Genomic DNA, 57671 nt, shown 5'->3' with positions numbered 1-57671 from the left:
TCATGCTGCAGGCGCGCAGCATGTTTTCTTGTAACCAAAACGAATGGTGTTAATCAATCGCCAGCAGGCCATATCTCTTGTTCAAGTTCCCTAAAGAAGCTCAAGACGATTGCGATTGCCTTATACAACGTCGAAAAACAAAGAGGGCCCATAGCAACGCCACCTACCTGAAATGACATGCGGTCAAGACGAGCTACGAGGATCGTGACGAGCCGATACCGCTCGCATACCCCCTTCGGAATAGGCGCTGAGCAGCTCCTGAGCGTGGGCAAACTCGGGCCCTCGCCTCCAACCGAGCAGGCGGTTGACCGCGAGATTTCCCTGGACGTTGTGGACGAAGAGCAGATAGGCGTCCTCGCGCGAAAGCCCAGTCTCCTCCATGATCGAGGGAACCATCTGCTCGGCGCCGCGCTCGACGACGCGCTGTGCCACCCGGGCGTACGCGTCGTCATCCGAGTAGAGCAGATAATAGTCATCGTTTGCCGGCGGACGCTGGCAGAGGGCACCCGCCTCCGTTCCCTCGAGCGGCGGCACCGCCGCCAAGGCCTCGTCGATAAGCGCGTCGAGCAGGGCGAACTTGTCCTCGTAGTGCAGATAGAACGTGCCACGGTTGATATCGGCGCGGCGGCAGACATCCGCTACCGTCATCTTCGCGAAGCCGACCTCGGCCAGCAGCGCGAAGAACGCCTCCCGTATGACCGAGAGTGTATAGCGTCGGCGACGATCGATCTTCCCCGCTTCCATTACCCCTCCAATTGCAACGCTCGACAATGCCCGGCAAACGCTCGTTTATCGACAGCAGGCCGAAGCTGTTCATTGCTCTTAAGCAAATCGACATGGATACTTTTTATAGACACCTGTTTATAATAGCTGAAAGAAGGTATCCAGTGACCCTGTACGAGCAGCTCGTTATCGAGCTCACCAACCGATCGTTTTCCCTTCATGCCGCCTACCGCAGCGGCAGCACGCCCTATGAGCTGAGTGACCGCGAGCCCGAGCCCTACGACCAGCAAATCGAGGACTTCGCCCGTATGATCGAAGAAGCCGATTGCGTGCTGGTGGGCGGGGCCTCCGGGCTCTCCGCGGCGGGCGGCGGCGACTTCTACTACGAGGACAACGCGACCTATCGCAAGCATTTCGGCAAATTCGCCGAGCGTTACGGTTTCAAGGGCGCTTTCGAGGGGTCGTTCTACCGCTGGCCCACCGCCGAGGCGCGCTGGGGATACCTCGCCACCTTCCTCGACACCACGCTCAACGCCCCGCTGCGCAAGCCCTACAAGGACCTCGACGCCATTCTCGCCGAGAAGGATTTCTTCGTGCTCACCACCAACCAGGACACGCAGTTTGTGAAGCTCTATCCCTGGGAGAAAGTGGCAGAGATCCAAGGCGACCACCGCTTCTTTCAGTGCTCCCGCTGTTGCACCGACGCGGTGTGGGATGCGGTCGAGCCGGTCTCCAACATGGTAGAGGCCATGGGAGACGGTCTGGAGGTTCCGCCAGAGCTCGTGCCGCGCTGCCCGCACTGCGGGGCAGAGGCGTTCCCCTGGGTTCGCGGCTACGGCAACTTCCTGCAGGGCGAACTCTACGAGGAGCAGTACCGCAAGGTGTCCGACTGGCTCGACGCGCACGCACGGCAGAGGATCCTCTTCCTCGAGCTGGGTGTGGGCCGCATGACGCCCGCGTTTATCCAGGAGCCGTTCTGGGCCCTCACGGCGCAGTTACCGCAGGCCAGCTACATCGCCGTAAACAACAAGACGCAGTTTCTCCCCCGCGCGATCGAGGATCGGGGGCTCGCCGTTCGCGCCGACATCGCCGACGTGCTCGCCGACGTGCGCAAGACGCTGGGGAGGTAGCGCATGGAGACGGCGAAAGCAGTTCGCATAGGCAGGGCGCTAGCCGAAGCGGATCTTGTCATCATCGGCGCTAGCAACGGACTCGACATGGCGGAGGGGTTCAACCTTTTCTGCGCCGATGCTCATTTCCAAGAGGCGTACGGGGACCTCGCCCAGGCAGACGGCATCGGCTGCATACTGCAGGGGCTCGCTTCCCCGGATGCCAGCGTGCGACGCCGATGGGCCGAGCGGTTCCATCAAAAGGAATATCTCGAATATGAGCCCAGCCCGCTCATGAACGGGCTGCGGCGTCTTACGGAGCACGCCGACACCTTCGTGGTCACGTGCAACATCGACGGGCACTTCGCGCGCGCTGGGTTCGACGAGAACCGCATTCTCGAGACGGAGGGGAACACGCGCACGTCGATCGACGAGCGGCGTCTCGACCATCCAGACGCCCTCGCCATAGCCCAGCTCGACGAGCTCGCGCGTCTTGTGCAAGCCCATCGCAACGGCAGGGTCGCCATCCTCGAACTTGGCGTAGGACTGCGCAACGGCGTCATAAAGCGCATGCTCGCCCAGATTGCGAACGCCTGCGAGCACGCCACCTACATCGTGTTCAACTACAGCCAGGCCATGGCGCCCGATGCATCGTGCGAGACGATTCTCGTTGACGGCGATATGGCCCCGGCTTTCGAGGAGATCGCCCGATGCCGCCCCTAGAAAGAGAAGTGATGAGGCTTCGAAGTCTTATCGACGATGCCGACGCCATCATCGTCGGCATCGGCTCGGGCATGTCAAGCGCCGCCGGGTTCAACCATTACAACCGCGCGGGCATGGCGCGCGCCGGAATGGCGGACTGGCAGCAAGCCTTTGGCTTCAAGAGCCTTTTCGACGGCTTCTACCACCTCTACCCCAGCCTCGAGCAGCAATGGGCATACTATGCGCGATACATCGACTTCATGCTGCGCGAGCTGGCCTCGCAGCCCTATCTCGACCTACGGTCCCTCATCGGCCATAAGGACTACTTCATCCTGAGCACCAATGTGGACACCCAAGTCGAGAAGACGTTTCCCACCGAGAGGATCTGCAACTATCAGGGAAGCTTCGCGCACCTTCAATGCAAGCAGCCATGCTGCGACGAGCTCTTCGATGCGAGCCCCTACGTCGAGCGCATGCTCGCGGGCATGGCGGGGTTCGAGATCCGCAGCGAGGATGTCCCCCGATGCCCGCATTGCGGCTGGCAGCTTGTGCCGTGGGTGCGCGACGACACGTTTCTGCAGGGTGCGGCATGGCGCGAGAGCCTCGGACGATACGAGCGCTTCGTGCGCGAGCGCAGCGATCGCCGCGTGCTGTTGCTGGAGCTCGGCGTGGGCGAGATGACCCCGGGCATCATCACGCTCCCGTTCTGGAGCATGGCCGCAAAGCTGCCGGATGCGCACCTTTTGAGCGTAAACATCTCGGGCGGCTCGGCTCCGCTGCAGCTTGGAAGCAAGGCAGGGGCGATCCAGGCCGATTTGGGCGCCCTGCTCTCGGCGGCGCGGGCAGGTGGCGAGTAACGCGGAGCGGTAGACGCGCAATGAGGTTTTAGTCGCAGCCTCCGAACGAGAGGGCTCGGAGGCTGGTATTCCTGAATCGCAGGTCACGATGGGTTATCGGAATCGCGAAGAGCGGATACCGCCAGTAAGCCCCCTTCGGAATAGGCGTTGAGCAGCTCCTGGGCATGGGCGAACTCGGGACCTCGTCTCCAGCCGAGCAGGCGGTTGACGGCCAGATTGCCCTGGACGTTGTGGACGAAGAGCAGGAAGGCGTCTTCGCGTGAAAGCCCTGTTTTCTCCATGACCCAGGGAACCATCTGCTCCGCTCCGCGTTCTATGACGCGCTGGGCTACGCGAGCGTATGCGTCGCTGTCCGAATAAAGCAGGCGATAATCGTCGTCTGCCGGCGGACGCTGGCAAAGCGTTGCCGATTCAACCCCCTCAAGCGGGGGAGCCGCTGCCAATGCCTCGTCGATAAGCGCATCGAGCAGCGCGTACTTATCCTCGTAATGCAGATAGAACGTTCCCCGGTTGATCTCGGCGCGGCGGCAGATGTCCGCCACCGTCATCTTCGCGAAGCCGACCTCGGCCAGCAGCGCGAAGAACGCCTCCTGTATGACCGAGAGGGTGTAGCGCCGCCGGCGGTCGATCTTGGTTTCTCCCATCGCCTCTCCAATCTGAGTCGTTTGACAATGTCCAGTAGCTGTTCGTTTATCGACAGGTGCACGCGTTTGTTCATTGCCCCTGCGAAAATCAACAAGGATACTGTTTATAGACACCTGTTTTTTATAGCTGAAAGGGAGCACGGATGACCCTGTGCGAGAAGCTCGGCATCGGGCTTGTCAGCCGATCGTTTTCCCATCGGGCCGTCTATCGAAACGGCGGCACGTCATACGATTTGAGCGATTGCGAGCCTGCTGCTTGCAAGCAAGATATCGAGGCTTTTGCCCGAAAGGTGGGGGAAGCTGATTGCGTGTTTACGGGAGAGGCAGGTAGGCAGGCGTTATGAGCATCTGCATCAAAAATCAGATTCAGAATATGAATATCGTCATCGGCTGCACGGTGGGGTGTCCATATTGCTATGCCCGTAACAATGTGAAACGTTGGCATATGATTGACGACTTCGCTGATCCTGCGTTCTTCCCGAGCAAGCTCAAGATGATGGAAAAGAAACGCCCGCAGAACTTTCTCCTTACCGGCATGAGCGATCTCTCCGGGTGGAAGCTGGAATGGCGAGACGAGGTACTTGCAAAGATCCATGAGAATCCACAGCATCAGTTCCTGTTCCTGACCAAGAGACCCGATTTGCTGGATTTAGATACCGACCTGGAAAACGCATGGTTCGGCGTTACGGTGACGAGGAAAGCGGAGCTGTGGCGTATCGACGCCCTTCGGAAAAACGTCAAAGCAAATCACTTCTTCGTTACTTTTGAGCCGCTATTCGACGATCCCGGTACGGTCGACCTTTCCGGAATCAACTGGATCGTCGTCGGTACCATGACCGGGGCGCAGAGCAGGAAGGTTCATACGGAACCGGAGTGGGCATGGTCTTTGACGGACCAGGCGCACGCGCTTGGCATTCCAATGTTTATGAAGGAAGACCTCGTCTCTGTCATAGGGGACGAAAACATGATTCAGGAATTGCCGGAAGAATTCGAAAGAGTGCTGGAGGTGCAGAGAACATGGCAGAAGTGATCGATGGAATCCTCATCAATGAGGTGGAAGCAAAGAACATCATGACCAAGTCCAGCCTGCCGGTAGGCGGCTACTCGGTCAATCCCTATGTAGGCTGCACGCATGCCTGCAAGTATTGCTATGCCTCCTTTATGAAGCGCTTTACCGGACACAAGGAGGAATGGGGCACCTTTCTTGATGTGAAGCATTGGCCGGAAATCAAGAATCCGAAGAAATACGCTGGACAGCGGGTGGTTATCGGTTCTGTGACGGATGGCTACAATCCACAGGAGGAGCGATTCGGGAATACCAAGAAACTCCTGGAGCAGCTGATTGGCAGCGATGCAGATATTCTGATCTGCACAAAGTCCGATCTTGTGGTACGGGATATCGATCTGCTGAAGAGGCTTGGACGAGTGACCGTTTCATGGTCGATCAACACGCTGGATGAGAACTTCAAGAACGATATGGACTCCGCGTCGAGCATCGAGCGTCGTATCGCTGCTATGAAGCAGGTGTATGACGAAGGTATCCGTACGGTCTGCTTCGTGTCCCCGGTATTTCCCGGCATCACGGATTTTGAGATGATTTTTGAGCGAGTAAAAGATCGGTGCGATTTGTTTTGGCTCGAAAATCTCAATCTTCGGGGTGGTTTCAAAAAAGCGATCCTGGATTATATCGCCGAGAAACATCCCAATCTCGTACCGCTTTACGATGAGATCTATAACAAGCGCAACCGTAGCTATTTTGAAGCGCTTGAAGTAAAAGCCGAGGAAATGGCCAAGAAGTACGATTGCCCCTTTGTGGACAACGAAATGCCTTATGGCAGAGTCCCCCAGGGGCATCCGGTGATCGTGGACTACTTCTATCACGAGGAAGTCCGAGGGTCAGATAATAGCGGAAAAAGAAATCGTTAAACGGAAACCGACGACGATTCGCTCGAGCGATTAGCGTCCACGCGTGGCTTCTGCCGATTGGCGCAACGGGCGACGGATTAAGGGACCGCTCGGGCGGATGATCCCGCTGCAGTACAGGCGGTCGCTCAATTTAGCGGCATGAGCGTTTTCGCACGGAAAACCAGTACCCCCTGTGCCGAGTTTAATCGTAGCGAATACAATGGGCACTGAGCATCAATCGAAAGTAGTCAAGAGCCTTTTCGACGGCTTCTACCACCTCTACCCCAGCCTCGAGCAGCAATGGGCATACTATGCGCGATACATCGACTTCATGCTGCGCGAGCTGGCCTCGCAGCCCTATCTCGACCTACGGTCCCTCATCGGCCATAAGGACTACTTCATCCTGAGCACCAATGTGGACACCCAAGTCGAGAAGACGTTTCCCACCGAGAGGATCTGCAACTATCAGGGAAGCTTCGCGCACCTTCAATGCAAGCAGCCATGCTGCGACGAGCTCTTCGATGCGAGCCCCTACGTCGAGCGCATGCTCGCGGGCATGGCGGGGTTCGAGGTCCGCAGCGAGGACGTCCCCCGATGCCCGCACTGCGGCTGGCAGCTCGTGCCGTGGGTGCGCGACGACACGTTTCTGCAGGGTGCGGCATGGCGCGAGAGCCTCGGACGATACGAGCGCTTCGTGCGCGAGCGCAGCGATCGCCGCGTGCTGTTGCTGGAGCTCGGCGTGGGCGAGATGACCCCGGGCATCATCACGCTCCCGTTCTGGAGCATGGCCGCAAAGCTGCCGGATGCGCACCTTTTGAGCGTAAACATCTCGGGCGGCTCGGCTCCGCTGCAGCTTGGAAGCAAGGCAGGGGCGATCCAGGCCGATTTGGGCGCACTGCTCTCGGTGGCGCGGACGGCGAAGGTATTTAAGCCTCCTTGTTAGTCTCTTTGAGATATTCCCCGTTGTCCACAGACTCCAACCACTCGTTGGAGGCTTCCTCGCCCAGAACCTCCAACGCGAGATGTGAGAACCAGCTGTCGGGTGCGGCTCCGTGCCAGTGCTTCACCCCTGGGGCAATGTTGACCACGTCGCCAGGGTGCAGTTTCTGCGCCGGCTTACCCCATTCCTGGTAAAACCCTCGACCAGTCACAGCATGCCGGCAGCGAGGTCAATGCGCATTCGCTCATGCTACAATCCAACCACCAGAGATGAAAACACAGTCCCCGTCGGGTAGTCGTGGGCGTGCGGGAGTCCGCATCAGTAACCTGCCTCCTTGGTTGTCCCTTCTCTGCATGGTCATCTACATAAAGGAGGAACCAACCATGCAGATCAGCGTGTCATCCACCCTGACCGTATATCATGACGGCCAATTCTGGGTCGGGCTGGCGGAGCATGTCGAGGACGGCAGATACGGCGCCGCCCGCATCGTCTTCGGCGCGGAACCGTCCGATGAGGAAATCCTGCAATTCGTTACAAGCAAATGGGCGAAGCTCGCGTTCTTCGGTGACGAGGCCACGGAAACAAGCAAGCCCGCGAAGAATCCCAAGCGACGCGCTCGCGAGGCAGCGAAAGCCCTTAAGCGGCCCGCGGTGAGCACCAAGGCACAACAGGCGCTCGCAGCACAGCGGGAAGCGATGAAGCGGGAGTCGGCTCAAGCAAGAAGCCAGCGTCGCGCGGATGAGGTGGAGGCGCGCTTCGAGCAGCGAAAGCTGAAGCGCAAGCAGAAGCATCGCGGGCATTGATCGCCATGTGCAGCAAGGCAAACCATATACAGCAGTGGGGCCAGTTCCACTTGAAGCCGACGCCGCGTAGACGCTAATGGTGACGGCTATGCACGGGCACGGGCGAGCCACTGCACTTCACAGCTTGTTTCTCAAGTTTCTCAAGCATTTGGGACGCACACGCGGCGTTCAAAAATGCGGAGCGACTCCGCATGGCTCGAGACTGAGCCGAGGTGCCCTACTTCTCGCCCTCCAGCAGCCCCACGATACGGTCGATGTCGACGGCGAAGCGGGGCCTTCCCTCGCGCTCGTAGCGGTCGAGGTACGCCTGGCACTCGGAGACAATGCGCTTGGTGTTGCCGTCGATGATGCGCTGGAGCGTCTCGTAGTAGGCCGAGCCCTCGGTCCTGAAGCGGCGCTGGTAGGACTTGGTTATGGGGAACATCTTGATGTAGTGGATGCTGTGGCGACAGCCGGGGCGCGTCGTGGGGCGGGGTGGCAACGCAAAGTACTGGTCTTTGGGCACGTTGGGGGCGATGTTGGAATGCAGCGGCACGGCGAAGTCCCTGCGCTTTCCGCGGAAACGCAGCCTCACCACCACGATGCAGGGGAGATTGTGCTTAAGCATGAGCTCGCGGTCGCCCTCGACGAGGTCGAAGAAGTCCTGGGAGATGGATACGACCCTCACCGGTTGCGCCTCTTCATACGAAGTGGGGCCCGCATCGCTGCAGGCCCCTACAGGTGGGCGATATTCTACGCCTTGCGGCACCCCGTCGCCCACGGAGGTTAAACGTACACGTAAGCCGTACTCTGAAAGCCGCGGCTTCCGGCAAGCAGTTTATACCACGAAAGGTCGCTTTCAACGCGCATAGCTCGCAAAATAACACTCGCTAGGCCGTCGCCCCTGGCCGTTACCCTCCAATCTTCATTGGAGTCAGCAGGTCAATTCATATAGTTATGGGGGTGTATCCTAAAGGAAATCAAATTAATACCCCCATAACTAAGGAATTTTCTATTCCCACTCAATGACTAGAGCCCTGGTGTAATTGGCTGGATCACCGTTCCGGGAACCGGTATCGACCTACCTGTCCGCCAAGCTCCTTCTTCAGCTCCAGCCTAGTATCTGATTCGCGCCGTTATAAGCGAAAACCGAAGAGATGCGTCTTAGCCAAGAAAAGAAGGTTAGCCTCATCTTACTGCATGATTCGTGTGTTATAGTTAGATGGCTCTAACTGTTTGGGGGCGACAGCCATGCACGAACGTGAGGGTTTCTGGGACAAGAACGCCGGTCGGTATGACCGTTTCATGCGAAACGACCGGGCGGCGTATGAGAAGATGTATGGGCTGATCCGGCCGGTGGTGAAAGCAAAGACCGTGCTGGAGGTTGCTACCGGCACGGGGCTTATCGCAAAGAGCGTCGTGGATGCGGCGGCGCGCATCGAGGCTACGGACGCCTCTGCAAAGATGATCCTTGAAGCAAAGCGGGACAATCAATCCGCAAAGCTGCACTTTTCCGTACAAGATATGTTCCGCCTGCCCTATGCACAGAAGTCCTTCGAAGTGGTGATCGTGTCCAACGCACTTCACATAGTGCCGCATCCGGAAAAGGCCCTGCACGAAATCAGGCGGGTGCTGAAGGACGACGGCGTGCTCATCGCGCCAACCTTCACCCACGCGGGGAACTCGGTTTCCGGCAAGGCAAAAGCCTTTTTCATGAGTATGGCGGGATTCCCCCTCCACAGCAGATGGACAAGCGAGGAATACCTGCGTTTCCTGCGTCAAAACGGCTGGGCGGTGCGGAAAAGCGCGGTGCTGAAGGCCTCGTTCCCGTTGACCTATGCGGAATGCACGAAATCGGAGGGGCCAGATGTCGTTCTTTGAAAACACCCGCAAGCCCGTGGGCCTCGGCGGAAAACTTATGGTTGCCATGATGAATCTGGGCCACAGCCCTGTGGCGCGGTGGGGACTTCGATTTCTACGACTTGCGCCAAATGCCAAGGTGCTGGATTGCGGCTGCGGCGGCGGGGCGAACATAAAACGGCTGCTGAAAAAATGCCCGCATGGCGTCGTCAAGGGCGTCGACTATTCGCCCGTCAGCGTGGAGAAGACTAGAAAGCTCAACCGAATTGCAATTCAGGAGGGGCGTTGCGCCGTTCTGCAAGGCAGTGTGGCGGATATGGTGTTTGAGGATAGCTACTTCGATGCCGCCACGGCCTTTGAGACCGTCTATTTTTGGCCTGATTTGCCCCGATGCTTCCGTGAGGTCTGGCGGACGCTGAAGCCAGGCGGGACAATTCTTATCTGCAACGAGAGCAATGGCGATACGGACAAGGACGAGAGGTGGACGCAGATCATCGGCGGCATGACCATCTACAAGGACATTGAATTAAAGGCATGTCTGGAGCAGGCGGGTTTTCACGAGGTGCAGATACACAAAAAGAAAAAGTGGCTCTGCGTCACGGCGCGGAAGTAGGGGTATCAAGCACGGGCATTTTTGCATCCATCCTGCACATGGCGATAGGCATGACGGTCATAGCGGCTATGCTGGCGGCAATTATGACAGTTTTTATTCACTGAGGAAGAAACCTATGAAATGTAAAATTGAGAAAAACACCGTGCAGGAGACGCTGATCCTCCCGCTGTATTCCCGGAAGCTGTGTACGGAGTTGTACCCGAACCTTTACAGGGATGAAACAGCGGTTCGTCTGCTCGACCAGATCGACTACGACTTTTCAGAGGCAGAGAAAAACTCCCGCAGCCTGATGCAGCGCTTTGGTGCGCTGGAGGTGGCCACACGGCAGAGTGATCTTGCTTTCGAGGTGCGGGATTACCTGAAAGGCCACCCCAATGCGGCGGTGGTCAATCTGGGCTGCGGGCTGGACAACACCGGCAGAACCTGCGACAACGGTAGATGCAAGATCTACAATCTGGACTTCCCGGATGTGATTGCCTTGCGGCAGCAGCTACTGCCCGCCGGGGATCGAGAACAAAATATCCCCTGCGACCTGAAAGACACCGCATGGTTTAGCAAAATCGATGCCTCCCGCGGGGCGGTGTTCTTTGCCTCCGGGGTGTTCTATTACTTTCTGACCCAGCAGGTCCGGGAACTGGTGCGGGGGATGGCGGACGCTTTCCCCGGCAGTGTGCTGGTCTTTGATGCTGCCAATCGGACGGCGGTAAAGATGATCGCAAAAACATGGCTTAAGACTGCAAAAATCAAGGATGTGGGGGCATATTTTGCGGTTTCGGATGCCGCCAAGGAAATCGGCACGTGGGACAGCCGTCTGCAGGTCACAAGTCGCGGCTATATGCTGGGCTACAACGATTTGAGAGACTCTTCTGTCAGCTGCTTTTTCCGGTTTCTCGCAAGGGTCGGTGACAACGGGATGAAAATGCAAATCGTGAAAATAAGATTTTGAGAGGCGAAAACGAAGCGCATTCACTTTGACGTCGAAGAAGACGGCTTTTACGGCGCATATTGGGCGTGCAAGGACACGCATACAGCAGCGGGCACGGATTCAATTGAAACCGTGCCCGCTATCTGATACTATATTATTTTATCGAACGTATGTTCTATTCCCACTCAATCGTCGCGGGCGGCTTGGACGTGATGTCGTAGCACACGCGGTTGGCGCCGGGAACCTCGGCAACGATGCGGCCGGAGATGCGGGCCAGCACGTCGTAGGGCAGCTTGGCCCAGTCGGCGGTCATGGCATCGCTGGACTCGACGGCGCGCAGGATGATCGGGCGCTGATAGGTGCGCTCGTCGCCCATAACGCCAACGGACTTAATATCGGGCAGGACCGCGAAATACTGCCAGCAGCTGTGCTCGGAGTTGCGCTCGCCGGTCTGCTCAAACAGGCGCTGGTTGTAGGCGTCGAGCTCCTCGCGCACGATAGCGTCGGCGTTCTTGAGGATCTCGAGCTTCTCCTTGTCGACCGCACCGATGATGCGGATGGCAAGACCCGGGCCCGGGAAAGGCTGACGGAACACGATGTGACCCGGCAGACCCAGCGCCAGACCAAGCGCGCGGACCTCGTCCTTAAAGAAGTGGTCGAGCGGCTCAATGAGGTCGAAGTGCACGCCCTCGGGGAACGGGATCAGGTTGTGATGGCTCTTGATGGTGGCCGTCTTGCCGCCCGTCTTGCGAGCGCCGGACTCGATGATGTCGGGGTAGATGGTGCCCTGAGCCAGGTACTTCACGGGTTTACCATCGGTCTCAAGCTGCTGAGCAACCGCGAAGAACTCTTTCCAGAACTGCGTACCGATGATGCGGCGCTTCTCCTCGGGCTCGGTCACGCCGGCCAGAAGCTCGGCATAACGGTCCTCGGCGTGGACGTGGATAAAGTCGACGTCAAACTGCTTGGTGAAGACCTCCTCCACCTGCTCGGGCTCGCCCTTGCGCAGCAGACCGTGGTTGATGAACACGCAGGTCATCTGCTTGCCTACGGCGCGGGCGCCAAGAGCTGCCACGACGGAGGAGTCGACGCCGCCGGACAGGGCCAGAATCACGCGGTCGTTGCCGACCTTCTCGCGGAACTCGGCCGTCATGGTCTCGACCAGGTTGTCCATGCTCCAGTTGGGCTCCAGGCCGCAGATCTCAAACAGGAAGTTGCTCAGCAGCTGCTGACCGTACTCGGAATGCTTGACCTCGGGGTGGAACTGCGTGGTGAAGATCTTGCGCTCGACGCACTCCATGGCGGCAACCGGGCACACGTCGGTGCTGGCGGTAACGGTAAAGCCCTCGGGCACCTCGGACACGGCATCGCGGTGGCTCATCCACACGGTCTGCTCCATGGGCGTGGAGTTAAAGAGCTTGGCGCCTGCCGTGCGCGTGATGGTGGCGCGGCCATACTCGCCCACCTCGGAGTGGCCGACCTTGCCACCGAGCGTCACGGCCGTGATCTGATGACCGTAGCAGAAGCCCAGGACGGGAAGGCCCAGGTCAAAGATGGCGGGGTCGATGGACGGAGCGTCCTCGGCATACACAGAAGCCGGGCCGCCGGAAAGGATGAGTGCAGAGGCGTTCATCTCGCGAATCTCGTCGGCCGAGATGTCGCAGGGAACGATCTCGGAATACACGTTGAGGTCGCGGACGCGACGGGCAATGAGCTGACCGTACTGCGCACCAAAGTCGAGTACGAGGACCTTTGCGGAAGCCTTTTGATCCATGGTTTCCCCCTCTTGTTGGCGGGGAGCCGATGCTCACCCGCGTGAATGAACGAAATAGCTTTCATAGTGTACACGTTATATGGGGTTTCTCGTCCCTCGCAACCATCAGCGCACGGCAAACGCACGACCTGGACCCCTATTTGACGGCAATTGAAGTGTTACCGAACGTTACAGATGATGTAATACGCTTGAACATTGGACGCCCTGTGCCACAATACTGCCGAACGACTCCGCCTCTGCGGCGGCAAATACGATAGGAATACCAGCATGAAGCGCATCCTTCTCATCGCCACGGGCGGCACCATCGCATCGACCGAGGACGGCAACGGCCTCTCCCCCGCCCTGACCGGTGAGGAGCTCGCCCAGAGCGTCCCCGAGATCTCGGGCCTCTGCGAGCTCGACGTGATGCAGCCCATGAACATCGACAGTACCAATATGCGCCCGAGCGACTGGATGCGCATCCGCGATGTCATCGTCGAAGGCTATGCCGATCACGACGGCTTTGTGGTCCTGCACGGCACCGACACCATGAGCTACACCGCGGCAGCGCTTTCCTACCTGATTCAGGACAGCCCCAAGCCCATCGTGCTCACCGGCTCGCAAAAGCCCATGGGCAATCCCTTTACCGACGCCAAGCTCAATCTGTACCAGAGCCTGCTCTATGCGCTCGACGAGCATTCGCACGATGTTTCAATCGTGTTTGGCGGCGTCGCTATTGCCGGTACGCGCGCCCGCAAGCAGCGCACCATGAGCTTTAACGCGTTTATTAGCGTCAACTATCCGCCCATCGCCTACATCCGCAACGACCGCATCGTGCGCAACGGGCTTCACGGCACGCATCAGGGCGAAAACCCGGTGCGTTTCTACGACAGCATCGACCCGCGCGTATTTGTACTCAAGCTCACGCCCGGCGTAAACCCGGGCATCCTCGACGCCCTTGCCGATAGCTACGATGCCGTAATCCTGGAGACCTTCGGCATTGGCGGCATTCCCGAGTTTGGCGAGTCCGGCGAGTCATTCCAGGAGGCGATTTTCCGCTGGGTCGATTCGGGTCGTACCGTCGTTATGACCACGCAGGTCCCCGAAGAGGGCCTCGATCTGGGCGTTTATGAGGTCGGCCGTGCTTACGCCGATCATCCGGGCATTCTGCGCGGCGATGACATGACCACCGAGACGCTCGTGGCCAAAACCATGTGGGCACTCGGCCAGTCACGTGATGCGGCCGAGATTCAGCGCCTGTTCTACAGCCAAGTCAACCACGACCGCATCCCGATGGCGTAATTCAGTTATCGACGGGTATCCCCTATTCGATCCCCTCGAGAAGCTCTGACACCGTCATGCCGAGTGCGGGCGCGATCTTAAATAGAACCTTGAGCGTGAAATTTGCCGTCCCATCTTCGATTCGGTCGAGGTAGGGTCGGCTGATTCCTGTCGCCACACAAAAATCAACCTTGGAGATACCAAGGTCCCTGCGTGTCTCTTCGACCCGCCTGCCAAGAATCTGTTTCGCACGTTCGTCCATGCAGCCGAGTTTGAAATGGAGCTGAACAAAAACGTAAACTATAGTTTACGTTTTGCCGAATACACAGGAGTTTTCTATGTCGGGTTCTTCGGTCCGCATGTACCGAGCCACGCTTCGCACAAACAGCGCACCGCCCAAGCTCGTCGTCGTTGAAGCCGAATGCCTTTCGCCCGATGAGCGCACAGCATTTGCATTGCTATCAAGTCGCGTCGCCGCCGTTCTGGTCCCTTGCCCGGCGCAAGGTGAACTTGCCATCCAATGCCAAACGCACAGCTGCCCGCTCAATCAGGCTGCCGTAATCGCAACCAGCCAACGCGGCCTGCCGCTCCTTCTAGAAGCCGGCATCGCACTCGCCCTTCGTGGCGCCGGATACGAAAACGAGACCGCCGCCGACATGGTCTTTAAACCACGATCGAGCGGCGGCCTCGCAGCAGCCATTGAATATGCGTGCAGGCTCGTTGCCTAAAAGGACAAGCTAAAAGCCCAAGCCAAAACCCGTTCCGGTAATCGCCGAGTACATAAAGTAAACGTTGATCACGTTGAGGAACACACCCGTGATGCAACCGTTGCGCAGGTAGCGCTCGCACGTAAGACGTGCCATCACAGCGGAGTCTTCGTTGTTCTTTGCTTGACGACCGGCAGTAAAATACGTCGCCACGCTCAGCAGCAGGTTGAGCACCGGCAGTGCCAGCAGCTCGTAGCTCTTGCCCCAGCGCGTCACCTCGCCGGCGGCGTTAAACTTCGTTGCCACCTCGGGACCAATGTTGGGGATCACAAACGCCGCTACCACCAGCGGAAGCACCGCAAGCACCAGCAGCGCGATACCCATGTAGCCGGCTTTTTTACCATATTTAAACATGCACGTCGTCCTTACACGTTAAAGCGGAAGTGCACGACGTCGCCATCGGCCATGACATAGTCCTTGCCCTCAATACGCAGCTTGCCAGCGGCTTTGGCGCCCTGCTCGCCGCCGAGCTCGATGTAGTCGTCATAGCCAATGACCTCGGCCTTAATAAAGCCGCGCTCAAAGTCGGTGTGGATGACACCGGCGGCCTGCGGGGCGGTCGCGCCCTGACGCACTGTCCAGGCCTTGACCTCCATCTCGCCGGCCGTAAAGAACGACTGCAGGCCGAGCAGCTTGTAGGCTGCCTGCGCGAGCACGTCCAGACCGGGCTGCTCCAAGCCCAGGCTCTCCAGGTAGTCGGCGGCGTCCTCGGGATCGAGCTCGGAAAGCTCGGCCTCGATCTTGGCGCAGATGGGCAGCGGCTTGACGCCGTCGATGGGCGCCAGGTCGTCGTTGAGCATATCCTCGTCCACGTTGGCCACATACAGGATGGGCTTCATGGTGAGCAGGAACAGGCCCTTGGCGGCGGCACGCTCCTCGTCGGTCATCTCCATGGATGCGGCGCGCTTGCCCTCGTTGAGCCAGACAAGCAGGCGCTTGGCCACCTCAAACTTGGGCATGAGCTCCTTGTCGCGCTTGGCCTCCTTCTCGAGCTTGGGCAGCTGCTTCTCGAGCGTGCCCATGTCGGCCAGGATGAGCTCGGTCATGATGGTGTCGGCATCGCCGGCGGGATCGACGAACTCGCCCGTGCGGCCCACCTCACGCATGACGTTGGGGTCCTTAAAGTAGCGCACGACCTCGCAGATGGCATCGGTCTCGCGGATGTTTGCCAAGAACTGGTTGCCCAGACCCTCGCCCTCGTTAGCGCCCTTCACCAGACCTGCGATGTCGACGAACTCGACCGTAGCCGGCACAATGCGGCCCGGGTTGACGATGTCGGCGAGCTTTTGCAGGCGGCTATCGGGCACGTCGACGATACCCACGTTGGGGTCGATCGTGGCGAACGGGTAGTTGGCGGCAAGGCCGGTCTTTTTGGTAAGCGCGGTGAACAGCGTCGACTTGCCCACGTTGGGCAGGCCCACGATACCGATGGAAAGGGACACGACAGCTCCTTTTGGTACAGGTACTTCAAACTGCATAAGTATAGCGCCGCCGCAGCATCCGGGCGAATCCGGACACCACGACGGCGCAAATGAAGCAGAGATGCGTGAGGGTTCGAGACAGTAGTCCTTACTTAAGCTCGGGCCAGAAATCCTTGTTGGCCTCGATGAGCTCGTCCAGGATCTGCTTGGCAACGCTCGCCGAAGGAATGGTCTTGGAGAGCGTGAGTGCCTGCCAGAGCTTCTGGTAGCTGCCCTCGACCCAAGCCTGGACAACGAGCTTCTCGACGGAAACCTGCTGCTCCATCAGGCCCTTCTGGAACTGCGGGATCGGGCCCTGGCAGATCTTCTCAAAGCCGTTGGAACCGACGATGCAAGGAACCTCGACCATGGCCGTCGGGTCGAAGTTGGGCACAGCGCCATCGTTGGGGACGATCAGCAGGAAGCGCTCGAGCGTATTCTCGGCCAGTGCGCAGGCAAGGTCGACGATGTAGTTGGCATGTACATCTGGCTCAAAGCCGCCGTCTTTGGCCGTACCCTTGGCGATGATGTCGCGGCAAGCGCCAAAGACCTTCTTCTCGCGGCCGTCCATAACCTCATTGGCGCGAGTATAGTTGGGGTCGGACGTCTCGACGACATAGTCCGGGTACAGGTAATACTTGAGGTAAGTATTGGGAATCGTCTCGGGATCGACAGCATAGACATCCTTGGCCTTGCCGAAGGTGTGAATCCAGCTCTCCTCGACATGCTGCTCCTTACCGGCCTCGTGCTCGATGCCGTCCAGGTAGCCGTTCTTAGCCATGTGCTCCTTAATCTGCGGCATAAGGTCGTTGCCGTCCTTGTCGTAGATTTTGCTCCACCAACCAAAGTGGTTGAGGCCGTAGTAGCTATACTGCAGCTCGCGACGATCCTTGATGCCGCACATACGGCTCATCTTATCCATAAGGTCGATCGGCATGTCGCAGATGTTGATGATGCGGCTGTTGGGGCGCAGCACGCGGCAGGCCTCGGCGACGATGGCCGCGGGGTTGGAGTAGTTGAGCATCCAGGCGTTGGGGCTGTACTTCTCCATGTAGTCGAGGATCTCGATGACGCCACCAATGGAGCGCATGCCGTAGGCGATACCGCCGGCGCCGCAGGTCTCTTGGCCAACGCAGCCGTACTTGAGAGGAATCTTCTCGTCGAGCTCACGCATAGCGTACAGGCCAACGCGGATGTGAGCAAGGACGAAGTCGGTCCCGGTGAATGCTGTTTCGGGGTCGGTGGTGTAGTTGAACTCAACCTCGGGGGCGTTCTCGTGGAAGTAGATCTCGCAGGCCTTGGCCACGGTCTCCTGGCGCTCGGCGTTGTTGTCGTAGAAGGTCACCTTGTTGACCGGGAAGCGGTCGCGCTCCTCAAGCAGCATCAGGGCAATGCCCGGAGTGAAGGTAGAGCCACCGCCGGCAATGGTCACGGCATAGTTTTTCTTGGACATGATGTCCTCCTCATTCTGGCCGCTTGCTCAATCCATCCCCGCACGCGGCCTGTACGGTTTGGAATTGTTACCTAGAAGTGGAGTTTTTTATCTCTAGAATCGGCCTTGCGGTGCATACCGGCTCTGCAAGGCCGATTGTTTCGATGGACGATGGTTTACAGAAGACTCTCGAACTTCAGAAGACTCTCGAACTTCTCGCGAACCTGCGGGACGGTAAGGCCGATGATGACCTGGATTGACTGACCTTGGACCACCAAGCCATGCGTACCGATCGCCTTGAAGGAAGCCTCGGGTGCAACGACGCTCTTGTCCTTGACGTTAACGCGCAGACGGGTAGCGCAGTTAGTTACATCGATGATGTTATCCGTGCCACCGAGTAGATCGAGGATGTTCTCGGCAAGCACCAAGCGCTCATCATCTTTACTCTGGGCGACCGATTTGCCAGCAGCAGCGCCCTGCTTTTGCTTGTAGTCGGCCTTGGACTTGAGCTCGACCTCAACATCGTCATCCTCGCGACCGGGGGTCTTAAAGTCGAACTTGACGATCAGGAAACGGAAGACCACGACCCAAAGGGCGGTAAAGCACAGACCGACAAGGATGGAGATGGTGTACTGCAGACCGTGTGCGGCCCAAAGGGGCAGCCAGTCCCACGAGAGCATCGAGATGATGCCGCCGTCGAAGATGCCCACGACGCCAAGGAGGTTTTGAGCCATGCAGCCAAGCGCTCCGAGCACGCAGTGGACGACGAACAGGCCGGGCGCGATGAACAGGAAGGTGAAGTCAAGCGGCTCGGTAATACCGCAAAGCATAGCGGTAAGGGTGACGGGGATGAGCAGAGCCTTGACGCGCTGCTTGCGCTCGGGCTTGGCGGTCATATAAAACGCAATGGCAACGCCAAGCGAGCCGAAGACTTTAGTCCATCCAGGGCAGGTATAGGCAGCCCAGGGTGCGGCATCCTTAAGAGCAATGCTCGGATCGGCAGCCAGTTGGGGCAGGATGTTAGCCCAAGCGGCAAAGATGCCGCCATTGACCGCCGCGTTGTCGTAATAGAACGGCGTATAGATAAAGTGGTGAAGGCCTGTAGGGATCAGCACGCGCTCGAAGAAAGCAAAGACGCCCACGCCAAACGTACCGGCGGAAAGGATGAATCCCTGGAAGGCGGAGATAGCAGCCTGAACATGCGGCCACACCAGGCAGGCAATAAGAGCGACCGGAACCATAACGAAGAAACCGATCATATAAATGAACACGGAGCCCGAGAACACGCCCAGCCACTCAGGAAGTTCGGTGTCGAAGAACTTGTTATGCAGCATCGTGGCGATACCAGAGATAATGAGCGCGCCCATGATGCCCATGTCAAGCGTTTTGATGCTTGCGATAGTGGCAAGACCAGTACCGCTGCCCGCCTCGACAGAGTAGTCGACACCAAAGACAGGGCCCCACTGCCCCAAGATTGTGCTTACAAAGTAGTTGAAGGTAAGGTAGATGGCCAAAGTCTCCATGCAGCAGCGAGCGTTCTGCTTGTTCGCGAGCGAGATTGGCAACGCTACGCAAAACAGCAACGGCATCTGGTTAAAGAGCGTCCAACCACCCTGGAGCAGCACATTCCAGCAATCAAACCAAAGATGACCCGCTGTGGCCATCTCGCCAAAGATCGCCTCGGTGGTAAACAACGTACCCAGGCCGACGACGATTCCGGAAAATGCGAAAAGAATTGCAGGCGTGTACATTGCACCGCCGAAACGTTGTATCTTTTGCATCATGACGGGGAATCCCCCTCTCTTCATTCGGAGCGCTGCGGTTTTGGCTTCACTCGAGACCGCAGACGCGCCGTTTGCGTGTACCTCGTGCAATAGGACGGGTGGGCCCGCTTCCCTGACTTCTTGCGCTTCTATTTTTATCATATCACTTATCTAGACAAGTTAGTATAAATACTACGGTCGGTAAACGGTTGATTATTGGCCGTAAACGGTATATGTCCAGTATTTCGCCTGCTAGATCTGATATAGGTGATAGCTGCAATTCATATTTCTTTTTTACTTGTCTAGATATGCTTGTCTATATCTGCAGACATACCTATACTTCATTACAACATTCACCACCACGTTAAGGAGTCACCATGAAAAGCGCGGTCTTCTATGGAAAGCACGATCTCAGGGTCGAGGATTCGACAAAGCCGGCCGTGGGCAAGCGCGACGTTCTGATCAACGTCAAGGCTTGCGGCGTCTGCGGTACCGACGTTCATATCTATGAAGGCGACAAGGGTGCAGCCGACGTTACCCCGCCCACGATCCTTGGTCATGAGTTTGCGGGGGTTGTCGAGGCCGTGGGCAGCGACGTCGCTGGCTTTAAACCGGGCGATCGCGTGTGCATCGACCCAAACCATCCCTGCGGCTGCTGCGAACCCTGCCGCGACGGAATCAACCACTACTGCGAGCATATGACCGGTTACGGCACCACCGTTAACGGCGGCTTTGCCGAGTACTGCTCCGTCGATATGCAGCAAGTCTACAAGTTGGGCGATCACACCAGCTTTGAGCAGGGTGCTATGACCGAGCCCGTCGCCTGCTGCCTGCACGGCATCGATATGTGCAACATCAAGCCCGGCAGCACGGTTGTCGTCATCGGCGGTGGCATGATCGGTCTGCTCATGATGCAGCTTGCCAAAAACGCCGGCGCCACCAAGGTTGTCTTGCTCGAGCCCGTCGAGGGCAAGCGCGAGGTTGCGCTCAAACTCGGCGCCGATCTGGCAATTGATTCCATCCACGAGGACGTCCCGGCCCGCCTGAAGCAGGAGGGCGTCGGCAACGTCGATGTCGTTATCGAGTGTGTTGGCAAGCCCGTCACCATCGAGCAGGCCATCCAGATCGCCGGCCACAAGGCTACGGTCATGATGTTCGGCCTCACCAAGCCCGATGAGACAATCACCGTCAAGCCCTTCGAGGTCTTCCAGAAGGAGCTTGTGCTCACCTCGTCCTACATCAACCCTTATACGCAGCGTCGCGCGCTCGAGCTCATCGACTCGGGCAGGATCGACGTTTCCTCGATGGTCGCAAAAGTGGCCTCCCTCGACGAACTCGGCGCCATCCTGTCAGACCCGGCCCTGCGTGCCATGGGTAAATATATAATCGACCCCAGCAAGTAAATCGATTGACACCTGCGCGGGCGGCCCTCACCCGTCGTTCGCGCACCCAGCTCTAGGAGACCGTCATGGCGCGAGCCATCTTCCAAACTATTTATGACAACGTGAAGCAGTCGATTGACGACGGCACATACGCCTATCAGAGTTATCTGCCTTCGGAGACTGAGCTCACGCAGCTGTTTGACTGTTCGCGCATGACGGTCCGTCGCGCCATCTCGATGCTTGCGGCAGATGGTTACGTGCTCCCCCAGCAAGGCAAAGGCATGCGCGTCATTCGCAACATCAGTGACGAGAAGAGTCGTGGTGGCGGCGGACTCGAGACCTTTAAGGAAATCGCGGTCAACCGAGGCTTTGAGCTCAAGACTGTCACCACCGTCTTTGAGCTCCTCATCTGCAGCAAGGCGCTCTCCAAGATTACTGGGTTTCCCGAAGGCTGTGAGCTCACACGCGCCAAACGCATCCGTTATGCAGACGGACAAGCCGTGTGCTCCGACGACTCCTATTACCTAAGCTCACAAGTACCGGGGCTGACACCCGAGATTGTCAACGACTCGATCTATCGTTACCTCGAAGAAGATCTTGGCATTAAGATTGCCACGGGCAAACGCGATGTAACGATCGAGCATCCCACGCCCGAGGATACGCGTGTGCTCGATCTTGACGACTTTAACGCACTCGCCGTTATACGCGGGCAGACCTACAACGCCGACGGCATCCTTATGGAATACACCGAGACCAAACAGGTCCCCGGGTTCTTTTTGCTCCATGAAACCGTGACGCGCAACGGTAGCGGTCGAACCGGCCACCAAAGCAGCATGAACTAACCATCTATTAGTTGCGGTGGAATAGTTCCTAGAATGGCCAGCTTAAGGGCAAAACAGGAACTGTTCCACCGCAACTTTTTTGGCCGATAGGGCAGTACCTGTCCCATCGGCCATCATTTACGCTCTTTTAGCTAGTCCGCGAGCTTCTCCACCTGGTCGAGCATCTTGTCAAGCTTGGCCTTTGCCTCGGCCTTGACCTTCTCGGCCTCCTCGTGAGCCTTCGCCTTCTGGGCGGCCTTTTCCTCAGCTTCGGGATCGACGACGACCAGATGGGACGCGTCATGCTCAACCAACTTGAGCGCATGCTCGGGGCACACCTTGACGCAGGCACCACAGCCCAAGCAATACGTGGATTCCAGTGCAAAGCGGCCGCTTCCCACCAGATCGCAGGCAAACGTGGGACAAACGTTGACGCACTCGCCACACGACGTGCACTTGTCAAAATCGCACTCCGGCGTGCTCACCTGCATGTTCTGGGCAAGCTCGGGATGGTTTTGCAGCGTCGAGAGCACCAGCTGCCGCCCGTGCGTGAGCGTACGGCGACGCTTGGTCGTCGTGGTGCCGCACATGGTGTTGAGCGTACGCTCCAACTGGGTAATCTGGTGGCGATGGGCTTTGAGCTTCTGCGTCACCGAGGCCAGCGCCGCCGTTGCCGGGTTGAGCTTGGTCACCGTCAGGCCCGTGGTGCGGGCGATCTTTTCCATGTACTCCTTGCGCTCGTACTCGCGGCGCTTATGGCATTTGAGGCTCTTGGGGTCGACCTCCAAGCCCATACCCGTGCCTGCCCACTCCTCGGCGGTAGCAATGGCCTCGCCCAGGATGTCCTCGCCACCGGTGTTGCGGCATTTATCGCACACGCCCAACGGCAGGTACACGCTCACGTTGGGATAGTCGGCCAGTACCGAAAACCAGGTCTCGGCCGTAATATCGCCCACACAGGCAACAACAACCTCGTTCTCGCGCGGCATGCGCTTAAGGGCGCGCGTGCAGGTGACGTAGGCGGTCTCGTGGCTCGTAGCCGCCGAGACAATGTCGTCGTAGACGTTTTTGGGCGCCAGGCGCGGCGAGATGATTGCCTCGGTCGGACAGGCAGCGGCGCACAGGCCGCACTTGCGACAGGAGTCGAGGATCTCGATGGCGTCTTCCTCGACCTCGATAGCGTTAACCGGGCACACGTCCATGCACGCGGTGCAGCCGCTCTTTTCGTTTTTGCAGGTCAGGCACGGAATGGTGTTGCCGCGCGGACGCTCCTTGTAGTCGGCAGGATTCCACTGCGGCGCCGACGGATCAAGTGCATCGGTCACACCGCCAAGCGGGTTTTTAAGAAAGTCGAAACCCTTGCTGATCTCGATAATGTCATCAAACAGATCGTGTTCCTGCGCCATGCGCGGCCCCTCCCTGAGCAGTGCAAACAAGCAAGAGATTATGATACGCCATCGGCCCACGCCTCGGGCAAATTACACGCGGAGCACCTTTGAGGCAAATAGACCATGGCCTATCGCCGTCTCGATTGCACAAGGTCAATCAAGCGCCAAACTATGCCTCGCACATGAGCTGCAGGAGCTTTTGTTTGGTCACCTTGGCCTGCTCGTTGGCCATGTTACGCTCGTTTCTAAAGACCGCATTTGCAACACCCTGCAGATCGGCATCGGAAATCTCGCCAAGACCCAGCTCCTCGAGCGTCGTCGGCAGACCAACGCGCTGGCAAAACTCGAGCACCTGATCAAGCTCGGGCGCACGCTCCAGGCGCAGCTGCACCACCAGACCAAATGCCACGGCCTCACCATGCATGGCCTTGCACTCGGGCAGAATCGTCAGGCCGTTGGCGATGGCATGGGCAAGCGCTAGGCCACCGCTCTCAAAGCCGACGCCCGAGAGCAGAATATTGCACTCGATCAGGCGCTCAACCGCCGGCGATACACGGCCCTTTTTGAGATCGCGCTTGGCAGCGACGCCGCACTCCATGAGTGTGTCATAGCAGGCACGAGCCGCGACCAGGGCCAAGTGCCCCGGCGTTCCACCATGCTCGTTGGCGCCGTGCGCCGCGGCGCACGAACGCGCCTCGAAGTACGTTGCCAGCGCATCGCCCATACCAGCGACCGTCATACGCAGCGGGGCCGCCGCGACCACGTTGGTATCGACCACGACTAGGTCTGGATTCTTCTCGAGCATCAGATAGCGGTCGAACGACCCATCCTCGTGATACAGCACCGAAATCGCACTGCACGGACCGTCCATCGAAGCCGCCGTGGGGCATACACACAACGGCAGCTCGGCATAAAACGCTACTGCCTTGGCGATATCGAGCATTTTGCCGCCGCCAATACCCACCACCATGTCGCAATACTCAGCCTGGGCTTCCTTAGCCATTTCGACAACGGCCTCTTCCGTACACGGACCGTTGTAAATCTTAAAGAACGGCTCGCTTAGATCTTTGTCCAGAAATCCATCGACAATCTGTCTGCACAGTCGATCCTCGGTGCCCTGGTCAAACAAGACATAGGCAGCGCAGCCCAACCATGACAAATACCTACCCTGACGCGAAAGCTCGCCCGGCCCCTGAACATACCGGCCGGGGCCGCCATAAACCATGGGAAGCGCCATGCGAGAATCCGCCCTTTCATCAAACAACGATTGGTGCAAAGTAACCTGACCCCTTTGCACCATAGCAAAAAGGGGCAAAGCCATCTGCTGGCTTTGCCCCTTCCTTAGCTTGATTTACTCATCCATGAGATAGTAGTGGCCCAGTGCGTCGGCACCCAGGATGGCGTTTGCGACCATCTCGGGCGTCACCTCAAACGGCATGTTGCACATGGTGTCCTCGGGCGCGCACGCGGCCTCGGCAACAATCATGGCCTTCTCGCGCGTAACCTCGGCAACGCCAAGTTCCTTCATCGTGACCGGCAGGCCCAGCTCAATGCAGAAGCCCAAGACTTCCTCGAGCTTCTCGGTCGGGGCATCCTCGAGTACCAGCTGGACGATGGTGCCGAAGGCGACCTTCTCGCCGTGATACATGCTGTGGCACTCGGGCAGCATCGTCAGACCATTGTGGATGGCATGAGCAGCAGCAAGGCCCGAGCTCTCAAAGCCAATGCCCGAAAGCAGCGTATTGGCCTCGATGATATGCTCGACGGCAGGCGTGAGCGCACCCTTCTCCAGCGCGACCTTGGCCTTGACGCCATCGGCCATAAGCGTCTCGTAGCAGAGCTTGGCGAGCGCCAGACCGGCCATGCCGCCCTTGCCGCCAGCGCAGGTGCCACCGTCGGCATCGTGCGTCGCCTGGGCCTCAAAGTAGGTTGCGAGCGCATCGCCCATACCGGAAACCGTCAGGCGCACCGGGCTCGCCGCGATAACCGTCGTATCCATCAGGACAATGTTGGGGTTTGCCTTAAGGAAGAGATATTTATCGAACTGGCCATCGTCGGTGTAGAGCACCGAAAGCGCCGAACACGGGGCATCGGTCGAAGCAATGGTGGGGCAAATGATAACCGGGGACTCCAGGTAATAGGCGACGGCCTTCGCGGTGTCGAGGATCTTGCCGCCACCGACGCCGACGATGATGTCGCAACCGTTGTCGCGAGCGAGCGCAACCAGGCGATCGACCTCGCCCTTGGAGCACTCGCCGTTAAAGTCCTCAAACAGCAGCTCAGCCTTAGCCTCGGCAAAACCGCCCTCGATCTTGGCACCGACGCGCTTCTTGCCCGAAGGCGTCACGATGACGAGGGCCTTAGCGCCGAGCGGCTCGACATAGGAACCGAGCTTGGCGAGCTCGTCCGGACCCTGGATGTACTTGCTGGGGCTATTGAAAATTGCAGCCATAACTATCCCATTCTCTAAAAGAAAAAAGAAAGGGGCTCCGTACAGATACGTGCGGAGCCCCTCGTTACGATAACAAGAGTCGATTAGAAATCGATGTCGGTGTCGTAGTAGCAGGCCTTGAGAATCTTCTCGAAGTCGGCAGCCTTGGTCTCACGCGGGTTCTCGGGCGTGCAGGCGTCCTGCTCGGCGTTCGCGGCGATCTCGGGGAGCTTGGCGAGGAACTCCTCCTCGGAAACCATCTGCGGGTTCTCGGCGTCGACCTTCACGCCACCATTCGCGTAATCCTTGATGGACTGCGGAATGTTGAGCTGGTCGTTGAGGTCGCGGATCTTCTGGACGAGCGCAGCGATGAGCTCCTCGTTGGTCTCGCCGGGAAGGTGCAGGATCTCCTTGGCCACGTAAGCGTAACGCTCGGCAGCACGGGGGTCCTTGGAGTTCCACTGGATGACCTTGCCCAGGTACATGGCGTTAGCAGCACCGTGGATGATGTGGCCGTTCTCGAAGGCAGCACCGGTCTTGTGAGCCATGGAGTGAACGATGCCGAGCAGGCCCGAGGAGAAGGCGATACCGGCGATGCACTGAGCCTCGTGCATGTGCTGACGGGCCTCATGGTCGCCAGCATAGGACTTGGGCAGCCACTCGACGATCTCGCGGATGCCGTGCAGAGCGTTGGCGTCGGTGAACATAGAGGCGAAGGTGGAAACGTAGGCCTCCATGCAGTGGGTCAGAGCATCCATGCCGGTGTGAGCGCACAGCTTGGCGGGCATGGTGTAGGTGAGCTCGGGGTCGACGATGGCGACATCAGGGGTGATGTTGAAGTCGGCCAGCGGGTACTTGATGCCCTTGGCGTAGTCGGTAATAACGGAGAACGCGGTGACCTCGGTAGCGGTGCCGGAGGTAGAGGAGATGGCGCAGAAATGAGCCTTCTGACGCAGCTCGGGGAAGCTGAACGGCTGGATGATGTTGTCGAAGGACTCCTCGGGATACTCGTAGAAGACCCACATGGCCTTAGCGGCATCAATGGGCGAGCCGCCGCCGATGGCGATAATCCAGTCGGGCTCGAACTCGCGCATGGCCTCGGCGCCCTTCATGACCGTCTCGATGGACGGGTCGGACTCGACGCCCTCGAACAGCTTGACCTCCATGCCGGCCTCTTTGAGGTCGGCCTCGACGTCCTGCAGGAACCCGCCGCGGCGCATGGAGCTGCCGCCAGAAACGATGATGGCCTTCTTGCCCTTGAGGTTCTTCACCTCGTGGCGAGCGCCCTCACCAAAGTACAGATCGCGAGGATTGGTAAAACGTCCCATACTGTGCCTCCTAAACAAGCCCCTCTTAGACTTGTGTATATAACGGAGCACCCGATTGGCTCCGTTAGGACCGTTTTGCGCGTTGCCGGCGATGACAACGCACGATGTCTAAACGTCTCAACGCTCAGACAAACACTATTTTACCGTTCTGGTTGGTCAGTTATTCACCTAAAGCTGCCAATGATGAAACGTTTTTTCTATCCTTGGAACCTCTTGCGTTGCGGTTATTGTCCCGAGCTGGGCAAACGTTTTATCAAGGTTGACTACATACCCCGGGCAGGACTGTGCCCCTCCAAAATATGCACCGTTCGCCGCCAAAAATCGACCGTTTGCGGCACCGTGATACCACTCGGTCGTCCAAGGTGCCGACATTTGTGCGACATCCGTCTTCGTGGTGCAAAGGTGCAAGTCCAAGTGCGGTACCCCCGGTGTGCCACATGCGGGTAAACTAGGACGTTATATAGAGACATTTGAACCCTAACCGCAGCAAAGGAGGCCCCATGGCATTCGATCCCATTCAAGAGGATTGCCATCGCCTCGTTCTTGAGGCCTTGCGCCGCGACAATATCCCGCTCACCGACGGTGCCGCCGTAGAGCGTCTGATGGAACAATTCACCCGCAACCCCGCGCCGCTCATCGTGCACGACCGCGACCGCGCCGGACATCTGATTGCCAAGGTTGTCGAGGCTGTCGACTACCGCATTCCCTTTATCCTCGACGATGCCCAAGCCGAGCAGGAAGAGGCCGCTGCCGAGAACATGCTTCGCGAGGCCGCCGCGCTCGATCCGACCAACTGGGATGCCCAGCGCATGCTGACGGCCCTCACCGCCGACTCCAACGAGGAATACGTGCAGTACTTGGTATCCAAGCGCGATGAAGTCGAGCATGACCTGGCACTCAAGATCGCCTCGGCGCAGGACCCCTATGAGCGCGAGGCCGCGGGCGACCTTATGCGCCGCCCCTACCTGCGCTGGCTTGCCGCTCTTGCATCGCGCGCCCTCATTAGCGGACGCTATCGCATGTCGCTCGAAGCTGCAAACCGCAGTCTGGAATTTGCGCCCAACGACCCCGCCGGCGTCCGCCACACCGCGATGCTCGCCATGGCAAAGCTCGAATACCCCGCCGAGGAGCTCAAACGATTTCGCTCTGCCCACTCCGTACCCTATCTCGCGAATACCCCGCTGCGCCGCCGCCCCAAAGATGCGGAGCGCGACTTGGACCCGTGGACGCTCATCGCACTGATGAGCGCAGCCTGGCGCGAGCTGGACTACGAGGGCGCCGAACACTACCTGCGTATCCTTGCGCACTCGTGTCCGCACGCGGCCGAGGCGCTCTACTTCCAAACCGAGTTTCCCGATGGCGTCTATGCCCGCGTCAACGTGGGTACAGGCTCCACCGACGAGCTCGTCCTTGCACTGTCCGAGGCGACGCCGGTACTGCAGGAGGGCTTGGGCGCTCCCGACAACGCCAGCTTTGCCGCCTGGGTCGCCACCAACGATATCGTGCGTTCCCAAATCGATGAGCGCATACTGCGGGCGGCCGAGCAGGGTTTGCCGTTTAAGGGAGGAGACCTCTAATGGATCCGAGCGTCTACATCCCCGCCTACCTGGAGCGCACCTATCTGGCGTCGCACCCCGAGCTCACCGATGCAGCACGCGAGCTTGTCCATAACGACGTGAACGTCAACCCTCATAAGTATGCGCAGTCCGAGCATGCCCAGGCGCTGCTGTCCTATGCCGGTGTTCATCGCCACCTGCTCGACGAGCTCCATCGCATCGAGGACATGGGCAGCGACGAGGAGTTTGAGCAGACGCGCAACCGCCTGTTCGACGATATGCGTGATGAGCTGCTCAAGATCGTCCGCATCGATGCGCATGTCCTCGACGCGCAGCTGCTCGCCATCATTTTGGCGGACACGCCCGTCGACGCCTGCCTGGGCGATCTGATGAAGCTCGAGGCGACCACGGCCGATTACCTGCAGCAAAGCGTGCCCGGGTTCGACATGGAAGCCCCGCACTACTGGGCCAACAAGGTGCTGGCAGAAGGGGTGACGGCAACCGATCTCACCGTATGCGAGCCGGCTCTTATCGGGTGGCTTCACACACTCGAGGCCATCTCGCAGCTGTGCATGGCGAGCGCCCGCTACCGTGCTGCCGCCAACTACGCCCGCCGCGTCCTTAAGGCGGAAGGCTACCCCACCCGAGCCGCAGGCACCGTGTTGCTCGCCCTCGCTCGCCTGGAAGACCAGGACGGCTTTTTTGCCCTGGCCCACCAGCTCGAGGAGCAGATGGGAGCCGATGCACTCGAGAACTCTCCCTGGTACCTGCTCGCCCGCACGATTCTGCTGTTCAAAACAAACAAGATGCGCCCGGCGACACGCGCGCTGCGTGAGTTTGCCAACCGTTGCGAGGGCGGCGCGTTCTTCTTGCTGAACCCCATGTACCAGACGCCGTACCTTCCCTGCCGGCCCGAACCACGCGATCCCTGGGATCTTTCGCACCAAGCCGTTTGGGAAGCGGACGGTATTATCTCGGACACCCCCGACTTTGCCCCCTGGGCCAATGCCTGCGAAGACGTTTCGCAGCTTGCCCAGGATTTTGCGCGCCGCTACGGTTTCTAGCGGTGCGATTCCCCCGACTATGTCATCTACGTTAGGAACGGCTTCATGAATCTCCGCTCATCTCTCGCCTGCACCTCAAGCGATATCGCCCGCTGGGGGCTGCGCTCTGTCCTTAAGCGCCAGGGCGGCGTACTCCCCGGCCGTATCGCCATGAAGATCGACCCCGAGCTGCTAAGCAACCTCGCCGGCCTTGTCGACAGCAGTGTGGTGATCACCGGTACTAATGGCAAGACCACCACCTCCAACCTCATCGCCGACGCCGTTGCCGCCAGCGGCGCTACCGTGGTGTGCAACCGTGCCGGCAACAATATGGAGCCCGGTGTGGTGGGTGCTCTGCTCGAGGCCCGCGGCGGCCTTAAGCACACTGACAGCGGCAAGCGCGTGGGCGTTTTTGAGTGCGATGAGCTCTACACCGTACGCGTCCTGCCCAAGCTCAAGCCAACTTACTTTGTGCTGCTCAACCTGTTCCGCGACCAGCTAGACCGCTACGGCGAAATCGACCATACCCAAGACGTCATCGCCCACGCGTTGGAGCTCTCGCCGACAACGACGCTTATCTATAACGCCGACGATCCGCTGTGTGCCTCGATTGCCGCGCGCGTTCCCAACGCGAGCATTGCCTTTGGCATCGACGGCGCCACCAACACAGAGTCCGACCGTATTAGCGACTCACGTTTTTGCTCACAGTGCAACGCGCCGCTGGAGTATGACTACGTGCAATACGGGCAGCTCGGCGCCTACCATTGCCCCTCGTGCGGCTGGGCCCGCCCCGCGCTTGTCCGTCGCGTGACGGGCGTGGAGCTCGGCTGCGACGGCTACGGCTTTGACCTGGTCTTTGGATCTGCGCCCGACGCGGCTACCGGACACATTGCCACACGCTACAACGGCCTGTACATGGTCTATAACGTTGCCGCCGCCTTCTTTGCCGCGCACGAGTTGGGCGTGGACACGGCGCTTCTACAGCCTACGCTCGATGCCTATGTGCCCGCCGGTGGTCGTATGGGGCGCTGGGATATCGCCGGCCGCACCGTCGAGGCCAACCTGGCCAAGAATCCCGTAGGCTTCGATCGACAAATCCAGTCCATCAAGACGGCAGACGGCAGACTCTGCGCTTTCTTCCTCAACGACAACGATGCCGACGGCCACGATGTATCGTGGATCTACGACGTCGACTTTGAGCGCATCGCCGACACGCCGGGTCTTGTCGCCTTTGCCGGCGGCACGCGCGCACACGACATGCAGGTGCGCCTGAAGTACGCCGGCATCGACGCCGCCATCATCTCGAATATCGAGCAGGCGATCGGCGCCGTGACAGACGAGGCCGCCGATGACACCTTCTACGCCGTTGCCAACTACACGGCCTTCCCGCCGCTGGTCAAGGAGCTCGACGGACTGAAGGGCGCCACTTCCGACGCTATTGCCGGGCGCGCCGTAGCCCGTGCCGACGGCAGCGCTCTTCCCGTCGGCATCGCACCAGTCGAGCTTTCGCGCCCGCTGCGCATCGTCTACCTGTATCCCGATGCCCTTAACCTCTACGGCGACGGCGGCAATGTTATCGCGCTCGAGCGCCGTTGCGCCTGGCGTGGCATTCCCGCGCGTGTAGACGAGGTCCGTATGGGCGAGGTGCTCGACCTGACGGACGCCGACATCGTCATGATGGGCGGCGGCTCCGACCGCGACCAGCTGGCCGTGGCACACGAGCTGCTCGCTCAAAAAGACAAGGTCGCGGCCTATGTTGAGGATGGCGGCTCGCTGCTTGCCATCTGTGGCAGCTATCAGCTGCTCGGCCGTTCGTACTATATGAGCGAGGATCGCATCGAGGGTCTGGGGGTCATTGCCGCCGAAACCGTACGCGGCTCCGACCGCCTGATCGGCAACGTCGCCGTCAAAACCGACCTGGCACCTAAGCCCTTTGTTGGCTTCGAGAACCACGGCGGCCGCACGCTTTTGGACGCCGATGCCACGCCGCTCGGAACGTCCGTCGTCACGGGTACCGGCAACAACGGCGACGATGGCTTTGAGGGCCTCATCTACAAGGGCGTCATCGGCACGTACCTACACGGACCGGCACTACCCAAGAACCCCGAGCTCGCCGACTGGCTCATCGCGCACGCCCTCGAGCGGCGCGGCGATGCGCAGGCCACAGCCCTGCTGCCGCTCAAGCCCCTCGACGACACCTACGAGCGCGCCGCCCACGACGCCGCCATGAAGCTCCTCCCCTAACGCCCCGCCACCATAAAGGGGACAGGCACCTTTGTGGTGGTTTTCCAGTTTGCCAACGATATACGCGCCGGCAAAAAAGTCTGCTATACTCTTTCCCGCTGTCCCCATCGTCTAGCGGCCAAGGACGCCACCCTTTCAAGGTGGATATCGCGGGTTCGAATCCCGCTGGGGGCACCACAGAATCTGAGAAGCCCGTTACCAATTCAGTAGCGGGCTTTTTGCTACCCATACGCCGGGATTCGAACCCGACAGGGTGCGGATCCCGGCACCATCGCAAGGCCTGTGGGCAAAAAATGGCAAATGTGAGTACTGTTACCGATTTAGTAACAGCGAATTTGGCCTTTTAGATGGTGAATCAGATGTCAAATCAACGACCTAGTGCTCAGATTGGGCCCGACCTCAGCTATATACCTGGACATATGTGGTCTAACTCGGCAAAAACTGCCATTTTGATATGGAACTAGTTTAGTGACAGTACTCATATTTGACGTTTTTTGTCCACGGCCCCTTATTGCGTGGGCGAATCAGTTGCAAAACGGACTCCAAAGCGTCCTTCACAAACAAAAAGCCGGGGTCCGCGCGATGCGGGCCCCGGCTTTCAACCGTGACGGTATGTTGTCCCAGTCTTACACGTAGAACAGGATGTCGTCGTAGGTCGGGACCGGCCAGTAGTCGGCGGCCACGATCTCCTCCATGGCATCCACGGCGGCACGCAGCGTATCCATAGCGGGAACGACCTCGTGCGCGTACACGTTGGCCTGCTCCTGACCATCGAGGGCCTCGGCCTTCTGATGTACGGCGTCGAGCGCCTTGATGGAGTCGTTGATGGCGGTGATGCCGTTGCAGAGCTTGTTGAGCGTGTTCTGCTCGCACTGCATGGCAGCATCGGCACCGGCAGCACGGATAGCCTCAAGGCCCTTAGCGACCTTGGTGGCATAGGCGGTAATGACCGGGCGATAGGTACGACGCGCCTCGCGAACCATCGTGGTGGCCTCGATGTTCATGAGCTTGTTGTACTTCTCGAGCTTGCAGTCGTAGCGGCACTGAGCCTCGGCCTTGGTCAGGACACCCGTCTCCTCAAAGAGCGCAATGGCCTTATCGGAAACAAAGGCGGGCAGGGCATCGGCCGTGGTCTTGTTGTTGGCAAGGCCGCGCTTCTCGGCCTCGACGGGCCACTCATCGGAGTAGCCATCGCCGGAGAAGAGGATGCGCTGGTGGTCGGTCAGCACCTTCTTGCAGTACTCGAGCGCGGCGTCCTGGAACTTATCCTCGGGCGTACCCTCGAGTGCGTCGGCGAAGGACTTGAGCGACTTGGCCACGGCGGCATCGAGCACCAGGTTGGAGTCGGAGACGTTCTGCTCGGAGCCGCAGGCACGGAACTCGAACTTGTTGCCGGTGAAGGCAAACGGGGAGGTGCGGTTGCGGTCGGTGTTGTCCTGCATCAGCTTGGGCAGGGTATCGGCGCCCAGGTCGAGCACGCCGCGCGTGGCATGGACGGAAGCCTTGCCATCGATGATCTTCTCGACGACCTCGGTAAGCTGGTCGCCCAGGAAGATGGACATAATCGCCGGAGGAGCCTCGTTGGCGCCCAGACGATGATCGTTGCCGGCCGAGGCAACGGAGGCACGCAGGAGCTCCTGATAGTTATCGACGGCCTCGATCACCGCGGTGAGGAAGACGATGAACTGCAGGTTGTCGAGCGGGGTGTCGCCCGGGTCGAGCAGGTTCTCGGACTCGGTGCCAAGCGACCAGTTGTTGTGCTTGCCCGAACCGTTGATGCCCTCAAAGGGCTTCTCGTGCAGCAGGCAGACCAAGTCGTGACGGGAGGCGATGAGCTTCATCTTCTCCATCATGACCAGATTCTGGTCGATGGCCTCGTTGACCTCGCCATAGACAGGGGCGAGCTCATGCTGGCAGGGAGCAACCTCGTTGTGCTTGGTCTTGGCGGGAATGCCAAGCGCCCACAGTTCATCGTCCAGGTCCTTCATATAGGCCGAGACGGTGGGGCGGATAGCGCCAAAGTAGTGCTCCTCGAGCTCCTGGCCCTTGCAGGGAGCAGCGCCAAAGAGGGTGCGTCCGGTGATGACCAGATCTCTGCGCTTGCGGTAAGCGTCCTTCTTGATCAGGAAGTACTCCTGCTCATCGCCCACGGAAGGAACGACCTTCTTGGGGGTCTTGCCAAACAGAGCCAAAACGCGCTTGGACTCACGCGAGAGCGCGGTCATGGAACGCAGCAGCGGGGTCTTCTTGTCCAGGGCCTCGCCCGTGTAGGAGCAGAAAGCCGTGGGGATGCACAGGACATCGTCCTTAATGAATGCGGGGCTAGTGGGATCCCAAGCGGTGTAGCCACGGGCCTCGAAGGTGGCGCGCAGGCCGCCGTTGGGGAAGCTGGAGGCATCCGGCTCGCCCTGGATGAGGTTCTTGCCCGTAAACTTGGTAATGGCGGTGCCATCGTGGTTGGGCTCAAGGAAGCTATCGTGCTTCTCGGAAGTAATGCCCGAAAGCGGCTGGAACCAGTGCGCGTAGTGCGTTGCACCCTTGGAGATGGCCCAGACCTTCATGGCATGGGCAACGGCGTTGGCCACGTCCAGGTCGAGCGGCTCACCGTCCTCGAGGGTTGCAGCAAGGCGCTTCCAAATGTCCTTGGGGAGGTAGTCCTTCATGACTTCCTCAGAGAACACCATGGTCCCGAAGCGGTCAGTAAGTTCGGCCATACGGAACTCCCTTCGTATCGGCACCGCGTGAGATGCGGTGTTGATTACTAACGAACGAGCCTTAGATTAGACTCGCCGTGTTTCCGCAACATTACCGTTATGTTGCTGTCACGAAACCAATCAATGAGGTTACCGCATCGCGGCGGCGTTGCCGCCCTCAACAGCCAATCAACTGTATAAATTGCAGACCTCCCCCCATGGTTTAAGGGCGGTCAATCTAGGATAGGGCTCTATTAACTGGTATTTCGCATCAGATACCATTCAATATGGCCCCATCTTAGATTGACCGCCCTGCTATAGGGAATGCCGATAGTAGGGCATCTTTGATTGGTATCCCCAAATAGCGAGTGAAACTCCACCGTGACACAGCGGTGCTGTAGAATCCTTACAACACATCACACTATTACGTATCTAGAGGAGCACGATATGCGCGTCGACGAGGTTTTTAAGCAGGCAGCATCCCAGGGCACCGCACCCGTTTCGTTTGAGATGTTCCCGCCCAAGGGCGAGCTTACCCTCGACACGGCTCGCGAGGTGGCGGGCAACCTGTGCAAGCTTTCGCCGAGCTTTGTCTCAGTTACTTGCTCGGCCGGCGGCTCGGGCAACGGTGCCACCACCGCCCCCATCGCGCATATGATTACGAGCGAATTCGATACACCCTCGGTGGCACACCTCACCTGCGTCGGCCGCACGCATGCCGATATCGCCGCCAAAATCGACGAGTACCGCTCCGCCGGTGTGGAAAACATCCTGGCCCTGCGTGGAGATCTCCCCGCCGGCGCGACCGAGGACGACAAGCCCGCCTCCGACTACGCCTACGCCCGCGACCTCATCCCCGAGCTCATCGACGCCGGCTTTTGCGTGGGCGCCGCGGCCTACCCCGAGGGCCACATTGCCTGTGAGGATCTCAACCTCTCGGTCGAATACCTCAAGCAAAAGCAGGACGCCGGCGCAAGCTTCTTTGTGACGCAGCTCTTCTTTGATAACGAGTGCTTCTACCGTTTTCGTGAGCTTGCCGACAAGGCCGGTATCACCGTGCCCATTACCGCGGGCATCATGCCGTTTATGGGCAAGTCGCAGATCAGCCGCATGGTCTTTATGTGCGGTGCGTCGCTGCCCTCCCCCGTCATCAAGATTCTCGCCAAGTACGAGAACGACCCCGAGAGCCTGCAGGCAGCCGGTGTAGATTATGCCGCCCGTCAGCTTTGCGACCTTAAGGAGCACGGCGCCGCCGGTCTGCACCTGTACACTATGAATCGTCCTGCAATCGCCGCAACCATTATGGAGCGCCTAGGGTAATGGAAAGACCGCACATCGATACAACCGCTGTCGAAGTGCCGGCTGACCTTGCGTCGCTGGCGCTTTACCGTATCGACGCTGCCCATCATCCCCGAGTCGACCGTGCCGAGATGCTGCGCTATCTGGGCTACGGCGGCCAGCAGATTGAGCCCGAGCTGTCACGACGAATTGAGCTTGTCGTTGAGCGTCTGGAGCTAGACATTGAGCCCCGTGGCGTGCGCCGTGTATTTGCCATCGATGCCACGAGCGTGGACGAGCAGGGAGAGCCCAGCATCCGTCTGGTTGGCACCAACGTTGAGCTGCGAGGTCGCGATATCTATCGACATCTCAAAGATGCCCGCTTTGCCGCGCTCATAGCATGCACCCTCGGCATGGACGCCGAGCGTCGCCTGCGCATCACGGGAGCCCAACATCCCCTGGAGGGCGCCGTGCTCGACGCCGCGTGCTCCGCTTACGTGGAAGCCGCCGTCGAGCAAATGGACCAGCAGGTCAAGACGGACGCCGCCGTTCATGGGCTCGCCGGCAACTGGCGCTTCAGTCCCGGCTATGGCGACTGCCCGCTTTCGGCCCAGCGCTCGATCGTGGATACACTCAACGCCACGCGCCTCATTGGACTTACTGTTACCCCCACCAGCCTGCTCATGCCCACCAAGAGCGTGACCGCGGTGATCGGTCTGTTCGATGGCGAGGTTCACGACGCCCAGAGCCGCCCCACCTGCACTATCTGCCGCATGCGTGAGCACTGCCGCTTCCGCGCCGCCCACACCACCTGCTATTCGCATTCTGAATAAAATGTCAATTGATGGCACGGTATCGAGGGAATCTCATCCGAATGTAAGCGGATGTCCTCACAAACAAGTACCATAAGATGCCGAATAACAACTATCTGAAAGCCAGTACATGCACAACATTCTGCAGTTCTCGCCACAACTAACCGCGCTTGAGTTTTTTTCAGGCATTGGCTTGGCTCGTGCCGGCATGGCAAAAGCCGGAATCAAAACAATCTGGGCAAATGACATAGACCATACTAAATGCGCCATGTACAGCCAGTGTTGGGGCGATGAGCATCTAGTCGAGCAGGATGTCCACACACTCGACCCCGACCTAATACCCCAAGCCGACATCGCATGGGCGTCAAGCCCTTGCACAAACTTATCTCTCGCGGGAAACAGGGAGGGACTTATCTCTGGCAAAGAGTCCAGTGCGTTCTTTGGCTTTATTAAGGCCATCGAAGGAATGAGCGATCGTGCCCCGCGGGCACTTGTTCTCGAAAACGTCATCGGCCTTGCCACGTCTAATAACAGTGATGACTTTAGACTCGTTTGCCAGGAATTTAATCGTTTAGGCTATTCATGCGACGCTTATTTTATCGATGCACGGCACTGGCTTCCCCAGTCACGCCCCCGCATGTTTGTCGTCGGATTAAAATACCCTCTTCCCAACAGCCGACTCGATTCCTCGCTTCGACCTGAAAAGGTCTCCTGGATTCACTCCGACCCTTCACTCATTACGCACGTCTCTCACCTCAACGAGCCGAGCCCGCTTCGCATGACGGGCCTTGCAACGGTTGTTGAAAATATTCCCGAGGACGACAAGCGTTGGTGGAACAAAAACCAAGTACAAGCATTTATCGACTCACTTGCACCGCATCAAGCAGAGCGCCTTCAGCGCTTCTTAAATGCCAAAGAAAAAATTGTTCGCACTGCTTACCGTCGCACGCGATCGGGCGTTGTGCGCTGGGAAATTCGTGAAGAAGAAATTGCCGGATGTCTAAGAACGGCTCGCGGCGGCTCATCAAGACAGGCAGTCGTTATATGCGAAAACGGAAAGATAGAAGTTCGCTGGATGACTGGAACTGAATATGCCCGTCTCCAAGGTGCTGACTCATGCCAGTTTAGCGGCTTCTCGGATGCTCAGATTCGCTACGCATTCGGCGATGCAGTTGCCGTGCCAGTTGTCACTTGGCTTATAAAAAATGCAGTCAAACCAGCGCTTATGTCTTCAAGGAACGGAGTGGACAATAATGGAAATGACCAATTGCTCCTTGAGCGAGCCCGATAAAGATATCTTGGATGCCATTGAACTCTGGTACGAATCCAAGCGCAGCAAGCGAGGCAATGTCAACCGTAACGTCATGGCGGTTGGCATAGGCATAAGCGAGCTGTTGCAAAACCGTTTTCCGCTCACCGACGATTATGTGCAATCGGACAAGGGGAGCCAAGTACGAGGCCTAAGTGGAGCATGCATCAAAACAGTTTTAGCCAGACATGGGGAAACGCGTGCTTTCGCATCAGAGGGCGGCAGAACCTCACGCGGCACACTCCCGATGGCGCTTGAGCTTGCCAAAATAATCAACTCTGCCCTACCCAGCGACACTTGCGAAGACACTCGTCTTGAAGCTGCGAATGCAATCGCCAATTTCTTCGTCGAGCGAATCCAGGTCGATTTCTTTAACCGGCAGAGAATCAAAGTCGAAATCGATCTTCAAAAACCAATTTCTGTCATTGTCGATGATATCCTAGACCAAGCAAGCCTACGGTCCGATAGGCCAACGGGTACCGTCGCACAGCACCTGGTAGGTGCAAAACTAGAGATGTTATTTCCAACCATAGAAATCGGAAAGGACAACTCAAACGCCGCTGACCAGCAGACAGACCGTTCTGGCGATTTCCAAATCAATGATGCTGCATTTCATGTGACTGTATCGCCAATGGCCAAATTGACCGATCGATGCCGAGATAACATTCGAAATGGCATTCGGCCCATCGTCGTTGTCCCCCACGATAAAGTTTCCTTCGCTTACGGACTGTTCGAAAGTGAGGGGCTCGGCAATCGCGTACAGGTCATCGCGCTCGAATCGTTTATCGGCATCAATATTGAAGAATTATCGTTCTACAAGCGAGGCCTAATTCGATTAAATGTCGCACGGCTTCTTGCCCACTACAACAAGCGAATCGAAGATATCGAGCCCGACAAATCTCTTCAAATCGAAATTCCTCAGTGGGCTCTAGACGAAATGGATGCACATGGCGAATAGCTCAAACATACTTATCACCCATGATTCCGACGGCACCGCGCTGGCGGCACCTGTTGATACCGCACGCCGCAAAGGCGCTGCGTACAAGACGCGCACGATCGACGACCTTCGCATTAAGGACGATCGCCTGCGCGCCGCTATCGAGGGCACGGGGCATCTGCTGTTCGACGGCGGCATGGGCACCATGTTGCAGGCCGCCGGCATGAAGGCAGGCGCCCTGCCCGAACTGCTCAACTTTGAGGAGCCCCAGGTCATCACCGATATCCAGCGTCAGTATGTCGACGCTGGCTGCGACGTGATCACCGCCAACACCTTTGGCGCCAACGCCCACAAGCTCGACGGTGCCGCCACCGTGGCAGATGTCTTTGCCGCCGCGGTCTCTTGCGCTCGCGCGGCCGGCGCCCGCTACGTCGCCGGCGACATTGGCCCCATCGGCGCCCTGCTGCGTCCCCTGGGCACCCTCAGCTTTGATGAGGCCTACGACCTCTTTGCCGAGGAGGTGCGCGCCGGCGTCGCTGCGGGCGTCGATCTCTTTATTATCGAGACTATGACCGATCTTGCCGAGATCAAGGCGGCAGTCCTCGCCTGCCGCGAGAATTCCGACCTGCCCGTCTTTGCCACCATGACCTTTGAGGAAGACGGTCGCACCTTCTTGGGCACGAGCCCCGAGGTCGCCGCCATCACTCTCGACGCCATCGGCGCCGACGTCCTGGGCATCAACTGCAGCCAGGGCCCGGCCGAGCTCCGAGGACTCGCTGCGCGTATGCTCACCGTTACCGACAAGCCCGTTATGGTGCAGGCCAATGCGGGACTGCCCCACGTGGACGATGACGGCAATACCGTCTTTGATATCCAGGCACCCGAGTACGCCGAGGCCGTCGCCGGCATGATTGAGGACGGCGTGAGCGTCGTCGGCGGATGCTGCGGCACCACGCCCACGCACATGGCGACACTTCGCACCCTCATCGACAACCACACGCCCAGCCCGCGTCACCGCAAGCCCAGCATGTCGGTCACGAGCGCCCAAACGGTCGTGGACCTCCCCTGCGACGGCCACAAGATCGCCGTCATCGGCGAGCGCATCAACCCCACCGGCAAGAAGCGTCTGCAGCAGGCTCTGCGCGACGGCGACCTGGATTACGTCGTAAGCCAGGGCATCAGCCAGCAAGAGCAGGGCGCCGACATCCTGGACGTCAACGTGGGCCTGCCCGAAATCGACGAGGTCAAGGTCATCCAACAGGCGACCGAGCAGCTCCAGGGCTCCACGCTGCTGCCGCTGCAGATCGACTCCACCGACCCCGCAGCCGTCGAGGCTGCCGTGCGCCGCTACGCCGGCAAGCCCATCATCAACTCGGTCAATGGCAAACAGCAGATCATGGACGAGATTTTCCCGCTGGTCGCCCACTACGGCACCAACGTCGTCGGCCTCACGCTCGACGAAGGCGGCATCCCCGATACCGCCGAGGCTCGCTTCGCCATCGCCGAGCGCATCGTTGCCGAGGCTGCGCGCTACGGCATCGGCCCGGACCGCATCCTCATCGACTGTCTGGTCATGACCGCCTCGACCAACCAGCGCCAGGCCGAACAGATCCTGCGCGCCATGTCCCTGTGCAAGGAGCGCCTGGGCGTCAAGTGCGCACTCGGCGTATCGAACATCAGCTTTGGCCTGCCCGCGCGCCCGCTGCTGGGATCGGTCTTTTTAGCCGCCGCTTTTGGCGCGGGCCTGGACGCCCCCATCATGAACCCGGGCTCCAAGCGCTTTATGGATACCGTCTACAGCTATCGCGTGCTGAGCGTTGAGGACGAGGGCTCGACCGGATATATCGAGCGCTACGCCGGCTGGACCGATCCGTACAAGATCGCCGCCAACCCGGCGGCAGCTCAGGCCGCATCGACCGACACCGTGCCCGCTGCTGGCACCGCCGACACCGACGGCAACGACGACCCGATTCGTCGCATGGTCGTCTCGGGCCGCAAAGGCGAGATCGCTGCCGAGACCGAACGCCTGCTGGCCGACCACGACGCTATGGACCTCATCAACAACCACTTTATCCCCGCCCTCGATGAGGTCGGAGTCCTCTTTGACCAGGGCAAGTTCTTCTTGCCGCAGCTCATGGCCTCGGCCGAGGCCGCACGCGTGGGCTTCGACACCATCAAGCGACTGATGCCCGCCGGCGAGATTGCCGATAAAGGCAAGATCTGCGTGGCCACCGTTAAGGGCGACATCCACGACATTGGCAAGAACATCGTCAAGATGCTGCTCGATAACTACGGCTATACCGTCTTTGACCTAGGCCGCGACGTCGATCCGCAGGAGGTACTCAAGACCGTCAAGGAGCGCGATATCAAACTCGTCGGCCTCTCGGCGCTTATGACTACCACGGTCGTCGCCATGGAAGAGACCATCAAGCTGCTTCATGCCGAGGTTCCGGGCGTCAAGATCATCGTAGGCGGCGCCGTACTCACCCCCGAATACGCCAAGCAGATTGGCGCGGACTACTACGCCAAGGACGCCGCCGAAAGCGCGCGCATCGCCGAAGAGGTCTTTGGGCAGTAACACAACGGAAACAACCGAGCACCAAAACGTGCCGCATGCGCCACTTGGCACGTGCGGCACGTTAGAATAGATAAGACTATGCTCGTTTTGGCAGATAGGAGCGCAAGGATGGCGATCACGCCCGCAGAAATCGCGGAAACCCGCGGCATGGTTGAGGAGCAGAACCTCGACATCAGGACCATCACCATGGGTGTTTCGCTCATGGGTTGCGGCGACGAGAACCTCGACCGCATGTGCACGAAGATCTACGACCACGTGACGCACACGGCTGAGCACCTGGTCGAGACCGCCGAGAACCTCGAGCGCGAGTACGGTATCCCCATCGTCAATAAGCGCGTTTCCGTCACCCCGGTGGCGCAGGTTGCCGCGTGCTGCAAGGATGAGGACCTCACCCCCATCGCGCATGCCCTCGACCGCGCGGCCGAGACGCTCGGCATCGACTACCTGGGCGGCTTCTCCGCACTCGTCCAGAAGGGCATCGGCGACGCCGATCGACGCGTCATCCAGTCCATCCCCCAGGCGCTCGCCACCACGAGCCGCGTCTGCTCCAGCGTCAACGTCGCCAGCCTGCGTGCCGGCATCAACATGGACGCCGTGCTCATGGCCGCGCAGACCATCATCGACGCCGCCAAGCTCACGGCCGACCAGGATTCCGTCGGCGCTTCCAAGTTTGTCTGCTTTGCCAACATGGTCGAGGACTCCCCGTTTATGGCGGGCGCCGTCCACGGCGGTGGCGAGGCCGACGCCGTCATCAATGTAGGCGTCTCGGGCCCCGGCGTTATGGCCGCTGCCTTGGAGACGCTACCCGATTCCGCCTCGATGATGGAGGTTGCCGAGAAGATTAAGCAGACCGCCTTTAAGATCACCCGCGCCGGCGAGCTCATGAGCCGCGAGGCCGCCCATCGTCTGGGTGTCGAGAAGGGCATCGTCGACCTGTCACTGGCTCCCACGCCCGCCATCGGCGACTCCGTTGCCCGCATCCTCGAGATCATCGGCGTGGGCACCTGCGGTGGCCCCGGTACGACCTGCGCGCTCGCCATGCTCAACGATGCCGTCAAGAAGGGCGGCGTCATGGCCAGCTCCAGCGTGGGCGGCCTCTCGGGTGCCTTTATCCCCGTGTCCGAGGACGCCGGCATGATCGCCGCCGTCGAGGCCGGCGCGCTTTCGCTCGAGAAGCTCGAGGCTATGACCTGCGTGTGCTCCGTTGGCTTGGACATGATCGCCATCCCCGGCGACACCCCGGTCGAGACCATCGCCGGCATCATCGCCGACGAGATGGCCATCGGCGTCATCAACAACAAGACCACGGCCGTCCGCGTGATTCCTGCCATCGGCAAGGGCGTGGGCGACTGCGTCGAATACGGCGGTCTGTTCGGCCGTGCGCCCATCATGCCGGTGAACCCCAACGCCGGCACCGTGCTTGCCCACCGTGGTGGACGCTTCCCGGCACCGCTGAACTCGCTGAAGAACTAGCTGAGGGGGACTGGCGAGGAGCCCCGGGGAGGGCAATTATATAAGGTCGCCTGCTCGGACAGTCCTGACTCGCACGGAGAGCACATTAAGTGCTCTCCGGCTCGTGCGGAACTCGCGATCGACCTTATATAATTGCCCTCCCCGGGGCTCCCGCACAACGGGACCTCAGTTGGGTTCTATCCCGGTTGCAGTCGCTTCGCTCCTGCACCACTTGGCTGGTGCGGCGGTTTGGCGTTGGAACGGTTCTTTTTCTGATATATGCTGGTTGCGGCTCTTCTTTTGGGAGGAGTCGCTTTTTTGTTGCTAGGAGGTTGGCCCGTGGTTGATGGGGACGCTCGCTCTGAGCTTCTTTCCGCTGATTGGAATGGCGAATGGATGCGCCTGCAGGCTGGTCGGCGGCGGGCTGATGATTCTTTTGAGTGGGATAAAAGGGCTCGGCATTTTCGGCCGCTTGAGACTGCTCCGTATGCCCGGGACTTTATTAAGCTGTTGGCGTTAAAGCCTGGTGAATCCGTGCTTGATATGGGGTGTGGGGCTGGGTCGATTGCTATTCCGCTTGCTCAGGCTGGGCATCCTGTGATTGCAGCCGACTTCTCCCCCGCTATGTTGGGCACCCTTGATGCCGGCATTGAGTATTACGGGCTCGAGGATCTTATTACGCCACTTGAGCTTGCTTGGGATGACGATTGGGATTTGGTTGGACCGGTCGCAAAAGCGGTGGATGTTGCCTTTGCCAGTCGGTCGGTTACGACGACCAATCTAAAAGGTGCGCTTGCCAAGCTTGATCGTACGGCTCGTCGGCGTTGTGCTGTCACGATGGTCGCCAACTCCAGCCCGCGCTATGATCTGCACCTGATGAACGCTATCGGCGCCTCGGTTACCTGCAGTAATGGCTTTGTGTATGCTTTTAATATCCTCATTCAGATGGGTGCCCTGCCGCAGGTTACGTACTTTGAATCGCCTCGTCGCGATACCTTTGACAGCCTTGAAGCGAGCGTGGCGGATTTTTCCCGTATGCTCGAGCATGGCAACGAGGATAAGATCGACTGCCTGCGCGACTACATCGCCCAACACATGATTGAGAACCCCCATGCCGGTGAGCCGGGCTCCAAGGGTGTGCCGCAGGGACGCTACATGCTCGACCACGTCCGCAAGGTCCGTTGGGCATTTATTGCATGGGAGCCGGTCTCTGCGCCCAGTTCATAGCCTGTTCGCAGCCCGCACCGCCCACTCACTCGGCATCCGCATTCTTTTTGAACTGGGCAAACGCGCCCCACACCGCGCCGTTCCTGCGCTATCGTGGGACAGCTCACGTAGATTAAGGCCCCGTCGCGGGGCGCCCCATACATAGAAAGCGAGAACCCATGGCACTGACAGGAGCCCAGGTCAAGCAGCTTCGCAGCATGGCCCATCACCTCAACCCCGCCATCATCATCGGCAAGTCCGATGTCAACGAGGGCACCGTCGAGCAGACGGTCGCCTACCTGGAGAAGCACGAGCTCGTTAAGTGCTCCGTGCTCGATGGCTCCAGCCTTTCCGCCCGCGAGGCCGCCGAAGAGCTCGCTGAGCGCTGCCACGCCGAGGTCGTTCAGGTTATCGGCCGCAAGTTCTCGCTGTATCGCGAGTCCTCGCGCAAGGACATCGAGAAGATCAAGCTCGTCTAAGAGCCAATGATTCGGCGAGCCAACATATAGCAAGCTTACGGGTGCCCAAGTACTTCGGGCGCCCGTTTTTTATCGCTCGACCAGCACGCGATTGAGCCGCCCCTCCACCAAGCGCTCGTATAGACGCCGCGTCTCGGGCTCGGGCACGCCATTGACCTGCTCCCTCAGATGGTGCATATGCCCGCTGTACAGTTCGACGATATCGCGCCGCCGCCCCGCCGCACTGTAGACGCGCATGGCGCAGCGCACCATATCCTCACGCGCCGTTTCCTGCCGAAGCCCTGACTCCGCCAGCCAAATCGCCGACTGCAGATCGTTTTCTTCTAGAGCGGCATTTGCTCCCCTAATCATGCAATCGATGTACTTTGACTGCATAATGCGTCGCATACGCAAAAAGTAGGTGGGATTACAGCCATTGGGAACATACAGCGGTCCGGCATAAAGCTGCTCAATCTTAAGGCAAAGCTCAACTAAATGGGGCCCGCGCGCACCCGTGCGATTTCCCAAAACCTCACGGCTTATCTGGTCAAACAGCCGCACATCGGTCTTGACGTAGTCGCCGTTGAGTCCGATGCATTCATTTTGGATGAGTACACACGACTTGCCATCCGGCGTCGGCCCCAAAGCCGACCGCAAGCGCGATATCGTCGAGTACAGGTTATTGCGGGCGCTATTAAACTCGGCATGGGGCCACAGCTCCATTGCCAGCGTCTCGCGGTCGACGAGCGCGTCCATGCCCAGTGCAAGCCGCTCGGCAAGTGTCGCCGCCTTCTTGCGGCGCCACATTTTGTCCGTGATGGGAAACCCGTCGCGCTCGGCGCGAAACGCACCAAACATGCGAATCTCGATATGGTCGATGGTATCAACGGCTTCAACCTCGCCGGCCTGGAACAGGCGCTCGCCCTCCCCTTCCAAATCGTCGCGCAGCGAGTACCGCGACAGCTCGCGCACGGGAAGCTTCTTGCGTATCCTGGCCGCCGGCTCGCCCAGACAATGCATGGCAAGGCGCGCAAAGAGCCGATACGATGGCTCTAGAATCCCCGCACGATTCATGGACATCCAGGCCGCAAGGTCGCTGTCTCGGCCCGCACAGGCCAAATGCAGCGCCACCATCCAGGCTTCTGCGCCACCAACCTGCGTCTGGCTTATATCGAGTAGCTCCGCTTCCTCGCGCACCGAAACCATCGAGGTGTTACGCAGATATGCCGCGCGCTCCAGCAGCAATGCGTTATCGCGCATATACGCAATCGACTCCTCGGCAAGTTTGAGCACTTGGACCGCACGGAACTTTGCATTAACCGGCCGTCCCTCTGCCAGCGACTGCCAGCCTTCTAGCAACAGGCCAAACAACTGAATCTGGTTGTCGCGCATGCGCACGGCAAAACGATCGAGCTCGTTGAACGCCGCGTCGTCGGTTACCGGCAAGCCGGAAAGGAGCCGCCGTGCCGCCAACACCATGCGCACCCAGATAGCCATCGCCTTAAGCCCACGTACGTCGAGCGCCTCCCGCACCACCGTCATCTCGTCGTCGCGCTCGTCGGTTCCCGCAAACGACCCGTCAAAGAGCTCCACCAGCATGCTATCGGCCCGTATAACAATCCCCGCGATGTCGAGCTCGCAGTCGTAGGCCTTGCTCGTTTTGAGCTGCTGTAGAACGCCGCCGTCATCTCCCCGCTCGGTCAGGCATCGCTTGACCTCGATATGCGCAGACAACATATCGAGTGCGGTATGGGATGTCTCGATTTCTGGCACGGCCAGGTTCGTAGGGAGCCCAAGCCCGTTGTCCCCATAGCAAACAGCCGTCAGTGTCTGGGCCACCCTCCATGAAACAGGGTCTATTTCGCAGGCCGCCCGTTCGCCCCCGCGCTCGATGACCGATGCCATATAGCGAGCGAGCTTTGTATTGGACACGCTGACCGCTGCCAGATATACGCCAAGCGCCTCGGCAGGCGTTGGCTCTGGAGCCGAATCGTCGGCATCGATCGTGCCCAGCGCCGCTCGGCAGATATCGGCCCCGTGCCCCGTCAGAGCCAGATCGACCCCATACTGCCCAGCAAGTTCAAGGACCGCCCCACGGTCCAAAAAGGCATCCGCCAGGCCCATCGCCGCATCGCATCGGCCCGCCTTAAGCAAAATCCGGGCCGCCCTCGGAACAAGTTCGGGGCGAACCTCGGCCACCAACTTGCGCAAGCGCAAGCGTCCGTTATCCTCCGTGCCCAGACACGTAAAACTCCGCTCGGCGGGATCCAAGCCAAAGATCGGGTAGTCGCGTACAAAGTAGGACTGGTCGACCATCGACAACCTCACCCCACAAGCCTCGAGTTCTGCGATATTGCCCTCGCCCATCAAAACCATAAGACATGCCACGCAAAACAGCGCATTATTGTCGAGCGAAGCCAGATCGACAAGTGCCGCGCCATATACGTTGACAATCTCGTTTTCGAGCAGACCGGCTACGTCGCCTTGGCCATACAGACCCGTCTGCAATGCCGAAACGAGCTCGGGCACGCCCTGCGTGAGCTGATAAAAGTCGAGCGATGTGCTGATCGAAAACGCCGATGCCCACGCCGAATACTCATAGGCATGCACCTTGAGCATCTGCGCATTGATCTTAACCGAATCGCCCAGCCCATGAATCAGCTGACGATTTGAAGGACGACAGGAGATAAAGACCCCTATCCCCATAGCGCGCAGGCCGCGAATCCTGTCGATGAGGTCTTCGGTATCGTGCTGATCGAGGTTTGGCACATTATCAATCGCGATAAGGGAGTGCGGTTTGTCTTTGAGTTCTTCGGTAACCACCTCGAGCTGCATAAACACCTCGCGCCCAATGGCGCGATCGGCCTCGATAATCCGCACGAGGCCTCGCGTCGGGTCGCATTTAACCTCATGGGTGTACTGCAGCAGCACCGAGGTCTTCCCAAACCCGTCGGGCGCATAAAGAACCACGATGCCGGCCTTTCGGCCCTTGGTGATAAGCTCATTCATCAAGCGTTCGCGTCGCACCATATAGCCTCCGCCCAGCGGCATCAGCTCGAGGTCGTCTATACCGCTCAAATCGTTTACCATGCCCGCTCCTCAACTCGACCGTATGGACACTGTAGCCGCAAGACCATACAAGCCGCGCTATGAATAGAGCGACCTTGTGTTTTAGGTTGTCTTTTGGTACGCAAGCGGCAAGTTTTTGTACAGCGAGGGCCGATTGTTATTAATCCCCCGACTAATCGGTCTTTAAGCAGGTAAATGAGCTTGTCAGCTTGTCCCATCTAAGCGGCAGTGTAACGCAAATGAACAAGGTTCAGCTATGTCATTCAACTCGCCTAGCACCCGCTACCGTCTACGACCTTTTAGTGGCATTTTTGCATAGAATCTGATATGGAATGAATCAAGCTGTTGGGCATCCGGCATTCGTCAAGCTTGCGGCAAGATTTTGGTCAAGTGGACAGAAGGGGATAGCAAAAAGGCCCCCGCAAAGCGGAGGCCTTAGGCAAGGCTATGTCGAGGTGCAGGATTCGCGCTACTCGCAGAGCGAAAGGGCGGCCTCGTCGGCAACGACAACGCAGTTGATGTGCAGCTGCAGGATCGAAGCCGGGCACTCGGGCGTAACCGGACCATAGCACATATCGTGCACGGCCTGAGCCTTGGCCTCGCCGTTGGCGACGACCAGGATCATGCGGGCATACATGATGGTCTGGGTACCCATGGTGTAGGCCTGACGGGGAACATCGTCGATGCTGTCGAACAGGCGGCTGTTGGCCTGAATGGTGCTCTCGGTAAGGTCGACGCAGTGCGTGCCCTTGGAGAAGTGGTCATCGGGCTCGTTGAAGCCGATGTGGCCGTTGTTGCCAATGCCGAGCAGCTGCAGATCCGGGTAACCGGCGTCTGCGACGATCTTGTCGTACTCAGAGCAGGCAGCGGCGGCGTCGGGGTTGGAACCATCGGGCACATGCGTGTTGTTCAGGTCAATGTTAATGTGATCGAAGAAGTTCTCGCGCATGAAGTAGTGATAGCTCTGGGGATCGTCATGCGAAAGGCCGCGATACTCGTCCAGGTTGTAGGTGCTGACCTCGGCAAAGTCGACGTCGCCCTTCTTGTACCAAGCAGCGAGCTGCTTGTAGGCACCGATCGGGGTGGAGCCGGTGGCAAGACCCAACACGCAGTCGGGCTTGAGGATAACCTGCGCCGAGATAATATTGGCGGCCTTGCGGCTCATATCCTCGTAGTCTTTAGCTTTAATGATCTTCATTACGCGTCCTTTCTCGTACAAGAGAGGCAAGGCTCCCTTACAAGCACTTGCCCGCGGCCCGCGTCGGCCGCAACCAACGTGTGCGGCCACCAGGGCGAGGTCGCGTAATGTATGTGTCTCGTGTCTAACCGCGTCGAGGCCCCTGCCCGTCCACGGTGACCCAAAGCCTTTTAGCTTCGGACAAATTCCATCTTGCCACGGGGGGCGTCCTCTTTCAAGGGCGCCCTCCGTAAACGTGTTTGAATTGTAGGCTAATGGCCACGTGCACTTGCTAGCGCTCGCGAGCAACGATGAGCTGGTCCATCTCTTCGACATGCACGCCAACGGAGCCCTTGATGCTCGAGAACTCAACGGAGTTGCATACCAAGATGGGAACCGTCACATCGTAGCCCTCGGCAGCAATTGCCTCGCGATCGAACTCAATGAGTACATCGCCCTTATGGACGATGTCACCCACTTGCGCATATACGGTAAAGTGCTTGCCCTCGAGCTGAACAGTGTCCAATCCAACGTGGATGAGCACGTCCAGGCCATCGACCGTGTTGAGCGCAACGGCGTGTCCCGTGGGAAAAATGGCCTCGACCTTGGCGTCTGCCGGCGCAATCACGCGCGTGCCGGTAGGCTGAATCGCCACGCCCTGGCCCAAAAGGCCGGTGGCAAACGTCTGGTCATTGACCTCGGACAACGGAATGACATCGCCCGAGATGGGAGCATCCAGCGTAAGGACTCGACCACGCATACCAAAAGACCTTAGGACCTTAGTGAACATGCTCCCCCTCGGACATACCAATCAATCAAAATAACCTTATTAGTTTACCACTTGGCACCCGTTTTTGACCATTAGGGAAGTTCGCGCTTGACAACCTCGACGATGTCGTCGACAACGCGCTGGGTCAGCTCGTGTGTCTCGGCCTCAGCCATCACGCGGACCAGCGGCTCGGTACCGCTCGGGCGCACCAGAATGCGGCCGCGGCCGTCAAGCTCCTTCTCGGCAGCAGCGACGGCATCCCAGATAGGCTGGCAATCGTCCAGACCAGCCTTGTTGTCGGAATGCACGTTGACAAGCACCTGCGGGTACTTCTTCATGATGCCGGCAAGATCGGTGAGGGTACGACCGGTGCGCTTGAGCACGGCCAGCAGCTGCAGAGCCGTCACCAAGCCGTCACCGGTGGTGTTGTGCTCCAGGAAGATGATGTGGCCTGACTGTTCGCCGCCGATGACGGCGCCGTCCGCGAGCATGCGCTCAAGAACATAGCGATCGCCCACGGCGGTCTGGACCATCTCGAAGCCCTGCTCCTTCATGGCAATGGAGAAGCCCAGGTTGCACATAACAGTCGAGACAATCTCGGAGTTGGCGAGCTTGCCGCGAGCGGCAAGGTCAGAACCGCAGATAGCCAGGATGTAGTCACCATCGATCTCATTGCCCTCGCTGTCCACGAACAGTACGCGGTCGGCGTCGCCGTCGTGGGCCAGGCCGATGTCAGCATGGGTGCGCAGCACGAGCTCGCGCAGGGGCTCGAGGTGAGTGGAGCCGCACTCAACATTAATGTCAGTGCCGCAGTAATCGGTGTTGATGGCATGGACCGTGGCACCCAAGCGCTGCAGCGCGGCGGGCGTAGTCTGGCAAGAAGCGCCATGGCCGCAGTCGACGGCAACGACCAGGCCGTCGAGCCTCAGGCCATCAAGCGTATCGATGGCGTGGTCGACATATGCCTTGCGGGCATCCTTCATCTTAATGATGTGGCCCACGCCGGCACCGGTCGGCAGCGTGTCGGCAGCCATGGCTTCTTCGGACATGACCCAGGCGCTGATCTCTTCCTCGACAGCATCGGGAAGCTTCATGCCCTTGCGGCTAAAGAACTTGATGCCGTTGAACTCCGGCGGATTATGCGAAGCAGAGATGACGATGCCGCCGTCGAGCTCGTTCTGAACGGTGAGCAGCGCCACAGCAGGCGTGGGGATAACGCCGCAGCAATGCGGGCGGCCGCCCTCGGCCATAATGCCGGCGGTCAGAGCACTCTCGAGCATGGTGCCCGAAAGGCGCGTGTCACGGCCGATGCAGATGTCCGGACCAAGAAACTTGGTCGCCGCGCGACCCAGACGAAACGCGAGGTCGCACGAGAGGTCGGCATTGGCGACGCCACGGACGCCGTCGGTACCGAAGATGTTCTGGGGCATAGGATCGCTCCTTCCCTAGCAGGCGATATGCAACCGCCCACCCTAGTCGAAAAAGAAAAGCGGGACCCGCCGAGGAATCGGCAGGCCCCGCTTGTACATTGTATCTCGAAAGGAGATAAAACCTTAGCGCTTGGAGAACTGGGGAGCGCGGCGGGCCTTCTTGAGGCCGTACTTCTTGCGCTCGACCACGCGAGCATCGCGCGTAAGGAAACCGGCCTTCTTGAGGTCAGCACGGTAGTCGCCAGCATTCAGAAGAGCGCGAGCGATGCCCAGGCGCAGAGCGCCAGACTGACCGGAGATGCCGCCGCCATCGCACAGAGCGATAACGTCGAACTGACCGGCGGTGTCGGTCACCTTGAAGGGAGCAAGGGCGTTCTCAACGAGCTGATGACGGCCGAAATACTGCTCGGCGTCACGCTTGTTGATGGTCACCTTGCCGGTGCCGGGGACGAGACGGACGCGGGCGACGGCGTTCTTACGACGGCCGGTACCCTGGTAAACAACGGTGTTCTCAGCCATCTTTAAGCCTCCAGCTCAATCTTCGTGGGGTTCTGGGCAGCATGCGGATGCTCGGCACCAGCGTAGACCTTAAGCTTGGTCATCTGGGCACGGCCGAGGGTGGTCTTGGGCAGCATACCGCGAACGGCGCGCTCGATGACCTTCTCCGGGTGCTTCTCCATAGCCTGGCGGAAGCTCTCAGCCTTGAGGCCGCCGTTGTAGCCGCTGTGGCGATAATAGGTCTTCGTGTCGGCCTTGTTACCGGTAAGCTGGACCTTATCGGCGTTGATGACGACAACGAAGTCGCCGCAGTCGCTGTTGGGCGTGAACTGGGGCTTGTTCTTACCGCGCAGGATCATTGCGATCTGGGTGGCAAGACGGCCCAGGACAGCACCATCGGCGTCGACGAGAACCCAGTTGCGCTGGACCTCGCCCTGCTTGGCGTAGTGAGTCGATTTCGAAATCACTTAGACTCCTCCATGTACAGTACGTGTTGTTACAGAGATTCACGGGGCTCTGCAAGTAACCCGTCCATATTACCCCGCTCGCCGTACGAGTCAACAGGTATTTTGGCTCCGACCAGAGTTTCTGCACATGTCATCCACGAGCCGTGACGTTGCAGCGCTAGCGCTCAACAAACTCCTGGATCTCCGCGAGCAAACGCTTTGCCTCCTGACGGCCCTGGATATACAGGCCCAAAAGCTTTGCCGGATCGTGCTCGACATGGCCGACCTCGACCGGCTTTTGCGGAGCGACGACCAACGCACGGCCCTCGCGCTCATACTTCCACAGGTGCATGCGCTGGATGTTGTAACGGTCATGGCGCGTCTCGATAGCCTCGAGCAGATAGGGGTAGTCGGCATAACGCGCACGCGCGGCCGGCAAAAACTCGTAGGGCTTTTTCTCATACGAACGGTCCTGCGTGACGATGACGACCGCACGGTCGAAGCCCGCCTCTTCCAGCACATGCTCGATGGGGACCGAATCGGCCACGCCGCCGTCGACGTATTTGTGCCCGTTAATCTCGACCGGCGGCGTCACCAGCGGCAGCGAGGTCGATGCGCGCACAGCGTCGAGATCGAGCACGGCGCTTTTGACCGGCAGGTAGGCAGCGGTTCCAAAGAGCATGTCCGTCGCGACAGCGTACATCTCGATGGGGCTGGCGTCGAACGTCTCGCTGTCAAAGGGATCCAGGCGGTCCTGGACATCGTTGAAGATAAAGTCGTAACCCACAATGGAGCCCGTGGACGCAAACGATGCGGCGCCCATGAAGCGGTTGTCGTTGCAGAAAGCCAGGTTGATGCGGTTGGCACGGCCGATCTGGTGCGACTTGTAGTTCACGCCGTTGAGGGCGCCGGCCGATACACCGTAGACAGCCGGAATCTCGACGCCAGCCTCCATGAGAACGTCGAGCACGCCCGCGGTAAACTGCCCGCGAAAACTGCCACCCTCCAAGACGAGCGCGACCTTGCCGGCGTTCTTTGCCTTATCTTCTGCAGTCATGTTGACCTCCTGCGATTGCGTTTTGGCTTTCTTCTACCCAGTTTTGGGATGGCGAGCGCATGGGTTTTTTGAGGCGGCAGGTGAAGCGGAAAGTGTGTCCCAGTTTGAGGCGGGATTCCGGGATGCACTTTCCGCTTGAGGCGTCATCCGGAAACTACGTCCCAGTCTGAGCGTGAATTCTGGGATGGACTTTCCGCTTGAGGCGTCATCCGGAAACCGCATCCCAGTCTGAGCCGGAATTCCGGGATGGATTTTCCGCCTGGGCCGCCGTTGGGAAAGTATGTCCCGGCCTGCGTTGCCAAGGTGTTTTCTTTACGCCCGCGCCCTGCACAGAGTTCGATTCTCCGCGGTACGGGGCTTGCGTTGAAGCGGGGCATGGCAGGCTGAGATTCGATAAACATCGCATCTGTTCTGGGCTGGGGCTTTGCGCGGAGAATCCGCGTATTTGCTTCGCAAATACGCACCGGCTTCGGCCGCCTGCCGGCGTCCTCGCCCGCGGGCTAAAAACGCTTACGCGTTTTCTTTACGCCCGCGCCCTGCACAGAGTTCGATTCTCCGCGGTGCGGACAAGAAATAAAAAGGCAGGTAGATATGAGTATCTACCTGCCTGTTACTTATGGTGGAGGCGCGGAGAATCGAACTCCGGTCCACGAAAGCCCCCTGATTGGCATCTCCAAGCTCAGTCGCTGGTTTAGTCTCGGACGCTTTGCGCGCAGCGACACGCTCGCGACGTCCTAACCGGTTCGGTCTTAGCCCGCGCCATACCGATTACGTGCGCAGGAGCATTCCCCTAAGATGACGTCGCGCCGGTGTCGGGGAAATCACCGGGTTGACGCGCCGCTATAAATTAAGCAGCGAGAGCCATAGGCTCAAAAGAAGAGTTGTTGTCAATTCAATTTGACGGTACCCCTGTTTAACGAGGCGAGGAGACCTCGGCTTGCTTCCTCTCTCAGAGCTATCGTGTCGAAACCAGTCGCCCCCGAATGTCGGGAAAGTCTGGATGGTATCGGGCCTGCAAACACCCGATAACCGTCGACTTTTCAAGGAACATACGGGGCGAGCCCCGCTTGTGGAGTGTTATCTTACCACGTTCTGAAAGCGGACAGCTGTTCTATGCACGAGCTGTGAAGACCCCAATGTGCGCCGCACTTCGCACTTTTGTTACCGATCGCGTCACGTATATTTTCGCCAAGCAAAATTGACCCGTCGAAAGGACCGTTATGGATACCAAGCAGCAACTCGTCGATGCCCTCGCAGGCCTGGGCTCAACCATTACCGAAGCTATGGATGTCATCGAGGGCTTTGTCCCCTGCGGACATCCCGCCCTCACGGTATCGAACGCACTCGTCGCGCTGGACGTTGACGATGATGCAGCTCTCGCCCAGCAGCTTGAGACCGTCGAGGGCTTTATCGACCACGTGAGTGAGAACCGCGGCGTGGCCGCCTACCACGGTATCGAGCTCGAGCTCGCGGGTCCCAAAGCCGATCTGCTCGCAGCAATCCGCGAGGTAGGCGCCCTTATGCAGACCGCAGGCGTCAAGAACACCCAGGTCAACGAGTGGGTCTACCGCAGTCTGGCAGCACTCGACAGCTCCGACGAAAAGGCAGCCGAGCAGCTCGCAGAAAGTCCCGCCATTAAGGCCGAGCTTTTGTAAATAGAAGGCGCGGGTCCCTTGGCGCATCGTCGTCCAAGAGGCCCACAAACAGTTCGCGTCAACCGATAGCCGCGCCGCCGCGTTCGGCCAAAGCCAGAATCGGCATCATTTGGCGCGGGGTCTTTGCTGCAAGATCGGCATGTTCGAGCAGCTTGCGATCGTTGGTCACCAAGTAATCGACCTGCGCGCGCTTGCACGCGGCGAGCACCAAGTTGTCCTCGTAATCGCGATAGAGCGCTAAGTATTTGTCGGCCAGCCAAAGGTCCGACGCATCTGCACCCACGGCCGTGGCGTTTTCGGTCATGTTCCGAACAAACGCCAACGCCGCATCGCCAATTGCACGGGCAGATGCCTCGTCGAGCGCTTCCCCACTGGCAAGAACGCTACGCTTCAGCTCGTGTTGGACAACGTACAGCACGTCCTTGGCGATATGCACCGGAAAGAACAGCAATGCCCCCGCCTCCGCCGCCTGCCCAATAAACGCACGCGCGGCAAGCGACTCAGCATGGTCGACGCAAAACGAATCAACCCATACGTTGGCATCCAAACGCAAAAGGCCTGCGCCCGGACGACACCGATGCCGTCTGGGCGCAGGCCAGATAACGTGGGCGAACACGTCTGCTAACGCAGGTACGCCTTTGCGTTGCCCAGGCTGTAGGCGATCGTTGAGCCGTTGTGCAGCAGTGACGACGTCTGCGGAGTGATCATGCCGGTAATACCCAATGCCAACAGCGCCGAGTTGGTGAGCATCACCTTGGAATACGAACTCGTCAGACGGTCGATGAGACCCTGGCTCATGCGGCGCAGGCGCACGATCGCGGCCAGATCCGTATCGGTCAGGATGATATCGGCGACTTCCTTGGCGATGTCGCTTCCGCCACCCATGGCCAGGCCCACGTCGGCCAAACCGAGCGCCGGCGAATCGTTGACGCCGTCGCCCACCATGGCAACATGGCGCCCCTCGCTCTTAATGCGTTCCACATAGGCGTACTTGTCCTCGGGCAGCAGTTCGGCCTTAAACTCGTCGACACCCGCCTCGCGCGCAATGCGCTCGGCCGTGCGCTCGGAATCGCCCGTGAGCATAACGACATGCTTGACGCCCAGCGCATGCAGGTCGGCGATGGCCTCACGGACCCCAGGCTTGAGCGGATCTTCGATGCCGAGCACGCCGACGACCTTTCCATCGACCGCCAGATACAGCGGCGACAGGCCCTGCATCTGGGACTCAATGCGCTCCTTGATGTCGGATTCGAGCTGTGCGCCCTCGTCCTCAAATACAAAGTGCGCGGAACCGATGATGGCGCGACGTCCTTCAATGGACGAAGCGATGCCGTGCGCCACGATGTACTCGACAGCGGCATGGCGCTCGCGGTGCTCGAGCTCGCGCTCGCATGCCGCATTGACCACGGCGCGCGCCACCGGATGCGGGAAATGCTCCTCCAGGCAAGCGGAAAGGCGCAGGACCTCATCCTCGCTCCAGCCATCGGTGGTGAGTACGCAGGCAAGACGCGGCTGCGCCTCGGTGAGCGTGCCGGTCTTATCAAAGACAATGGTGTCGGCCTTGGCAAACGACTCAAAGTACTTCGCGCCCTTGACCATGACGCCCATCTTGGCAGCATCGCTCATAGCGGTCATGACGGCAACGGAACCCGTGAGCTTGAGTGCGCACGAGTAGTCGACCATCAGTGCCGCCGAGGTCTTGATGAGGCTGCGGGTAGTAAGCGCAACTAGGCCCGCGAGCAGGAAGTTCCACGGGACGATCTTGTTGGCAAGGTCCTCCATATGCGACTGGCCCTCGGACTTGAGCGAGTCGGCCGTCTGCACGAGCGAGACGATTGAGCGCAGTTTGGTTTGCGCCGTATTGGCGCGCACGCGCACCAAGATGCCGCCGTCTTCCACGACGGTACCGGCGAACACGTCGTCGCCCACGCTGCGCTCGACGGCCAGCGGCTCGCCGGTCAGGGTCGCCTGGTTGACCATAGCGCTCCCCTGCTCGACAACACCGTCGATGCAGATGGACATGCCGGTGCGCACGGCGACCAGATCGCCGGGCTCAAGCTCGGTCGCGGCAACGCTTACCTCGGTGTCGCCGACAACCTTTTGCGCCTTGTCGGGCACATCGAGCAGCGAGTTGATGAGCTCGTTTTCACTCATGGCGCGGGTGTAGTCCTCGAGCAGCTCGCCCACGTTGAGCAGGAACATCGTCTGGCCCGCGGTGTCGACATCACGCTTGACGAACGAAATGCCGATGGCCGAAGCGTCGAGCACGGGAACGGTCAGGCGCGGCTGCGCGAGCTCACGGAGGGCGGCGCGCAAAAAGGTCATGTAACCGGCCACGACAAACACCGCACGCAGGGGCGTGGGCAAAAACCAGCGACGTGCGTAGTGGGCGCCGACAAGTGTGGCAAGATCCATGACGAGCTTGTGCTTGCGCGGCTCGAGTTGTATCACGTAGCCCGTCTTTGCGTCGGCAATGGCCTGAGCGTCGAGCGCACCGACGGCGGCCAGCACGGCATCGCGTCGCGGCTCGTCGTACTCCAGCGCCATCTGGCCAATGCGGCCATACACGCGCACCTTGCGCACGCCGTCGATGTCGCCACCAAGCTTAAGAAGCGCATCGAGATCGCTCTCTGGCACAGGACCCGCCAACTGGAGGCGGGTCCTGCCGGGGATCTCGCTGATAATCGAGAATCTCATAGTTTGTGCCTGGAAGCGCTACTCAGCTGCGTTGTCCGCGGCGGCCTCGCTCTGGGTGATGTAAGCAGCCTCGGCAACCATGTCGTCGACATTAGCCTTGGCCTGCTCGACCATGTCCTGGTAGCCGTTCTTGATGCGCATACCGCACGCAATACCCTGCACGCAGGCATTCTTGACCGGAGCGCTGGTAAGCAGCTTGATGCCGGCCGTGCCAAGCAGAAAACCGCCACCAACAAGCAGGGTGTTAAACGTCGACTTCTTCATGTTGCTTCTCCCTTTTGCCGCATGGGGCGCGGCATGGTGCCTTAGCACCCGAGTTCATCAGTTAGCTCGAGCACGCTTTTTAAATACCTTAATTCTATCTAACTATCTAGGTCAGCCATGGCTAACCTTTTGAAAATTAAGGTTTCCCTTTCAGGCTAGGCCAGCGGGGCATCGCCC

51 protein-coding genes, 1 tRNA gene and 1 other RNA gene are annotated in these 57671 nt (G+C 59.3%); 28 read left to right on the top strand and 25 right to left on the bottom strand.

Annotation, left to right across the window (positions count from 1 at the left end; all coding sequences use genetic code 11):
- Positions 1 to 183: 183 nt before the first annotated feature.
- Positions 184 to 744 carry a TetR/AcrR family transcriptional regulator gene (locus tag DW913_RS07105; protein ID WP_117798066.1) on the bottom strand — a complete coding sequence of 187 codons (561 nt, stop codon included), beginning with the start codon at positions 742 to 744 and terminating at the stop codon, positions 184 to 186.
- A gap of 92 nt (positions 745 to 836) precedes the next feature.
- Between DW913_RS07105 and DW913_RS07100 the strand changes: the two genes are divergently transcribed.
- Genes DW913_RS07100 through DW913_RS07090 form a run of 3 tightly spaced genes read left to right on the top strand, consistent with a single transcriptional unit; the run spans position 837 to position 3391 of the window.
- Positions 837 to 1853 carry an NAD-dependent protein deacetylase gene (locus DW913_RS07100; RefSeq protein ID WP_117798083.1) on the top strand — a complete coding sequence of 339 codons (1017 nt, stop codon included), beginning with the start codon at positions 837 to 839 and terminating at the stop codon, positions 1851 to 1853.
- A gap of 3 nt (positions 1854 to 1856) precedes the next feature.
- The gene (locus DW913_RS07095) at positions 1857 to 2555 is read left to right on the top strand and encodes a hypothetical protein (RefSeq protein ID WP_117798065.1); all 699 of its coding nucleotides are present in this window, start codon (positions 1857 to 1859) and stop codon (positions 2553 to 2555) included.
- Between the two features lie 11 nt (positions 2556 to 2566).
- A complete protein-coding gene (locus tag DW913_RS07090) occupies positions 2567 to 3391 on the top strand; it encodes an NAD-dependent protein deacetylase, SIR2 family (protein ID WP_117798064.1) in 825 nt (274 codons plus the stop codon).
- 83 nt (positions 3392 to 3474) lie between these two features.
- Here DW913_RS07090 and DW913_RS07085 read toward each other — a convergent pair whose 3' ends face one another.
- The gene (locus DW913_RS07085; protein ID WP_117636933.1) at positions 3475 to 4035 is read right to left on the bottom strand and encodes a TetR/AcrR family transcriptional regulator; all 561 of its coding nucleotides are present in this window, start codon (positions 4033 to 4035) and stop codon (positions 3475 to 3477) included.
- 143 nt (positions 4036 to 4178) lie between these two features.
- On the opposite strand from DW913_RS07085, the gene DW913_RS07080 reads away from it, so the two are divergent.
- The 5 genes from DW913_RS07080 (at position 4179) to DW913_RS07055 (ending at position 7683) form a co-directional block, all read left to right on the top strand.
- A complete protein-coding gene (locus DW913_RS07080; RefSeq protein WP_089572807.1) occupies positions 4179 to 4379 on the top strand; it encodes a hypothetical protein in 201 nt (66 codons plus the stop codon).
- Positions 4376 to 5065, top strand: a complete 690-nt coding sequence (locus DW913_RS07075; RefSeq protein ID WP_117798063.1) for a radical SAM mobile pair protein A — start codon at positions 4376 to 4378, stop codon at positions 5063 to 5065. The genes DW913_RS07080 and DW913_RS07075 overlap by 4 nt, the downstream gene beginning before the upstream one ends.
- Positions 5053 to 5961: a radical SAM mobile pair protein B gene (locus DW913_RS07070; protein ID WP_117798062.1), complete on the top strand. Its 909-nt coding sequence runs from the start codon at positions 5053 to 5055 to the stop codon at positions 5959 to 5961. Before DW913_RS07075 ends, DW913_RS07070 begins: the two co-directional genes overlap by 13 nt.
- Before the next feature lie 199 nt (positions 5962 to 6160).
- A complete protein-coding gene (locus tag DW913_RS07065; RefSeq protein WP_117798061.1) occupies positions 6161 to 6883 on the top strand; it encodes an NAD-dependent protein deacetylase, SIR2 family in 723 nt (240 codons plus the stop codon).
- Between the two features lie 380 nt (positions 6884 to 7263).
- On the top strand, positions 7264 to 7683 hold the full coding sequence (locus tag DW913_RS07055) for a YjdF family protein (protein WP_117655556.1): 420 nt from the start codon (positions 7264 to 7266) through the stop codon (positions 7681 to 7683).
- A 217-nt stretch (positions 7684 to 7900) separates the two neighbouring features.
- On the opposite strand, the gene DW913_RS07050 is transcribed toward DW913_RS07055, so the two are convergent.
- The gene (locus DW913_RS07050) at positions 7901 to 8350 is read right to left on the bottom strand and encodes a hypothetical protein (protein WP_117786445.1); all 450 of its coding nucleotides are present in this window, start codon (positions 8348 to 8350) and stop codon (positions 7901 to 7903) included.
- 563 nt (positions 8351 to 8913) lie between these two features.
- On the opposite strand from DW913_RS07050, the gene DW913_RS07045 reads away from it, so the two are divergent.
- The 3 genes from DW913_RS07045 (at position 8914) to DW913_RS07035 (ending at position 11081) form a co-directional block, all read left to right on the top strand.
- Positions 8914 to 9543: a class I SAM-dependent methyltransferase gene (locus DW913_RS07045; RefSeq protein WP_117786446.1), complete on the top strand. Its 630-nt coding sequence runs from the start codon at positions 8914 to 8916 to the stop codon at positions 9541 to 9543.
- A complete protein-coding gene (locus DW913_RS07040; RefSeq protein ID WP_055251058.1) occupies positions 9530 to 10135 on the top strand; it encodes a class I SAM-dependent methyltransferase in 606 nt (201 codons plus the stop codon). The genes DW913_RS07045 and DW913_RS07040 overlap by 14 nt, the downstream gene beginning before the upstream one ends.
- Before the next feature lie 115 nt (positions 10136 to 10250).
- Complete coding sequence (locus tag DW913_RS07035) at positions 10251 to 11081, top strand: class I SAM-dependent methyltransferase (protein ID WP_117640126.1); 831 nt, start codon at positions 10251 to 10253, stop codon at positions 11079 to 11081.
- 154 nt (positions 11082 to 11235) lie between these two features.
- On the opposite strand, the gene guaA is transcribed toward DW913_RS07035, so the two are convergent.
- Positions 11236 to 12834, bottom strand: a complete 1599-nt coding sequence (gene guaA, locus DW913_RS07030; RefSeq protein ID WP_117635915.1) for a glutamine-hydrolyzing GMP synthase — start codon at positions 12832 to 12834, stop codon at positions 11236 to 11238.
- A 267-nt stretch (positions 12835 to 13101) separates the two neighbouring features.
- Here guaA and DW913_RS07025 point away from each other — a divergent pair, with 267 nt between their 5' ends.
- Positions 13102 to 14115, top strand: coding sequence for an asparaginase (locus DW913_RS07025; protein WP_117640124.1), 1014 nt, complete (start codon positions 13102 to 13104; stop codon positions 14113 to 14115).
- A gap of 22 nt (positions 14116 to 14137) precedes the next feature.
- On the opposite strand, the gene DW913_RS10295 is transcribed toward DW913_RS07025, so the two are convergent.
- Positions 14138 to 14356: a helix-turn-helix domain-containing protein gene (locus tag DW913_RS10295; RefSeq protein ID WP_035136926.1), complete on the bottom strand. Its 219-nt coding sequence runs from the start codon at positions 14354 to 14356 to the stop codon at positions 14138 to 14140.
- Positions 14357 to 14432: 76 nt separating this feature from the next.
- Between DW913_RS10295 and DW913_RS07015 the strand changes: the two genes are divergently transcribed.
- Positions 14433 to 14822 (top strand): hypothetical protein, encoded by a 390-nt coding sequence (locus tag DW913_RS07015; protein ID WP_117798060.1) that lies wholly within the window; start codon positions 14433 to 14435, stop codon positions 14820 to 14822.
- A gap of 9 nt (positions 14823 to 14831) precedes the next feature.
- Here DW913_RS07015 and DW913_RS07010 read toward each other — a convergent pair whose 3' ends face one another.
- The 4 genes from DW913_RS07010 to DW913_RS06995 all read right to left on the bottom strand — a co-directional run bounded on the left by DW913_RS07010 (position 14832) and on the right by DW913_RS06995 (position 19534).
- Positions 14832 to 15215 (bottom strand): DUF1648 domain-containing protein, encoded by a 384-nt coding sequence (locus DW913_RS07010; protein WP_117798059.1) that lies wholly within the window; start codon positions 15213 to 15215, stop codon positions 14832 to 14834.
- An 11-nt stretch (positions 15216 to 15226) separates the two neighbouring features.
- A complete protein-coding gene (ychF, locus tag DW913_RS07005; protein WP_117798058.1) occupies positions 15227 to 16303 on the bottom strand; it encodes a redox-regulated ATPase YchF in 1077 nt (358 codons plus the stop codon).
- A 127-nt stretch (positions 16304 to 16430) separates the two neighbouring features.
- Positions 16431 to 17774, bottom strand: coding sequence for a 6-phospho-alpha-glucosidase (locus DW913_RS07000; protein WP_117798057.1), 1344 nt, complete (start codon positions 17772 to 17774; stop codon positions 16431 to 16433).
- A 155-nt stretch (positions 17775 to 17929) separates the two neighbouring features.
- The gene (locus DW913_RS06995; RefSeq protein WP_255415062.1) at positions 17930 to 19534 is read right to left on the bottom strand and encodes an alpha-glucoside-specific PTS transporter subunit IIBC; all 1605 of its coding nucleotides are present in this window, start codon (positions 19532 to 19534) and stop codon (positions 17930 to 17932) included.
- Positions 19535 to 19893: 359 nt separating this feature from the next.
- Between DW913_RS06995 and DW913_RS06990 the strand changes: the two genes are divergently transcribed.
- Together DW913_RS06990 and DW913_RS06985 are read left to right on the top strand one after the other, a co-directional pair.
- Positions 19894 to 20919, top strand: coding sequence for a zinc-dependent alcohol dehydrogenase family protein (locus tag DW913_RS06990; RefSeq protein ID WP_117798055.1), 1026 nt, complete (start codon positions 19894 to 19896; stop codon positions 20917 to 20919).
- 65 nt (positions 20920 to 20984) lie between these two features.
- The gene (locus tag DW913_RS06985; protein WP_117798054.1) at positions 20985 to 21740 is read left to right on the top strand and encodes a GntR family transcriptional regulator; all 756 of its coding nucleotides are present in this window, start codon (positions 20985 to 20987) and stop codon (positions 21738 to 21740) included.
- 131 nt (positions 21741 to 21871) lie between these two features.
- Here the strand turns inward: DW913_RS06985 and DW913_RS06980 are convergent, their stop codons facing one another.
- From DW913_RS06980 to DW913_RS06965, 4 genes are all read right to left on the bottom strand, one after another.
- Positions 21872 to 23125 (bottom strand): 4Fe-4S binding protein, encoded by a 1254-nt coding sequence (locus DW913_RS06980; protein ID WP_117798053.1) that lies wholly within the window; start codon positions 23123 to 23125, stop codon positions 21872 to 21874.
- Positions 23126 to 23276: 151 nt separating this feature from the next.
- Positions 23277 to 24344, bottom strand: a complete 1068-nt coding sequence (locus tag DW913_RS06975; protein WP_158566214.1) for a glycerol dehydrogenase — start codon at positions 24342 to 24344, stop codon at positions 23277 to 23279.
- Between the two features lie 114 nt (positions 24345 to 24458).
- Positions 24459 to 25559 (bottom strand): glycerol dehydrogenase, encoded by a 1101-nt coding sequence (locus DW913_RS06970; protein WP_022093872.1) that lies wholly within the window; start codon positions 25557 to 25559, stop codon positions 24459 to 24461.
- An 83-nt stretch (positions 25560 to 25642) separates the two neighbouring features.
- Complete coding sequence (locus tag DW913_RS06965) at positions 25643 to 26866, bottom strand: iron-containing alcohol dehydrogenase (RefSeq protein WP_117798051.1); 1224 nt, start codon at positions 26864 to 26866, stop codon at positions 25643 to 25645.
- Between the two features lie 500 nt (positions 26867 to 27366).
- On the opposite strand from DW913_RS06965, the gene DW913_RS06960 reads away from it, so the two are divergent.
- From DW913_RS06960 to DW913_RS06940, 4 genes are all read left to right on the top strand, one after another.
- Complete coding sequence (locus DW913_RS06960) at positions 27367 to 28443, top strand: hypothetical protein (RefSeq protein WP_117798050.1); 1077 nt, start codon at positions 27367 to 27369, stop codon at positions 28441 to 28443.
- Positions 28443 to 29486, top strand: coding sequence for a hypothetical protein (locus DW913_RS06955; protein WP_117798049.1), 1044 nt, complete (start codon positions 28443 to 28445; stop codon positions 29484 to 29486). Before DW913_RS06960 ends, DW913_RS06955 begins: the two co-directional genes overlap by 1 nt.
- Before the next feature lie 45 nt (positions 29487 to 29531).
- Positions 29532 to 31709, top strand: a complete 2178-nt coding sequence (locus DW913_RS10180; RefSeq protein ID WP_233542027.1) for a MurT ligase domain-containing protein — start codon at positions 29532 to 29534, stop codon at positions 31707 to 31709.
- A 100-nt stretch (positions 31710 to 31809) separates the two neighbouring features.
- Positions 31810 to 31886: transfer RNA gene (locus DW913_RS06940), tRNA-Glu, on the top strand.
- A 449-nt stretch (positions 31887 to 32335) separates the two neighbouring features.
- Here the strand turns inward: DW913_RS06940 and DW913_RS06935 are convergent.
- Positions 32336 to 34423 (bottom strand): glutamine synthetase III, encoded by a 2088-nt coding sequence (locus tag DW913_RS06935; RefSeq protein WP_117798048.1) that lies wholly within the window; start codon positions 34421 to 34423, stop codon positions 32336 to 32338.
- Between the two features lie 426 nt (positions 34424 to 34849).
- Here DW913_RS06935 and DW913_RS06930 point away from each other — a divergent pair, with 426 nt between their 5' ends.
- The 8 genes from DW913_RS06930 (at position 34850) to DW913_RS06895 (ending at position 44453) form a co-directional block, all read left to right on the top strand.
- Complete coding sequence (locus tag DW913_RS06930; RefSeq protein ID WP_117798047.1) at positions 34850 to 35722, top strand: methylenetetrahydrofolate reductase; 873 nt, start codon at positions 34850 to 34852, stop codon at positions 35720 to 35722.
- Positions 35722 to 36513, top strand: a complete 792-nt coding sequence (locus DW913_RS06925; RefSeq protein WP_117798046.1) for a hypothetical protein — start codon at positions 35722 to 35724, stop codon at positions 36511 to 36513. The genes DW913_RS06930 and DW913_RS06925 overlap by 1 nt, the downstream gene beginning before the upstream one ends.
- Positions 36514 to 36622: 109 nt before the next feature.
- Positions 36623 to 37783 carry a DNA cytosine methyltransferase gene (locus DW913_RS06920; protein ID WP_117798045.1) on the top strand — a complete coding sequence of 387 codons (1161 nt, stop codon included), beginning with the start codon at positions 36623 to 36625 and terminating at the stop codon, positions 37781 to 37783.
- Positions 37746 to 38759, top strand: coding sequence for a DUF4928 family protein (locus DW913_RS06915; RefSeq protein WP_158566213.1), 1014 nt, complete (start codon positions 37746 to 37748; stop codon positions 38757 to 38759). Before DW913_RS06920 ends, DW913_RS06915 begins: the two co-directional genes overlap by 38 nt.
- The gene (locus tag DW913_RS06910; protein ID WP_233542026.1) at positions 38749 to 41316 is read left to right on the top strand and encodes a homocysteine S-methyltransferase family protein; all 2568 of its coding nucleotides are present in this window, start codon (positions 38749 to 38751) and stop codon (positions 41314 to 41316) included. Before DW913_RS06915 ends, DW913_RS06910 begins: the two co-directional genes overlap by 11 nt.
- A gap of 108 nt (positions 41317 to 41424) precedes the next feature.
- The gene (locus DW913_RS06905; protein WP_117798043.1) at positions 41425 to 42789 is read left to right on the top strand and encodes a PFL family protein; all 1365 of its coding nucleotides are present in this window, start codon (positions 41425 to 41427) and stop codon (positions 42787 to 42789) included.
- Positions 42790 to 43047: 258 nt separating this feature from the next.
- The gene (locus tag DW913_RS06900) at positions 43048 to 43995 is read left to right on the top strand and encodes a methyltransferase domain-containing protein (protein WP_199580797.1); all 948 of its coding nucleotides are present in this window, start codon (positions 43048 to 43050) and stop codon (positions 43993 to 43995) included.
- A gap of 158 nt (positions 43996 to 44153) precedes the next feature.
- Positions 44154 to 44453: a YhbY family RNA-binding protein gene (locus tag DW913_RS06895; RefSeq protein ID WP_006234690.1), complete on the top strand. Its 300-nt coding sequence runs from the start codon at positions 44154 to 44156 to the stop codon at positions 44451 to 44453.
- A 69-nt stretch (positions 44454 to 44522) separates the two neighbouring features.
- Here DW913_RS06895 and DW913_RS06890 read toward each other — a convergent pair whose 3' ends face one another.
- The 8 genes from DW913_RS06890 to ssrA form a co-directional block, all read right to left on the bottom strand.
- Positions 44523 to 47522, bottom strand: coding sequence for a BTAD domain-containing putative transcriptional regulator (locus DW913_RS06890; protein WP_117798042.1), 3000 nt, complete (start codon positions 47520 to 47522; stop codon positions 44523 to 44525).
- Between the two features lie 448 nt (positions 47523 to 47970).
- Positions 47971 to 48699, bottom strand: a complete 729-nt coding sequence (gene nagB / locus DW913_RS06885) for a glucosamine-6-phosphate deaminase (protein ID WP_117798041.1) — start codon at positions 48697 to 48699, stop codon at positions 47971 to 47973.
- Positions 48700 to 48970: 271 nt separating this feature from the next.
- A complete protein-coding gene (locus DW913_RS06880) occupies positions 48971 to 49468 on the bottom strand; it encodes a PTS glucose transporter subunit IIA (protein ID WP_117798040.1) in 498 nt (165 codons plus the stop codon).
- Between the two features lie 71 nt (positions 49469 to 49539).
- A complete protein-coding gene (glmM, locus tag DW913_RS06875) occupies positions 49540 to 50877 on the bottom strand; it encodes a phosphoglucosamine mutase (RefSeq protein WP_006234694.1) in 1338 nt (445 codons plus the stop codon).
- Positions 50878 to 51000: 123 nt separating this feature from the next.
- Positions 51001 to 51396, bottom strand: a complete 396-nt coding sequence (rpsI, locus tag DW913_RS06870; protein ID WP_022094634.1) for a 30S ribosomal protein S9 — start codon at positions 51394 to 51396, stop codon at positions 51001 to 51003.
- A 2-nt stretch (positions 51397 to 51398) separates the two neighbouring features.
- Entirely contained in the window at positions 51399 to 51842 is a 444-nt protein-coding gene (gene rplM, locus DW913_RS06865; RefSeq protein WP_022094635.1) for a 50S ribosomal protein L13, read from the bottom strand.
- A gap of 157 nt (positions 51843 to 51999) precedes the next feature.
- Complete coding sequence (locus tag DW913_RS06860) at positions 52000 to 52878, bottom strand: patatin family protein (RefSeq protein ID WP_117798039.1); 879 nt, start codon at positions 52876 to 52878, stop codon at positions 52000 to 52002.
- 617 nt (positions 52879 to 53495) lie between these two features.
- Positions 53496 to 53859, bottom strand: a transfer-messenger RNA (tmRNA) gene (gene ssrA, locus DW913_RS06855).
- Positions 53860 to 54098: 239 nt separating this feature from the next.
- On the opposite strand from ssrA, the gene DW913_RS06850 reads away from it, so the two are divergent.
- Positions 54099 to 54533 (top strand): hypothetical protein, encoded by a 435-nt coding sequence (locus DW913_RS06850; RefSeq protein ID WP_117637895.1) that lies wholly within the window; start codon positions 54099 to 54101, stop codon positions 54531 to 54533.
- 58 nt (positions 54534 to 54591) lie between these two features.
- Here DW913_RS06850 and DW913_RS06845 read toward each other — a convergent pair whose 3' ends face one another.
- The 3 genes from DW913_RS06845 to DW913_RS06835 form a co-directional block, all read right to left on the bottom strand.
- A complete protein-coding gene (locus tag DW913_RS06845) occupies positions 54592 to 55080 on the bottom strand; it encodes a PIN domain-containing protein (RefSeq protein WP_158566212.1) in 489 nt (162 codons plus the stop codon).
- A gap of 74 nt (positions 55081 to 55154) precedes the next feature.
- On the bottom strand, positions 55155 to 57170 hold the full coding sequence (locus DW913_RS06840; RefSeq protein ID WP_233539196.1) for a heavy metal translocating P-type ATPase: 2016 nt from the start codon (positions 57168 to 57170) through the stop codon (positions 55155 to 55157).
- Between the two features lie 78 nt (positions 57171 to 57248).
- Positions 57249 to 57494 carry a DUF6110 family protein gene (locus tag DW913_RS06835; protein WP_035136895.1) on the bottom strand — a complete coding sequence of 82 codons (246 nt, stop codon included), beginning with the start codon at positions 57492 to 57494 and terminating at the stop codon, positions 57249 to 57251.
- Between the last annotated feature and the right edge of the window lie 177 nt (positions 57495 to 57671).

The organism is Collinsella sp. AM42-18AC, assembly GCF_003467965.1.
Classification (GTDB): Bacteria; Actinomycetota; Coriobacteriia; order Coriobacteriales; family Coriobacteriaceae; genus Collinsella.
This window is presented reverse-complemented; position numbering and strand designations above follow the sequence as displayed.

Bases quoted from the DNA above. Each gene is read 5' to 3' on its own strand.
- DW913_RS07095 (WP_117798065.1), top strand. From the start codon at position 1,857: ATGGAGACGGCGAAAGCAGTTCGCATAGGCAGGGCGCTAGCCGAAGCG.
- DW913_RS07080 (WP_089572807.1), top strand. From the start codon at position 4,179: ATGACCCTGTGCGAGAAGCTCGGCATCGGGCTTGTCAGCCGATCGTTT.
- DW913_RS07100 (WP_117798083.1), top strand. From the start codon at position 837: ATGGATACTTTTTATAGACACCTGTTTATAATAGCTGAAAGAAGGTAT.
- DW913_RS06835 (WP_035136895.1), bottom strand. From the start codon at position 57,494: ATGAAGAAGTCGACGTTTAACACCCTGCTTGTTGGTGGCGGTTTTCTG.
- DW913_RS07045 (WP_117786446.1), top strand. From the start codon at position 8,914: ATGCACGAACGTGAGGGTTTCTGGGACAAGAACGCCGGTCGGTATGAC.
- rpsI (WP_022094634.1), bottom strand. From the start codon at position 51,396: ATGGCTGAGAACACCGTTGTTTACCAGGGTACCGGCCGTCGTAAGAAC.
- DW913_RS06985 (WP_117798054.1), top strand. From the start codon at position 20,985: ATGGCGCGAGCCATCTTCCAAACTATTTATGACAACGTGAAGCAGTCG.
- DW913_RS07085 (WP_117636933.1), bottom strand. From the start codon at position 4,035: ATGGGAGAAACCAAGATCGACCGCCGGCGGCGCTACACCCTCTCGGTC.
- DW913_RS06975 (WP_158566214.1), bottom strand. From the start codon at position 24,344: ATGGCGCTTCCCATGGTTTATGGCGGCCCCGGCCGGTATGTTCAGGGG.
- DW913_RS06890 (WP_117798042.1), bottom strand. From the start codon at position 47,522: ATGGTAAACGATTTGAGCGGTATAGACGACCTCGAGCTGATGCCGCTG.
- guaA (WP_117635915.1), bottom strand. From the start codon at position 12,834: ATGGATCAAAAGGCTTCCGCAAAGGTCCTCGTACTCGACTTTGGTGCG.
- DW913_RS07105 (WP_117798066.1), bottom strand. From the start codon at position 744: ATGGAAGCGGGGAAGATCGATCGTCGCCGACGCTATACACTCTCGGTC.
- DW913_RS10180 (WP_233542027.1), top strand. From the start codon at position 29,532: ATGAATCTCCGCTCATCTCTCGCCTGCACCTCAAGCGATATCGCCCGC.
- DW913_RS06955 (WP_117798049.1), top strand. From the start codon at position 28,443: ATGGATCCGAGCGTCTACATCCCCGCCTACCTGGAGCGCACCTATCTG.
- DW913_RS06935 (WP_117798048.1), bottom strand. From the start codon at position 34,423: ATGGCCGAACTTACTGACCGCTTCGGGACCATGGTGTTCTCTGAGGAA.
- DW913_RS07000 (WP_117798057.1), bottom strand. From the start codon at position 17,774: ATGTCCAAGAAAAACTATGCCGTGACCATTGCCGGCGGTGGCTCTACC.
- DW913_RS10295 (WP_035136926.1), bottom strand. From the start codon at position 14,356: ATGGACGAACGTGCGAAACAGATTCTTGGCAGGCGGGTCGAAGAGACA.
- DW913_RS06990 (WP_117798055.1), top strand. From the start codon at position 19,894: ATGAAAAGCGCGGTCTTCTATGGAAAGCACGATCTCAGGGTCGAGGAT.
- DW913_RS07055 (WP_117655556.1), top strand. From the start codon at position 7,264: ATGCAGATCAGCGTGTCATCCACCCTGACCGTATATCATGACGGCCAA.
- DW913_RS06850 (WP_117637895.1), top strand. From the start codon at position 54,099: ATGGATACCAAGCAGCAACTCGTCGATGCCCTCGCAGGCCTGGGCTCA.
- DW913_RS07025 (WP_117640124.1), top strand. From the start codon at position 13,102: ATGAAGCGCATCCTTCTCATCGCCACGGGCGGCACCATCGCATCGACC.
- nagB (WP_117798041.1), bottom strand. From the start codon at position 48,699: ATGAAGATCATTAAAGCTAAAGACTACGAGGATATGAGCCGCAAGGCC.
- DW913_RS07035 (WP_117640126.1), top strand. From the start codon at position 10,251: ATGAAATGTAAAATTGAGAAAAACACCGTGCAGGAGACGCTGATCCTC.
- DW913_RS06860 (WP_117798039.1), bottom strand. From the start codon at position 52,878: ATGACTGCAGAAGATAAGGCAAAGAACGCCGGCAAGGTCGCGCTCGTC.
- DW913_RS06980 (WP_117798053.1), bottom strand. From the start codon at position 23,125: ATGGCGCAGGAACACGATCTGTTTGATGACATTATCGAGATCAGCAAG.
- DW913_RS06970 (WP_022093872.1), bottom strand. From the start codon at position 25,559: ATGGCTGCAATTTTCAATAGCCCCAGCAAGTACATCCAGGGTCCGGAC.
- DW913_RS06905 (WP_117798043.1), top strand. From the start codon at position 41,425: ATGGCGATCACGCCCGCAGAAATCGCGGAAACCCGCGGCATGGTTGAG.
- glmM (WP_006234694.1), bottom strand. From the start codon at position 50,877: ATGCCCCAGAACATCTTCGGTACCGACGGCGTCCGTGGCGTCGCCAAT.
- DW913_RS06920 (WP_117798045.1), top strand. From the start codon at position 36,623: ATGCACAACATTCTGCAGTTCTCGCCACAACTAACCGCGCTTGAGTTT.
- DW913_RS06895 (WP_006234690.1), top strand. From the start codon at position 44,154: ATGGCACTGACAGGAGCCCAGGTCAAGCAGCTTCGCAGCATGGCCCAT.
- DW913_RS06900 (WP_199580797.1), top strand. From the start codon at position 43,048: ATGCTGGTTGCGGCTCTTCTTTTGGGAGGAGTCGCTTTTTTGTTGCTA.
- DW913_RS06960 (WP_117798050.1), top strand. From the start codon at position 27,367: ATGGCATTCGATCCCATTCAAGAGGATTGCCATCGCCTCGTTCTTGAG.
- DW913_RS07070 (WP_117798062.1), top strand. From the start codon at position 5,053: ATGGCAGAAGTGATCGATGGAATCCTCATCAATGAGGTGGAAGCAAAG.
- DW913_RS07010 (WP_117798059.1), bottom strand. From the start codon at position 15,215: ATGTTTAAATATGGTAAAAAAGCCGGCTACATGGGTATCGCGCTGCTG.
- DW913_RS06880 (WP_117798040.1), bottom strand. From the start codon at position 49,468: ATGTTCACTAAGGTCCTAAGGTCTTTTGGTATGCGTGGTCGAGTCCTT.
- DW913_RS06995 (WP_255415062.1), bottom strand. From the start codon at position 19,534: ATGCAAAAGATACAACGTTTCGGCGGTGCAATGTACACGCCTGCAATT.
- DW913_RS07040 (WP_055251058.1), top strand. From the start codon at position 9,530: ATGTCGTTCTTTGAAAACACCCGCAAGCCCGTGGGCCTCGGCGGAAAA.
- DW913_RS07065 (WP_117798061.1), top strand. From the start codon at position 6,161: ATGGGCACTGAGCATCAATCGAAAGTAGTCAAGAGCCTTTTCGACGGC.
- DW913_RS06915 (WP_158566213.1), top strand. From the start codon at position 37,746: ATGGAAATGACCAATTGCTCCTTGAGCGAGCCCGATAAAGATATCTTG.
- DW913_RS07090 (WP_117798064.1), top strand. From the start codon at position 2,567: ATGAGGCTTCGAAGTCTTATCGACGATGCCGACGCCATCATCGTCGGC.
- DW913_RS06930 (WP_117798047.1), top strand. From the start codon at position 34,850: ATGCGCGTCGACGAGGTTTTTAAGCAGGCAGCATCCCAGGGCACCGCA.
- DW913_RS06925 (WP_117798046.1), top strand. From the start codon at position 35,722: ATGGAAAGACCGCACATCGATACAACCGCTGTCGAAGTGCCGGCTGAC.
- DW913_RS06965 (WP_117798051.1), bottom strand. From the start codon at position 26,866: ATGGGACGTTTTACCAATCCTCGCGATCTGTACTTTGGTGAGGGCGCT.
- DW913_RS07015 (WP_117798060.1), top strand. From the start codon at position 14,433: ATGTCGGGTTCTTCGGTCCGCATGTACCGAGCCACGCTTCGCACAAAC.
- DW913_RS06910 (WP_233542026.1), top strand. From the start codon at position 38,749: ATGGCGAATAGCTCAAACATACTTATCACCCATGATTCCGACGGCACC.
- DW913_RS07075 (WP_117798063.1), top strand. From the start codon at position 4,376: ATGAGCATCTGCATCAAAAATCAGATTCAGAATATGAATATCGTCATC.